Origin of the sequence: Enterovibrio norvegicus, assembly GCF_002876705.1 — a bacterium.
In the GTDB taxonomy this organism is placed as follows: Bacteria; Pseudomonadota; Gammaproteobacteria; order Enterobacterales; family Vibrionaceae; genus Enterovibrio; species Enterovibrio norvegicus_B.
This window is the reverse complement of sequence record NZ_MDAG01000029.1, coordinates 1-48,203: the sequence shown is the minus strand read 5'-3', so window position 1 is coordinate 48,203 and position 48,203 is coordinate 1. Positions and strand designations below refer to the sequence as shown.

At 46.6% G+C, this 48,203-nt stretch carries 42 protein-coding genes, 1 tRNA gene and 2 pseudogenes; 24 read left to right on the top strand and 21 right to left on the bottom strand.

The annotated features are described in order from the left end of the window. Window positions 1-2,400, top strand: a pseudogene (locus BCT27_RS25675) (hypothetical protein); the annotation flags it as partial. A 146-nt stretch (window positions 2,401-2,546) separates the two neighbouring features. Here the strand turns inward: BCT27_RS25675 and BCT27_RS15925 are convergent. After that, window positions 2,547-3,221 (bottom strand): glutathione S-transferase, encoded by a 675-nt coding sequence (locus BCT27_RS15925; protein WP_102396218.1) that lies wholly within the window; start codon window positions 3,219-3,221, stop codon window positions 2,547-2,549. A gap of 184 nt (window positions 3,222-3,405) precedes the next feature. Between BCT27_RS15925 and BCT27_RS15920 the strand changes: the two genes are divergently transcribed. Continuing rightward, window positions 3,406-5,658, top strand: a complete 2,253-nt coding sequence (locus tag BCT27_RS15920; protein ID WP_102396217.1) for a peptidase U32 family protein — start codon at window positions 3,406-3,408, stop codon at window positions 5,656-5,658. Window positions 5,659-5,805: 147 nt separating this feature from the next. Here the strand turns inward: BCT27_RS15920 and BCT27_RS15915 are convergent, their stop codons facing one another. The 4 genes from BCT27_RS15915 to BCT27_RS15900 all read right to left on the bottom strand — a co-directional run bounded on the left by BCT27_RS15915 (window position 5,806) and on the right by BCT27_RS15900 (window position 9,226). Continuing rightward, window positions 5,806-6,582: a siderophore-interacting protein gene (locus BCT27_RS15915; RefSeq protein WP_102396216.1), complete on the bottom strand. Its 777-nt coding sequence runs from the start codon at window positions 6,580-6,582 to the stop codon at window positions 5,806-5,808. A 187-nt stretch (window positions 6,583-6,769) separates the two neighbouring features. After that, window positions 6,770-7,075: a hypothetical protein gene (locus BCT27_RS15910; protein WP_102396215.1), complete on the bottom strand. Its 306-nt coding sequence runs from the start codon at window positions 7,073-7,075 to the stop codon at window positions 6,770-6,772. A 257-nt stretch (window positions 7,076-7,332) separates the two neighbouring features. Beyond that, window positions 7,333-8,466 carry a Gfo/Idh/MocA family protein gene (locus BCT27_RS15905; protein ID WP_102316837.1) on the bottom strand — a complete coding sequence of 378 codons (1,134 nt, stop codon included), beginning with the start codon at window positions 8,464-8,466 and terminating at the stop codon, window positions 7,333-7,335. Between the two features lie 52 nt (window positions 8,467-8,518). Continuing rightward, a complete protein-coding gene (locus BCT27_RS15900) occupies window positions 8,519-9,226 on the bottom strand; it encodes a GntR family transcriptional regulator (RefSeq protein ID WP_102316838.1) in 708 nt (235 codons plus the stop codon). 259 nt (window positions 9,227-9,485) lie between these two features. On the opposite strand from BCT27_RS15900, the gene BCT27_RS15895 reads away from it, so the two are divergent. The 6 genes from BCT27_RS15895 to BCT27_RS15870 all read left to right on the top strand — a co-directional run bounded on the left by BCT27_RS15895 (window position 9,486) and on the right by BCT27_RS15870 (window position 15,147). Next, on the top strand, window positions 9,486-10,643 hold the full coding sequence (locus BCT27_RS15895) for an LLM class flavin-dependent oxidoreductase (protein WP_102316839.1): 1,158 nt from the start codon (window positions 9,486-9,488) through the stop codon (window positions 10,641-10,643). Next, the gene (locus BCT27_RS15890) at window positions 10,643-11,545 is read left to right on the top strand and encodes an aldo/keto reductase (RefSeq protein ID WP_102396214.1); all 903 of its coding nucleotides are present in this window, start codon (window positions 10,643-10,645) and stop codon (window positions 11,543-11,545) included. The genes BCT27_RS15895 and BCT27_RS15890 overlap by 1 nt, the downstream gene beginning before the upstream one ends. Beyond that, window positions 11,542-12,018: a flavin reductase family protein gene (locus BCT27_RS15885; protein WP_102396213.1), complete on the top strand. Its 477-nt coding sequence runs from the start codon at window positions 11,542-11,544 to the stop codon at window positions 12,016-12,018. The genes BCT27_RS15890 and BCT27_RS15885 overlap by 4 nt, the downstream gene beginning before the upstream one ends. After that, entirely contained in the window at window positions 12,018-12,593 is a 576-nt protein-coding gene (locus BCT27_RS15880; RefSeq protein WP_102396212.1) for a TRAP transporter small permease, read from the top strand. The genes BCT27_RS15885 and BCT27_RS15880 overlap by 1 nt, the downstream gene beginning before the upstream one ends. A 91-nt stretch (window positions 12,594-12,684) precedes the next feature. Continuing rightward, window positions 12,685-13,971, top strand: coding sequence for a TRAP transporter large permease (locus tag BCT27_RS15875; protein WP_017009973.1), 1,287 nt, complete (start codon window positions 12,685-12,687; stop codon window positions 13,969-13,971). 87 nt (window positions 13,972-14,058) lie between these two features. Continuing rightward, a complete protein-coding gene (locus tag BCT27_RS15870; protein ID WP_102396211.1) occupies window positions 14,059-15,147 on the top strand; it encodes a TRAP transporter substrate-binding protein in 1,089 nt (362 codons plus the stop codon). Between the two features lie 67 nt (window positions 15,148-15,214). Here the strand turns inward: BCT27_RS15870 and BCT27_RS15865 are convergent, their stop codons facing one another. Beyond that, complete coding sequence (locus tag BCT27_RS15865; protein ID WP_102396210.1) at window positions 15,215-15,889, bottom strand: ArsR/SmtB family transcription factor; 675 nt, start codon at window positions 15,887-15,889, stop codon at window positions 15,215-15,217. Between the two features lie 150 nt (window positions 15,890-16,039). Here BCT27_RS15865 and BCT27_RS15860 point away from each other — a divergent pair, with 150 nt between their 5' ends. Genes BCT27_RS15860 through BCT27_RS15850 form a run of 3 tightly spaced genes read left to right on the top strand, consistent with a single transcriptional unit; the run spans window position 16,040 to window position 16,999 of the window. Beyond that, window positions 16,040-16,378, top strand: coding sequence for an NIPSNAP family protein (locus BCT27_RS15860; RefSeq protein WP_102396209.1), 339 nt, complete (start codon window positions 16,040-16,042; stop codon window positions 16,376-16,378). Next, window positions 16,375-16,707 carry an antibiotic biosynthesis monooxygenase family protein gene (locus BCT27_RS15855; RefSeq protein WP_102316844.1) on the top strand — a complete coding sequence of 111 codons (333 nt, stop codon included), beginning with the start codon at window positions 16,375-16,377 and terminating at the stop codon, window positions 16,705-16,707. The genes BCT27_RS15860 and BCT27_RS15855 overlap by 4 nt, the downstream gene beginning before the upstream one ends. A gap of 1 nt (window position 16,708) precedes the next feature. Next, window positions 16,709-16,999: a YciI family protein gene (locus BCT27_RS15850; RefSeq protein WP_102396208.1), complete on the top strand. Its 291-nt coding sequence runs from the start codon at window positions 16,709-16,711 to the stop codon at window positions 16,997-16,999. 111 nt (window positions 17,000-17,110) lie between these two features. On the opposite strand, the gene katG is transcribed toward BCT27_RS15850, so the two are convergent. Then, the gene (katG, locus tag BCT27_RS15845) at window positions 17,111-19,324 is read right to left on the bottom strand and encodes a catalase/peroxidase HPI (RefSeq protein WP_102396207.1); all 2,214 of its coding nucleotides are present in this window, start codon (window positions 19,322-19,324) and stop codon (window positions 17,111-17,113) included. 774 nt (window positions 19,325-20,098) lie between these two features. On the opposite strand from katG, the gene BCT27_RS15840 reads away from it, so the two are divergent. The 5 genes and pseudogenes from BCT27_RS15840 to BCT27_RS15820 all read left to right on the top strand — a co-directional run bounded on the left by BCT27_RS15840 (window position 20,099) and on the right by BCT27_RS15820 (window position 22,416). Then, complete coding sequence (locus BCT27_RS15840) at window positions 20,099-20,521, top strand: VOC family protein (RefSeq protein ID WP_102316847.1); 423 nt, start codon at window positions 20,099-20,101, stop codon at window positions 20,519-20,521. Between the two features lie 9 nt (window positions 20,522-20,530). After that, window positions 20,531-20,653 (top strand): annotated as a pseudogene (locus BCT27_RS26020) (VOC family protein); the annotation flags it as partial. A 41-nt stretch (window positions 20,654-20,694) separates the two neighbouring features. Then, on the top strand, window positions 20,695-21,249 hold the full coding sequence (locus tag BCT27_RS15830) for a GNAT family N-acetyltransferase (RefSeq protein ID WP_102396206.1): 555 nt from the start codon (window positions 20,695-20,697) through the stop codon (window positions 21,247-21,249). Window positions 21,250-21,290: 41 nt separating this feature from the next. Beyond that, window positions 21,291-21,908: a LysE family translocator gene (locus BCT27_RS15825; protein WP_102396205.1), complete on the top strand. Its 618-nt coding sequence runs from the start codon at window positions 21,291-21,293 to the stop codon at window positions 21,906-21,908. A gap of 49 nt (window positions 21,909-21,957) precedes the next feature. Beyond that, on the top strand, window positions 21,958-22,416 hold the full coding sequence (locus BCT27_RS15820) for an Mpo1 family 2-hydroxy fatty acid dioxygenase (RefSeq protein WP_102396204.1): 459 nt from the start codon (window positions 21,958-21,960) through the stop codon (window positions 22,414-22,416). A gap of 471 nt (window positions 22,417-22,887) precedes the next feature. Here BCT27_RS15820 and BCT27_RS15815 read toward each other — a convergent pair whose 3' ends face one another. Continuing rightward, window positions 22,888-23,877: a GlxA family transcriptional regulator gene (locus BCT27_RS15815; protein ID WP_198597576.1), complete on the bottom strand. Its 990-nt coding sequence runs from the start codon at window positions 23,875-23,877 to the stop codon at window positions 22,888-22,890. 525 nt (window positions 23,878-24,402) lie between these two features. On the opposite strand from BCT27_RS15815, the gene ygiD reads away from it, so the two are divergent. Further along, complete coding sequence (ygiD, locus tag BCT27_RS15810) at window positions 24,403-25,203, top strand: 4,5-DOPA-extradiol-dioxygenase (protein ID WP_102396203.1); 801 nt, start codon at window positions 24,403-24,405, stop codon at window positions 25,201-25,203. 118 nt (window positions 25,204-25,321) lie between these two features. Here ygiD and BCT27_RS15805 read toward each other — a convergent pair whose 3' ends face one another. Further along, window positions 25,322-27,139, bottom strand: a complete 1,818-nt coding sequence (locus BCT27_RS15805; protein ID WP_198597577.1) for a PhoX family protein — start codon at window positions 27,137-27,139, stop codon at window positions 25,322-25,324. 456 nt (window positions 27,140-27,595) lie between these two features. On the opposite strand from BCT27_RS15805, the gene BCT27_RS15800 reads away from it, so the two are divergent. Further along, window positions 27,596-27,946, top strand: a complete 351-nt coding sequence (locus BCT27_RS15800) for a c-type cytochrome (RefSeq protein WP_102396201.1) — start codon at window positions 27,596-27,598, stop codon at window positions 27,944-27,946. Between the two features lie 66 nt (window positions 27,947-28,012). Beyond that, entirely contained in the window at window positions 28,013-28,465 is a 453-nt protein-coding gene (locus BCT27_RS15795; RefSeq protein WP_102316854.1) for a YaiI/YqxD family protein, read from the top strand. Window positions 28,466-28,531: 66 nt separating this feature from the next. Here BCT27_RS15795 and BCT27_RS15790 read toward each other — a convergent pair whose 3' ends face one another. From BCT27_RS15790 to BCT27_RS15775, 4 genes are all read right to left on the bottom strand, one after another. Beyond that, window positions 28,532-30,244, bottom strand: coding sequence for a YncE family protein (locus BCT27_RS15790; RefSeq protein ID WP_102396200.1), 1,713 nt, complete (start codon window positions 30,242-30,244; stop codon window positions 28,532-28,534). A gap of 711 nt (window positions 30,245-30,955) precedes the next feature. Next, window positions 30,956-32,635 (bottom strand): NHL repeat-containing protein, encoded by a 1,680-nt coding sequence (locus BCT27_RS15785; RefSeq protein ID WP_102396199.1) that lies wholly within the window; start codon window positions 32,633-32,635, stop codon window positions 30,956-30,958. A 424-nt stretch (window positions 32,636-33,059) separates the two neighbouring features. Next, the gene (locus tag BCT27_RS15780; protein ID WP_102396198.1) at window positions 33,060-33,914 is read right to left on the bottom strand and encodes a lipase family protein; all 855 of its coding nucleotides are present in this window, start codon (window positions 33,912-33,914) and stop codon (window positions 33,060-33,062) included. Window positions 33,915-34,079: 165 nt separating this feature from the next. Next, complete coding sequence (locus tag BCT27_RS15775) at window positions 34,080-34,583, bottom strand: hypothetical protein (RefSeq protein ID WP_017007979.1); 504 nt, start codon at window positions 34,581-34,583, stop codon at window positions 34,080-34,082. Window positions 34,584-34,938: 355 nt separating this feature from the next. On the opposite strand from BCT27_RS15775, the gene BCT27_RS15765 reads away from it, so the two are divergent. Then, window positions 34,939-36,246, top strand: a complete 1,308-nt coding sequence (locus tag BCT27_RS15765) for a glycoside hydrolase family 18 protein (RefSeq protein WP_102390872.1) — start codon at window positions 34,939-34,941, stop codon at window positions 36,244-36,246. A gap of 156 nt (window positions 36,247-36,402) precedes the next feature. Here BCT27_RS15765 and BCT27_RS15760 read toward each other — a convergent pair whose 3' ends face one another. From BCT27_RS15760 to BCT27_RS25880, 8 genes are all read right to left on the bottom strand, one after another. Continuing rightward, window positions 36,403-37,320 carry a substrate-binding periplasmic protein gene (locus tag BCT27_RS15760; RefSeq protein WP_241908584.1) on the bottom strand — a complete coding sequence of 306 codons (918 nt, stop codon included), beginning with the start codon at window positions 37,318-37,320 and terminating at the stop codon, window positions 36,403-36,405. A gap of 240 nt (window positions 37,321-37,560) precedes the next feature. Further along, window positions 37,561-38,715 (bottom strand): PQQ-dependent sugar dehydrogenase, encoded by a 1,155-nt coding sequence (locus BCT27_RS15755; RefSeq protein ID WP_102396196.1) that lies wholly within the window; start codon window positions 38,713-38,715, stop codon window positions 37,561-37,563. Window positions 38,716-38,946: 231 nt separating this feature from the next. Further along, window positions 38,947-40,956 carry a GGDEF domain-containing protein gene (locus BCT27_RS15750; RefSeq protein WP_102316861.1) on the bottom strand — a complete coding sequence of 670 codons (2,010 nt, stop codon included), beginning with the start codon at window positions 40,954-40,956 and terminating at the stop codon, window positions 38,947-38,949. A 263-nt stretch (window positions 40,957-41,219) separates the two neighbouring features. Continuing rightward, a complete protein-coding gene (locus BCT27_RS15745; protein ID WP_017007985.1) occupies window positions 41,220-41,456 on the bottom strand; it encodes an HP1242/YdcH family protein in 237 nt (78 codons plus the stop codon). Window positions 41,457-41,825: 369 nt separating this feature from the next. Then, entirely contained in the window at window positions 41,826-42,098 is a 273-nt protein-coding gene (locus BCT27_RS15740; RefSeq protein WP_017007987.1) for a DUF2960 family protein, read from the bottom strand. 131 nt (window positions 42,099-42,229) lie between these two features. Beyond that, window positions 42,230-44,155, bottom strand: a complete 1,926-nt coding sequence (locus BCT27_RS15735; RefSeq protein WP_102396195.1) for a metallophosphoesterase family protein — start codon at window positions 44,153-44,155, stop codon at window positions 42,230-42,232. Between the two features lie 125 nt (window positions 44,156-44,280). After that, complete coding sequence (locus tag BCT27_RS15730; RefSeq protein ID WP_102396194.1) at window positions 44,281-44,889, bottom strand: SEL1-like repeat protein; 609 nt, start codon at window positions 44,887-44,889, stop codon at window positions 44,281-44,283. Between the two features lie 175 nt (window positions 44,890-45,064). Then, a complete protein-coding gene (locus tag BCT27_RS25880) occupies window positions 45,065-45,724 on the bottom strand; it encodes a hypothetical protein (protein WP_241908583.1) in 660 nt (219 codons plus the stop codon). 292 nt (window positions 45,725-46,016) lie between these two features. On the opposite strand from BCT27_RS25880, the gene BCT27_RS15720 reads away from it, so the two are divergent. From BCT27_RS15720 to BCT27_RS15705, 4 genes are all read left to right on the top strand, one after another. Then, window positions 46,017-46,991 carry a Gfo/Idh/MocA family protein gene (locus BCT27_RS15720; protein WP_102396192.1) on the top strand — a complete coding sequence of 325 codons (975 nt, stop codon included), beginning with the start codon at window positions 46,017-46,019 and terminating at the stop codon, window positions 46,989-46,991. 177 nt (window positions 46,992-47,168) lie between these two features. Next, window positions 47,169-47,244 (top strand) — tRNA-Asn (locus BCT27_RS15715). A 213-nt stretch (window positions 47,245-47,457) separates the two neighbouring features. Then, window positions 47,458-47,790, top strand: a complete 333-nt coding sequence (locus tag BCT27_RS15710) for a hypothetical protein (RefSeq protein WP_102396191.1) — start codon at window positions 47,458-47,460, stop codon at window positions 47,788-47,790. Window positions 47,791-47,818: 28 nt separating this feature from the next. Next, the coding region (locus BCT27_RS15705) for a ZrgA family zinc uptake protein (protein WP_133153379.1) at window positions 47,819-48,203 on the top strand (385 nt) is incomplete at its 3' end.

The window sequence follows — 48,203 nt, the reverse complement described above, 5'->3', positions numbered from 1 at the left end:
GACGGCGGCACCGATGGTGGCAATGGCGGTGTGACTATCACAGCGAGCGATATTATCGACTTCGAAGCCAACACAGTAACGTGGGAAGTGTTCGAAAATGATGACAACCCAGCAGTTGAGCTTGTTGCTAACCCAGATACCTCTGGTGCAAATGTCTCCGCGACTGCAGCCAAGCTAATTGCACGTGAAAATGGCCAACCATGGGCAGGTGCAATCACTCGTGACGTAGAACCATTTACCCTTGATGCGACCAACAGCGTTGTTCGTGTGATGGTGTATAAAGACAAAATCAGCACAGTACGTTTCAAACTGGAAACGGCAAGTGGTTATGCGCAAGAATTACTTGCGGACAACACGGTTGTTAACCAATGGGAAGAACTAACGTTTGACTTCTCTTCTGTCGCTGACCTGTATGACGGTCCTGTAACAGGCGTAGTTGTGTTCCCTGATTTTGTTGATGCGGATACTACGCGTGATGCAGATGCGGTCATGTACTTCGACAACATCACATTCAATGCAGCCGACACTGACGGCGGCACCGATGGTGGTACTGACGGCGGCACCGATGGTGGCACCGATGGTGGCACCGATGGTGGCACTGACGGCGGCACCGATGGCGGCTCAACTGGAAATGTTGTTTCTGTGTTCAGTGATGACTTTACTGATATCGCAGTGAACGAGTGGGGCCCTAACTGGGGAGATTCTTCTGCTCGAATCATCGATGGCACGCTGAATGGCAGCGCAGCTAAAGTGATTACGCTTGGCGCTGGTCAAACATTCGCCGGTATTGATTTCTCATCAGCAGCATTTGACGCTACGAGTCTTACTACTTTCCATATGCAGTACAAAGTAGATCCTTTGTTGGCTGGGCAAGTGGTTAACATTAAGTTGTCAAATCATGCTGGCGGCGCTGGCGAAACCGGTGCTATTCAATACACCAGCGTACCTTCAAGTGAAGATGTCGTTACGCTAGCGATTCCGTTTGCAGAATTTACAGACGCAAGTGGCAGTGGTGATTTATCACGAAATGCTATCGCACAAATCGTCATTTCTGCGGCAAGAGCGGATGGCAGTGCGCCAGTAGATATCTATCTCGATAATATCTATTTCAGTGATGGCAGCACCGGTGGTGGTGCTGACGGAGGCACCGATGGTGGTACTGACGGCGGCACCGATGGTGGTACTGACGGCGGCACCGATGGTGGAACTGACGGCGGCACCGATGGTGGAACTGACGGCGGCACCGATGGTGGAACTGACGGCGGAACCGATGGTGGTACTGACGGCGGCACCGATGGTGGCACTGACGGCGGCACAGACGGTGGCACTGACGGCGGCACGACTGACAACACGCCAATCGTTATCTTTAACGATGCGGCTAACCCGCAGTGGGTAGCATGGGATTGTTGTGGTGGAACGACGCCACCTGTTACGACGGATAGTGATGCGACTTACGGCGCTGTGACCTTCTTTGAGGTGGTTAATGCGACAGTGAACGGCTTTAGTTCTCGTGAAGGTGTTGCTACGGATCCTCAGCCAATCGATGTGAATGCATGGATGGTAGAAGGTGTCATCTCATTTGATATCAAGCTACTTGCTGCAGGTGAAACACCTGCTGATGTTTGGAACTTCAAAGTAGAGTCAAATGGTGGTAGTGAAGCTGTGGAGCTGCGTTTAGACACTGTTCCAGAGTTGAACGTATGGAAGAACTACACGTTCAACCTGAGCGACCTGTCGAACAACGGCCTAGACCTCACTGCAATTGACCTGATTATGGTGTTCCCAGCTTGGGATACAGGAATCGGTTCTGAGTACGTGATAGACAATGTTGTCATCTCTCCGACTGCTAATGATGGCGGCACTGACGGTGGCACCGATGGTGGTACTGATGGCGGCACTGACACAACAGGTGACGTTGTTTCCATCTTCAGTGATGACTACACCGATATCACTGTAAATGAGTGGGGCCCTAACTGGGGTGACTCTTCAGCACGTATCACTGATGGCGATCTTAACGGTAGTCCAGCTAAAGTGATTAATGTTGAAGCAGGTCAAGTGTTTGCCGGCATTGATTTCTCTTCGGCAGCATTTGATGCATCTAGCTTCACGACATTCAACATGCAATACAAAGTCGATCCTTTGTTAGCAGGTCAGGTGATTAACATTAAGTTGTCTAACCATGCTGGAGGCTCTGGTGAGACTGGTGCGATTCAATACACCAGTGTTCCTTCAAGTACTGATGTAGTGACATTGAGTGTTTCGCTAGATGAGTTTACCGATGCGAGTGGCAGCGGTGATTTATCAAGAGATGCGATTGCACAAATTGTTATCACTGCTTCAAGAGCTGATAGCAATGAGTCTGTCGATGTTTATTTAGACAACATTTATTTCAGTAAATGATAAGGCGATTAAGTAACTGTTGAGTACGTTAATCAATAGTTCTTCAACTTAAAATATAAAAGGCCAAGTATTGTTACTTGGCCTTTTTGTTTTTCATGTGTGTGAGTTTTGGGTGCGAAAAAGATCGTATTAAAAGATGTCTCTCTTTAACAATACTTCCCGTCAGCAAGATTAAACCCAAATAACACTCCCTCTTCACCTTCTTTCCATTTCGGATGGCTCACCATCGCTTTAGAAAATAGCGGGTCATTGTAATGATTAATCAGCCATGCGCGTAAATGGGGAAGCGGCGATTGGGCGTACCATTTTTTATCGACGCGAGAGAATTGGCGGATAAAAGGAAGAATGGCGAAATCCACCAAACTTGGCGTGTCGCCCATGATATATGCGTGTTGGGTAAGCCTATTTTCAATGTTTCCTAACCATTCGCAACATCGATCACGCCATTCGATTGCATTGTCATCGTGGTAGCGGGAAGCAGCGCGGTATTTTTGCAAAGCATGGACAAAATCGGAATCGCTGCGTTGTATTAAGCGCAACATGAGGGGCAGTTGTTGGTCATCTTGGGAATAGAGGAGGTTACTAGGATCAGATAAAGATAACGCCCATACCATCACATCAATGCTTTCTTCTTTCACTGTGCCGTCTTGGCACTGTAAAACCGGAACCGTGCCTTTTGGTGAAATAGACAGCATCTCTTGCGGTTTATTGTTCATGTCGATATCACGGAGCTCTACCACTTGACGAGCGTGGAGTATTCCGAGACGGGCTCGCATAGCATAGGGGCATTGTCGCAATGAGTAAAGGATCGGCGCTGTCATCGGCTAAGTACCTAAAAAACGTTGGCTTGTTTGACATCTTATCGGATAGAAGGAGGGGATTCACGAAGATTTCTATCATGATCTAGGTCAAGAAAAGCGTCCGTGTGTGGCAATGAAAGCGTGAGGCGAGTAGAATACTCCCTCAAAAATTACCACATAAAATACCGAAGCGAGCAATCTCACAATGAGTAGAAAACTTGAATTATTGGCACCAGGCGGTGATGTCGAAGCGATCAAAGCGGCCATCGTTGCAGGGGCAAATGCCGTTTATTGTGGCTTAGATATATTCAATGCCCGTAACCGTGCATCCAATCTTTCATTTGATGAGTTAAATGGCGTATTGCGATTAGCTCATGAATACGGTTGTGAAGTATTTCTAACGCTAAATGTGGTTATTTTAGAGCGTGAGATAAAGTCACTAGTTAAATTATTAAATCAATTAGTCAATACAACGATCGATGGCATTATTGTACAAGACCTTGGTGTGTTTAATCTGATCAAAAAACACTTTCCAACGTTAGATGTTCACGCTTCAACTCAGTTAACCACACACAACGAAGGCCAATTAAAATTCTTGAGTAAAGTCGGCGCTTCTCGCGTTAACTTATCTCGTGAATTGAACATTGATGAAATAAAGGAAATGACGGCCGTTGCGCATGAACACGACATGCTCACGGAAGTGTTTGTTCATGGTTCTTTATGTATTGCGTTTTCTGGTCAATGTTATTCTAGCTCTGTTAGCGTCGGTAACTCAGGCAACCGTGGGCGTTGTAGCCAAGCGTGTCGTGATGAATACGAAGTGACAAACGTTGGCACAAAATACCCGCTCAACTTGAAAGACAATTCAGCCTATTTTGATCTTCCTGAATTGGTTGAGGCGAAAGTCGACTCACTGAAAATTGAAGGTCGTATTAAAGGTGCGCACTACGTTTACACCGTTGTTGAGAACTGGCGTAAGAACATCAACAAATTTGTAGAAACGGGCGAATTGTATGAAGACGACTCGAATCTACACAAAGTGTTCAACCGTGGGCTTACGAACAAGTTTCTGAAAGGCAACTTAACCAGAGACATGTTTATCGATAACCCTCGTGATAACAGCGTGAATTATGCCGTTGAAAAAAATAACGCGATTGATGTTGTGCAGATTCAAGATGTTAGAAAAGACCTTTATAACGACAAAAACGCAATTGGCGCGACGCTTGAAGACAAAGTGAAGGGCTTAGACATTGATAAAATTGCGATTACCATTGCGTTCAAAGCAACAGCAGGTGAACCACTTACTGTGGTTGTGATACCAAGCAAAGATGTTCAAGACGCATTTGAAGCGACATCCACTTCGCTGCTCCGCGAAGTGAGCGAAAAGGCAATCACATCTGCGGAATTAGAGAAACGCTTTAAAGGCGTGATCAATTCGAATTACGAACTGCTTGGATATGATTTCTCAGATCTTGATGAAAATCTCTCGGTTCCATTAAGAGAAGTCACTGAACTGAAAGATCGTGTCGCATTCTTGTTGAATGGCTCTAAAGAGGTCATTAAACACGTTGATGTACCCGCTTTGCCGCAGCAAGCGAAAGTGGCTGAAAAGCCAACGCTTTCGATGCTGATTGCGGATGTGGCAGATTTGAATGTGTGTGATGTGACAGACGCAGATATTTACTTCAAGTTGCCTGAAAGCTTTAAAAAGCGTGACCGTAAATACATCAATATTTTCCTAGAAAACCCACGCCTGATTCCATGGTTCCCTGCGGTACTGATTGGCAAAGACTATGACGAAGCAGTCAAAGTACTAGAAGAAGTGAAGCCTGCGCGAATTGTCACGAACAATACAGGTATTGCTTACAAAGCGTATGAGATGGGAATTGAGTGGGTTGCGGGTCCATTCCTAAACACCACAAACTCACATGCTCTTGTTACGATGAAAGAATCGCTAAATTGCGCGGGTGCCTTCATCTCTAATGAAATCAATAGAATGCAAATTAAGGATATTCGTCGTCCTGAAAACTTCAAACTGGCTTACAGCATTTATCACCCGATTTTGATGATGACGAGCCGTCAGTGCTTCTTCCAGCAGACGGTAGGTTGCAACAAGCCAGCCATTGAAGCGGGTTGTATGCTGCGATGTGAAAAAGCGACCACCATAACGAATGTAAAGGGCGTTTCATTCGCAGTGGACAAGCAAAAAGGCGGTTACCCAAGCATTTATAACCACGAGCAATTCTTGAACATGGATATCGTGACCGATTTGTCGCACCTGTTTGATGAGTTCTTTATTGATTTAACCAACATTGGCGGCGGCTCTAAAGAGAAGGCTGACAAAGTAGAGTTGGTTAAGCATTTTGAGAAACTGATTAATGGTGATATCACGGTACGAGAAGAGCTATTTACAATGGTTCCCATCAACACCAATGATCAGTACCAGCAAGGCCTATAGAGCCTACGGCTACTAGGTTCTAGCGTGAGAAACAGAAAACCGCGATCATGATTCGCGGTTTTTTTATATGATAAAGGACTCGTCTCGAGTCCTCTATCAACTGTCTTTCTGTTTTTTCGTCATAATCACACAAGGATTACATCGTGATCACGCTACGCCTTCCGCATCTTTTTGCTTGATCACTTTATGGCCTTCTTCGGTGACACCGTTTTTCCAATAACTGCTGATGTAGATGTTATCTCGGTCGACGTCTTTTTCATTGCGGAAGTATTGGCGAAGCTCGCGCATGGTGTCGAATTCGCTCGCACTCCAGACGAATACGTCGCCGTCTAGCCATGCTTTTTGCTTCGCTCGAACAGCAAGAGATTCACTTTCGCCAGCTACTACCCAATCAAATTTGATGCCCTCAGGTGAATCAATCGCTTGGATGTCTTCTTGAGACAGCACTTCAACGACTGCGTAGCCGGTAGCATTACTCGGCAGTGTTTTGAGTTTTGCTGACAGGGCTGGCAGAGACGTCATGTCGGCGACCATGAAGAACCAATCGGCTTCTGCATTGATGTTCTGTATTGTGCCGGGGCCAGCGATGTTAATGGTGTCGCCCGGCTTTGCGTTTAGTGCCCAACGCGCCGCATGGCCACAACCGCAATCATCGACTTCGTGACGTACAAAATCGACAGTCATTGTTTGGGTCATGAAGTCGAGCGTTCGAATAGTATAGGTACGCATGACAGGGCGTTCACCGTCGGCAAGGTTGCTTAAATCCGCGCTGCCTTCTTTTGTGAACAGCAATTTGATGTAGCCGCCTTCACAATCAGCAGGAAAGCGTGCCAATCCCTCACCATGGAGCTCAATGCGTTGCATGTTAGGCGTGATTTGTGTGCTGGATTGAACAACAAGCGATGTAGGGCTAGGTTTCTTCATTCATTGTCTCTTTGTTTTTATGCGTGTTTATTGTCATTACCTGCTCACAATATCGTCAAACTATGCACTCTGTCAATGATAATAGTTATCATTTGCATGAGTTTACAATTGAAATCCAAACGTGCTAAAACAAAAAAGCCCCTAGCTAGTAGTAGGGGCTTAATATATTAACTGCTAATGAATCTCATTATCTCTCGCGTGTAATGAAGCGCTTTACGTTTTGGCTATTACCTTCATCATCGGTAACGGTAAACTCAACATATTGTGAGCGCTGTGATACCAAGTTATAAAACGTTGAACCTTCGTCATTTGTTACCGCTGAGAATTTATTGGTTGTTACCGATGCGCCTTCAACCGGCATACCATCTCGAAAAACTTTTACGGTAGCAGCACCGTTGTTAACAAACACTGAGATGTCTAGGTTGTGGCTAGGCATCGCAGTTGCTGTCATTGAAGCAAGGATAAGGCTTAGAGCTGTTAAAGTCGTTTTCATGATCGTATCTCCTACATGGGTGATAGTTGTTTTGTTATTGGATGTAGTAACGATAGGTCAGGTATGAACAGAAAAAAACAGGGTAATTTTGTGGATCTTGTTCAAATATATTGTGCAAGAAAATGAAAATACTTCGGTCAGACTTACTCTATGCGGATAGCTTTCACATTTTTCAATTCTTGCTATCGATGACGCTGAACGGTTGGCGTGGGTGACTGTTTCAGCAACTGCCAAAGTCTGAGAGATCTAGTTCAAGGCTACACCTCAAACCCTAATCCACCTTGGGTAATATTGATCACCTTGTGTCGCTTGATGGCTTCTTGTGCAGCAAGACCTAGGACGACTGCTTTTAGACCGTCTTCCAACGTTACTTCCACAGATTGCTCACCTAAGATGGCGCGCTGAAACTTCTGATGTTGATAGAAGGTTGAACCGTTGTGGTCACCTGCTTCTAGCAATTCTGGATCGACAGGCACATCCATCTGTTTTGGACCTTTCGGATTGCGAGGGCTAGAGATGACTTTTGAAACAGGGGCTTCTCCAAGCGTTTCCGTGGGCCAAAAACGACCAGGGCCAGGGACGAAGCATTCAATTTTTCCCGCATCCCCAACGGCACAAATTTCTTCTTGGTAGCGTGAACCTTCTGCAAACATGCAAAGCTCCAAACTGGCGCGCGTACCGTTACCAAACTCTACGGTGACGAAGGCATTGTCGAGAATGTCAGGGGTTTGCCCATCGTACTGTTCGTCACGGTGGTTCACGGCCTGGCTGCCAGAGCCGAATACGCGAACCGGATTGGCTTGGGTTAGTAAACGCATGAGATCGAAAAAGTGACAGCATTTCTCAACCAGGGTGCCGCCTGTTTTGTGGTTGAAGCGGTTCCAGTCATCGACCTTCTCCAAGAAAGGAAAACGGTGTTCGCGTATAGAAAACAGATGACGCTGACCGACTTCGTCGCTATCGAGCAATGAGAGTAACTTGGTGATAGGCGGCATATAACGGTATTCCATCGCTACCCAAATAGGCGAGGGGTGGCTGGCAGCGGCGTCGAGCAGCAGGTTTACGTCTTCAATGCGCGTGCAGACGGGCTTTTCAATCAAGATGGGCAAAGGACATTGTTTCAACATCTCCACCAGTTGCTCTGCATGTTGGTAGTTGGGGGTTGCCACCACGATGGCGTCCACATTGTCTGTGGCTAACAAGGCTTCTAAATCATTCACGCAGGTTGCGTTAGGCACGAGGGCATGAGCAAGCTCGCGCATTTCTGCATTTGGTTCGGCCAACACAGTGATTTCAACATTGTCTAACAGTTGAATGTTGCGAATGTGCTCGCGTCCCATCATGCCGCACCCGAGAATACCGTAGCGAAGAGGCGTTCCTTGTTGTGTCATTACATTGTCCTTATGAAAAATTGGGAAAAGTGTCGTTAAGAACGACTGTCTTTTAAGACCATCGCGCGGCGTATCGGACGGTATGGGGATCAAACCAAGTGAATGAAACTTCTTCTATGCGGTCTCGGTTAGACCAACTCATTCGTTCGATATAGCCGCAGGGTGAGCCTTCAGCTAACTCAAATTCTGTCGGCTTCCAATCTGGCACGTTACTGACAGTGATGCTGTCTTGAACGCGGGAGATCCAAAAACCTAATTTCTCGCGGTAATACACGTAAAGTGATTCCACTAATTCCTGCGGATCGATGGCAGTACGGTGTCGCCCATCGATCCAAATCTCTTCCACTGCTGCGGGTTTCTGATCAAGACGACGTAAGCGACGAAATCGCCACAATGGCGCATTCGAAGGCAGGCTGAGTAAAGAGGCCACATAGGTGTTCTGCATTTTTTCTACGCTAAGAAAGTCAGCATTCGGCAACCCGCCGCCGCTTTCCAGTTCTAACCGAAAAAAGTGGTAAATGGCATTGTCACTCAATGTTTCTTTTACATAGGTACCAGAGCCTTGTTTTCGCTCTAAAAGCCCTTTGTTTTCTAATTCGGCGAGTGCTTTGCGGAGTGTTCCTGTCGCAACCCCCAGTTTCTTTGACAATTCTGCTTCAGTAGGCAAACGCTCACCAGGGAGCCAATAGCCAGCAGTGATTTCTCTGTGCAACAGCTCGCTAATTTGAATGAACAGGGGTAATCGGGTTGATTCACTCATTTCCAAAAATTCTCGAAATTAATAAATGCTTTTAATTTAATGAGTTACCGCTCAATAGCGATACCTTCGCGCTGATTCAATATCAAATTCATTCAGCATTGATTTACTTTTCATATTTATCTTATAGCATTATTTAACAAATCATTCACTATTCATTTACCTTGTGGGTATTTTCGCATGGAGCGTTAGGTGCTGATTGTTAAGCACTTTCGGTGTGCGTGAATTGAGTTTAAAAAGAAAAAGAGCGGGAGATTGGACAATGAGTGTAGTGCCCATCACAAGTGCAGGATTAGATGCCTCGGAGGTGTCTTGGTTTGCACCTATTTGCAGTGATGACTATCGCTATCTAGGTGTGCCAGATGGCAATTTGAGAAGTAATTGGGAAAACACGCGAGACATCGTACTCACCGCTGAAAAGCAGGGTTTTCGTAATATTTTATGTCCTTCGTCTTACCAAGTCGGGCAAGACACCATGACCTTCGCGTCGGCGATGGGTCCACTGACTGAGCGCATTAACCTGTTGGCTGCGATTCGTTGTGGTGAAGTGCACCCAGCGATGTTGGCACGCTCGGTAGCGACACTCGATCACATCATGAAAGGGCGACTTACCCTGAATGTGATTTCTTCTGATTTCCCTGGGCAAAAAGAAGACAGTGCGCTTCGCTATCGCCGTTCGAAAGAAGTGGTTGAGATCCTGCGCCAAGCATGGACGCAAGATGAAATCCGCTACCAAGGCGAGATTTATAACTTGAGCGATTTGTCGACAGATCCGGTGCGCCCGTATCAACAAAATGGCGGCCCGTTACTGTATTTCGGCGGTTACTCGCCAGATGCGTTAGAGCTGTGCGGGTCCGAGTGTGATGTCTACCTGATGTGGCCGGAAACCCAAGACATGTTAGCGAATCGCATGCGTGCTGTTAACGAAGTGGCGCAGCGCCATAACCGTACTTTGGACTACGGGTTGCGTGTTCACATGGTGGTGCGTGATACCGAAGCAGAAGCCAAAGAGTATGCAGAATCATTGGTTTCGAAGCTTGACGATGAATTTGGTCGCTCGATCAAAGAGCGTGCGTTAGACGCAACCAGCCTTGGCGTGGCGCTTCAATCGAAGCAGCGTGAAGACGCAGACAAGTTTGGTTATACCGAATCGAACCTTTGGACGGGCGTAGGTCGTGCGCGCTCTGGGTGCGGTGCGGCCTTGGTAGGCAGTGTTGACCAAGTGCTGACCAAAATTGAGGAATACCAAAAAATGGGGATTCGCGCGTTTATCTTCTCGGGGTACCCGCACAAAGACGAATGTGAAATTGTGGGCCAGAAAATTCTGCCACACCTGAAAACCTGTTCAATGCCAGAAGAATATGGCCGTGTGCCGGCAACAACACCAGCAACACCTTTGGGTGTGGGAGAAAGAAAGTAATGAAGTACACCCAACTGAACGACGCTTTACCTGCTTTTAGTCGCATTGTTTATGGCGCTTGGCGTCTAGCCGACGATGTTGATACTTCAGAAGCGAATGTCCGCGCGAAAGTGGATGCGTGTTTAGAGCAAGGCATCACCACGTTTGATCATGCGGATATTTACGGCGATTACGAATGTGAGGCGGTGTTTGGTCAAGTGTTGGCGAAAACGCCGTCACTGCGTGATCAAATCCAGCTCGTGAGCAAATGCGACATCATGTTGCTGTCCGACAAATACGCCGATCGTCGCGTGAAGTACTACGACACCTCGCCAGAACACATCCGCACGTCAGTACATAACTCGTTAAAACACCTGAATACCGACCACCTTGATTTACTGCTGATTCACCGTCCGGATCCTTTCATGGATCACCATGCCACCGGTCAAGCACTGGATGCGTTGATTGATGAAGGCTTGGTGAAAGGCGTTGGTGTATCGAACTTCCAACGCTGGGATTGGGATTTACTCCAATCAGGCATGAAAAACCCATTGGTGACCAATCAAGTCGAAATGAGCTTGCTTGCGCGTGACAGCTTTACCGATGGCACCTTGGCGTTTATGCAGCAACACGGCATCAAGCCGATGGCATGGTCACCGCTTGCGGGTGGTGAGTTGTTTGGTAATGGCGACGCAGCGCAGCGCGTGAAACCCTTGCTACAACGTGAGGCAGAGCGTTTCGGCGTGGGCATTGACGCAGTTGCGGTTGCTTGGTTGTTGGCGCACCCTGCGGGCATTTTACCTGTGGTTGGCACCAACAATCTCGCCCGTATTCGTACCGCAAGTGATGCACTGAAGGTGAACATTGACCGAGAAACATGGTTTGAACTCTTAACGGCAGCCGCCGGGGAGGAAGTGGCATGAGTAAGGAACTGCGCAACGCATTAGGACGCTTTGCAACGGGCGTGACGGTCATCACCGCGCGCCATAAAGGCGAAGATTACGGGCTGACCTGTTCATCGTTCAATTCTGTCTCGCTTGAGCCTGCCATTGTGCTGTGGAGCTTAAACAGTGGATCGTCGTCAAAAGCGCCGATCCTTGAGTCGGGCGGTTACACGGTAAGTGTGCTTGCCGTGGAACACTCTGAACTCGCGATGAAGTTTTGCCGCGGAAGCCACGAAGAACGTTTCAGCGATGTCGACATTGAGCGCGCACCCAGTGGTCGCGCCATCATTTCTGGCGCTGTGGCGTGGTTTGACTGTGATATGCATGGCGTGGTGGCTGCAGGCGATCACGACATCATGTTGGGCAAAGTGACGGACTTTAGCTCTGGCCGTGAAGGTTCGGGGTTGGTGTTTGAGCAAAGCCGATTTGGTCGTGTAGGAGAAGTGGCTTAATGGCATTTATGACGACGAGTTTAACCGCAATTTCCGCGATCAACGATCGCATTGGGAAGATTGGCTCATCGATCGCGTGGGTGCTGGTGGCATTAATGGTCGGCAGCATTTTGCTACAAGTGGTGTGTCGCTACGTGTTCAATTCCGCTTTACCTTGGCCGGAAGAAGTCGCGCGCGCATTGATGATTTGGATGATGGCATTGGTTGCTGGTGAAGCGTATCGAAAAGGCATGTTTGTCTCGATCGATATGATTCACAACTACTTACCTGCCAGCGTTAGCCGATTCATCAAAATCTTTCTGCTTGCGCTGGCGTTTGCCGTGTTGGTTCAACTGTTCGTCGTCGCCCTTGAGTTTTTTGACCGCGGATTTCGTACCCGCGCTGCGTCGTTTCCTTTGAAACGTGCATGGATTTACCTCGCGATGCCTGTGTGCTTCGGCACCATGTTATTGGCGAATGTTGAATTGTTCCTTCGCGCTTTGGTGCCAGACAGTGCGTCGTCTGATGATGATGCGCCTGAAGACAAATGCGGTGATGAGGTAGCATCCATCAACGCGAATACGGAAAAAGGATAGCGGCGATAGCCATATTTATTGGCACGTCGATGGGTAACGTGAGGCATGAAGTATGCCCAAACCCGCGCTCAACATAGGGAAGTGGTTGTAAATGTTAATCCTGTTTTTACCTCTGTTCTTACTGATCCTCATGCTTGGCATGCCGGTGTTTTTTGCCCTGCTGACTGCACCGGGCTTAATGCTGTATGCAGAAGGCATGGATCGCGACATTCCTTTGCTGTTTCGCAACATCTACAACGGCATTGATTCATTCCCACTGATGGCCATTCCTTTCTTTATGTTGGCTGGAGAGGTCATGAACCGAAGCGGCATCACGTTGAGCTTGGTGAGCTTTTCCCAGTCTTTGATTGGGCATGTGCGTGGCGGTTTGGCGCATGTGAATGTTATGTCGAGCATGTTGTTTGCGGGGCTATCAGGCTCTGCGGTGGCTGATACCTCTGCGATCGGCTCCATGATGATCCCTGCCATGGAAAAGAACGGTTACTCACGAAAATTTGCGGCGGCCATTACCGCGGCTTCGTCCGTGATTGGCCCGATCATTCCGCCTTCAGGCATCATGATCATTTATGCCTACACCATGGAAATATCTGTCGCAGCATTGTTTGCGGCGGGTGTGGTGCCAGGGTTGTTGATTGGTGGTGGGTTAATGGCGCTGATTGCCTTGATGGCGAAGAGCCAAAATTTGCCCATTGCCAGTGAAAAAGCGACGTGGCGAGAGCGTGGTGTGGCGACGAAAAATGCCTTCTGGCCGTTGCTCACGCCTGTGATCATTTTGGGCGGTATCTTAGGCGGTATTTTTACCCCGACAGAAGCATCGGCAATTGCCGTTGTGTATACCCTTGTTGTGGGAATGTTTGTTCTTAAAACCGTCAAATTGAAAGATATCCCAGACATCTTTACCAGCAGTGCAAAATCGTCAGCGGTTATCTTGTTATTGGTGGGTTCCGCGCTGGCCTTTAAAACCGTGGTGTCGCTTTCTCATGCAGCAGAAGCCATGGCGGAGTTCACGCTGGGCATCAGTGACAACCCGCTGATCTTACTCTTCTTGATCAACATTTTACTCTTTGTGATTGGTATGTTCCTCGATGCTGGTCCTGCCATCATTATTCTTGGCCCAATCTTGGCGCCAGTCTTTATCAGCCTGGGTATCGACCCAGTGCATTTCGCCATCATCATGAGCGTCAATTTAACGGTTGGCCTTGCGACGCCGCCGATGGGCCTAGTGCTCTTTGTCGCCTCCAGTGTGTCTGGTGAAAAAGTGGAAACCATCTCCCGTGCCATATTGCCGTTCTTGGCAGTCGAAGTATTGGTGATATTCCTGATTACGTTTTTCCCGGCTCTGTCTATGACTATCCCGCAGTGGTTAGGCTTGGCGTGAGTGGGTTTGTAAGCAACGGAGAACTGACGTTCTCGCCTTAACAAGGTCAGTGTTCGACTGGCTATCCACGGATGTGAAAGGTGAAGTATGAAAACAACAGTAAAAACAATGCATAAAGCATTGAAAGGAAGTGCTCTCGGACTGGCTGCTGTCATGTCGACAATGGCAATGACTGCGCCAACAATGGCCGCCGATTTTAACCTTCGTGCCGTCGCGAATTCGAACGAAAACGATGAAGATTATGATGGTCTTGTTGTCTTTAAGGATTTCGTTGAATCACACTCAAACGGCAAGATTAAAGTCGATCTTTTCATTGGTACCCAACTTTGCGGCAACGGCACCGAGTGTATCCAAGCAGTAGAAGATGGCTCTGTTGATGTTTATATTTCAACCTCTGGTGGCGCGGCGAACATGTTCCCGTATATCCAAGTGTTGGATCTGCCGTATGTATTGCCTGATGATCGAACCGCTGAAGCCGTGCTTCAAGGTGATTTTGTGCGTGAACTGCGTAAAGAAATCCTCGCTGACACAGACAACAAATTGCGTTTGATGGCGATTGGTAACACGGGTGGTTGGCGTAATTTTGCTAACACCAAACGCACGGTAAAACAGCCAAGTGACATGGAAGGGTTGAAAATCCGTACTGTGGTGGCTGATCTGCCTCAGGAGCTAGTGAAAGCATTGGGTGCGAGCCCTACGCCAATCCCATGGCCTGAGCTTTACACCTCATTCCAAACGGGCGTGGTTGAAGGCTCGAAAAACGGCATCACTGACATCATGGGCATGAAATTTCCAGAAGCGGGCCTGAAGTATGTCACGCTTGATGGTCACGCATACATGTCAGCACTGTGGTACATGAATAATGAAGTGTTCATGGACATGCCTGTTGAGCAGCGCAAAGTGATCGTTGATGGTTTCCGTGCACTGCAGCAAGCGACGTTTGCGTCTCCGAAGCGTAAATCAATCGCAGCGTATGATGCCTTCAAAAAATCAGGCGGTAAGCTTTATGTGCCATCGCCAGCAGACAAAGCCAAGTTCCAAGCAGCGGCTGCACCTGTGTACACCTGGTTCCAAGAGAACGTAGATGATGGCAAGAAGTGGTTTGATCTTCTGCAAGCTGAAGCTGATAAAGCCAAAGCCAAAATCGCGGCGGATGATAAAGCGGATTTGATGTAACCGTCTAAGCGCTGTTGCGTTATCTGCATAAAACCAGCCGAGAGGCTGGTTTTTTCGTATGTGTGCGTTACTTGAGGGTGTAACGAGAAAGAAATGCAGCCAAACCGGTATCAGAGAATTGAATGATCCGCGTCCCCGGTGATTGGTACGCCCATTGTTTCTGCAAGGCATGGGAGAGGATATATTGCCCTAGGCTCCCCGCAAGGTGATTTTGGCGTTCGCTCCAATCTAAGCAAGATTTGCATACAGGCCGACGTTGCTTCTTCATGCCCTCAATATCGATACCTAGATCTGAAAAGAAGCGTTCGCCTTTTGGCGTTAACGCAGTATGTGAAGCCTGATCCATGATGACTTCTTGCTCTGCCAAGATGCGATAAAGCGAGACGCCTATTTCTCCCGCTAAGTGGTCATAGCAAATGCGAGCGTATTTGAGGTGAGGGTCGCTAGGGCCTGTTTGGGTTGTTGATGCGTGAGAGGCGCTCAATGTCAAAATCTGTTCAAGCAAATCTGCAACGTGTCGGTTCGCCAATTGAAAGTATTTATGGCGACCTTGTTTTCTGACAATGAGTAATTCACCGTCGACCAATTTGTTTAAATGGCTGCTGGCCGTTTGCGCGGTAATGTCTGCTTCTATGGCAAGCTCCGTCGCAGTAAGTGCTTTGCCGCTCATTAGCGCCATTAGCATCGCAGCTCTGGTTTCCTCCCCAATAAGTCCCGCTATCGTTGCAATGTTTGGTTCCAATACGCCTTCCTTTTTTGCCCGCGCTATCTCAGCCGTTATTTCATCATAGTCGCATCACCTTCACTTCGACCGCCATCGAAGCATGAATAATTTGTCGCTTTACACTGCGTTAAACATCCAAAAACCACAGCAACATGGAGTCGCGGCAAGATGAAGATAACTTGTTTTATTGAATACCAAATCGATCCTTTTAAAACGGCACAATTTGAAGAATATGCTGAAGCGTGGGGCAAGATCATTCCCGCGTGTGGCGGGGAGTTGTTGGGCTATTTTCTTCCTCATGAAGGCACAAATAATAGGGCATTTGGGTTAATCAGTTTCCCTGATCTCGCCGCGTATGAGGCTTACAGGACGCGACTAAAGCATGACAGAGAAGGAGAGAAGAACTTTGCGTTTGCCCAAAAAGAAAAATTTATCGTATCTGAAAAACGCACCTTCCTTCGTGCCGTTGATGCGGCTTATCTTCAACTTGCAGGGGAAGGCTCATGATTGCGGTTATTTTTGAAGTCACTATCAAGCAAGGAGGCCGTGCCACCTACTTTCATATCGCACAAAAACTGAAAGCATCGCTGGTGGATATTGATGGTTTCCTGTCTGTTGAGCGGTATCAGAGCTTGGCCGATGAAAACACATTCTTATCGTTGTCTTTCTGGCGAGATGAAGAAGCCATAAAAGTATGGCGGCAACAGGTCGAACATCAATTGGCGCAGAAAAAAGGCCGATCTTTGCTGTTTGATGATTACCGATTGCGTGTGGCTGCCGTCTTGCGAGACTACGGCATGGAAGACAGAGAGCAAGCACCAACACAGGAAACGTGAGATGAGAATAGTCGCGATTTTTACCGATAAAGAGGGCATGAAAGCGCACCGTGCTCAATATCTCCAAGACCACCTTGGTTTTTTGAAAATCCACGGTGATGAAATTTTGATTGGTGGCAGTTTGAGAGACGAACACAGTGGTGAGCAAACGGGCGGGATGTGGGTCATGGAAGTAGACAGCTATGATCGTGCACACGCGCTTATCGCGTTAGATCCTTACTACGCACCAGCGCGAAGGGGCTATGTTCTCAACGCGTGGGGAAAAGCGTTTGATGAACCCGTGGTGTTGTAAAAGGCCTACGAATATAAACCATAAAAAAAAGAGCTCGACCAACCTTGGTTCGAGCTCTTTGGACAGGAAGCGACATTGGGATGAGATCGCTACGTCTTAAAGGGATATTCCTTAGTTTTTCAGGTCAAAACGATCGTTGTTCATGACTTTTGTCCATGCCGCGACAAAATCATCGACAAACTTCTGCTCAGAACCGTTTGATGCATACACTTCCGAGATTGAGCGAAGCTCTGCATTTGAACCAAAAATCAAATCAACGGGCGTTGCCGTCCATTTCTTATCACCAGAAGCACGGTCTGTACCGACATAGATGCCTTCCATGTCTGCTGATTTTGACCACTTGGTGGACATATCAAGCAGGTTTAGGAAGTAATCGTTGCTTAGGGTGCCCGGTTTGTCCGTAAACACACCGTTGGAAGAGCCATCGCTGTTCGCGTTCATGGCACGCATACCGCCCACGAGTACTGTCATTTCTGGCACGGTGAGGGTAAGCAGGTCAGCGCGTTCAACCAATGCTTCGGCCGGTGAACGGTAGTTTTTCGATGCATCAAAGTAGTTTCTGAAACCATCTGCCGTTGGCTCAAGCACAGCGAAGGAAGCGACGTCCGTCATTGCTTGCGTGGCGTCAGTACGGCCTGGGTTAAACGGAACATCCGCTTTCAGCCCTGCGTCTTTGGCGGCTTTCTCAACGCCTGCTGCGCCTGCCAACACAATCACATCGGCTAGAGACACTTGTGTGTCGCCCGCTTGTTGGTTGAAGTCTTTTTGAATCTTAGTGAGTGCTTTCAGTACTTTTTGCGTCTCTTTCGGATTGTTTACCACCCAATCTTTTTGAGGCTCAAGCTGCAAACGCGCGCCGTTTGCACCGCCACGCATGTCAGTGCCACGGTAGCTGGCTGCTGATGCCCATGCTGTTTTAACCAGCTCAGGCACGTTCAAACCCGATGCCAGAATGTCGGCTTTGATCTCGCCAGCTTGCTTGTCCGTGATGAGCGGGTGATCAACCGCAGGCACCGGGTCTTGCCATACCAGAATTTCTTCTGGGATTTCAGCGCCGATGTAACGTGCACGTGGACCGAGATCGCGGTGATTGAGTTTGAACCACGCTTTGGCAAACGCGAGCTCAAAGTTTGCAGGGTCCTCGCGGAAGCTTTCCGCTATTGCACGGAATTGCGGATCTTCTTTGATTGCAATGTCTGTGGTGAACATGATGGGTGCATGGCGCTTGGTAGGATCGTGCGCGTCAGGAACAAGCTGCGCTGCTGCTTTTGAATCTGGGATCCATTGCTTCGCGCCAGCAGGGCTTTCTGTTAGCACCCAGTTGAAGCCGAACAGGTTATCGAGGTAGTTTGTCGTCCATTGCGTTGGTGTGACTGTCCATGCGCCTTCTAGACCACTGGTAATGGCATCAGCACCTTTGCCCGTGCCACATTTGTTTTTCCAGCCGAAACCCTGTTCTTCAACAGGTGCACCCGCCGGCGCTTCACCTAAACATTCTTCTGGCTTGTGCGCACCGTGGGCCTTACCAAAGGTGTGTCCGCCCGCGATCAGCGCGACAATTTCTTCGTCGTTCATTGCCATGCGGCCAAATGAATGACGAATGTCTTTTGCTGCTAGAAGCGGATCAGGCACACCGCCTGGGCCTTCTGGGTTGACGTAGATCAGACCCATTTGAACTGCCGCAAGGCCTTCTTTCAATTTGCCGTTTTCATCGCGACGCTCATCGGCGAGCATTTCTTCTTCTGGGCCCCAGTAAACAAAGTCGGGTTCCCAATCATCTTCACGACCACCGGCAAATCCGAAGGTTTTAAAGCCCATTGATTCAAGGGCAACATTACCCGTCAGTGCCATCAAGTCAGCCCAAGAAAGGCTTTCACCGTATTTTTGCTTCACAGGCCACAGCAGGCGGCGCGCTTTATCAAGGTTGGCGTTATCAGGCCAGCTATTGAGCGGGTCAAAACGTTGTTGACCACCGCCAGCACCACCACGACCATCAGACACGCGATACGTCCCTGCTGCGTGCCATGCCATGCGGATGAAGAATGGGCCGTAATGGCCATAGTCCGCAGGCCACCAAGGTTGGGATTCGGTAAGCACAACGGAGATGTCTTTTTTAACGGCGTTGAGGTCCAAGGTTTCGAATGCGGCAGCGTAGTCAAAGCTTTCGCCGAGCGGGTTTGATTCTTGGCCATGATCACGAAGGGGAGCAAGATTGAGTTGGTCAGGCCACCAGAATTGGTTTGATTTTGGTTCGCCTTGCGCGAATGTTGGAGATGAAACCAATAGACCAGACAAGACGACCGAAATAAGGGTCTTTTTAAACATGTTACTTTCCTCTTCCATGTATACGTGCACACAGGTGTAATTACCCGCGCGTTATTTAAAATATAAACACGTCTATAATTTAATTTAAGGAGTAAACGTTTTAGTACTTTGTGTTCCAGTGCAAATGACAAAACGCTGACACATTGAATGTGACTTTTTAATTCTTTCTGGATTTTCCAGGGGTAAGAATAATAATTCCTATGCCGAAATGTCATTTGATACTGGTTTAATTCGACCTGTCCCTTTTTTTATGCAAAGAAAGGGCTTCGCTAATCAAGTGAAATGACGACGATAAAAATATTGTAAAATAATTCACTATTTAGTGGGGTATTGGCTTTGTCTGTAAAAAGCACCTCCCATTAGTGTTGTCTAGAATGTTTGTCAGTACGGTGAGTATAGATAGCAATGACACAATTTATGAAAGGGATTATTTCGATGGCGATAATAGAAAAAAACAATGAAAGATTTTTTATCTTTTGTGTTGATTAAGTAAGTGGTTAAAAACAAGTGTTATTTTAAACTGTCATTTTGGGATTGTTTGGACTTTTCGTTGCTAAAATTCATGCAATAAAATTGATTTGGCTCAATTATTACCCCTAAATGCAATTTGTTTTATATTCTTACTTATAAGATGATTTATCATAATTAAATCGTGAAATTGACGTATTTTAATTTAATTCCAAAAAACGTGAAAATGCAGGGTTTAGTGAGTTTTACTGACGTTAGTTTTCTGGTTGTTTGGGTGTTGGCAAATATGATGAAGAGAGAAATAGCATGAATCAAGCGCTGATACATGTCGCGATCGTAGTTCGAGACTACGACGAGGCACTTGAGTTTTACGTCAATAAATTGAAGTTTGACGTGGTGGAAGATACTTATCAACCTGAGCAGGACAAACGGTGGGTGGTGATATCTCCACCGGGCTCGAAGGGCATGACACTGTTGCTTGCAAGGGCTTCCAATGATGAGCAAAGCTCCTTCATTGGCAATCAAGCGGGTGGTCGTGTGTTCCTTTTCCTCTCCACAGATGATTTCTGGCGGGATTACAACCGAATGCGAGAAGAGGGCGTGCATTTTGTGCGAGAGCCAATGGAGGCAGACTACGGAACTGTGGCTGTGTTTGAAGATCTCTACGGTAACCGCTGGGATCTTCTTGAGTTGACCCCTGAACACCCTATGGCTTCTCGACGCGTTTAAGACTGCGAGGAGATCGCCATTGAAGAAGGGCCAGTGCTGCGCACAAGGGCGCAAGGCGCGATTGAATCATTGTACTTTCGCGACCTTGATGGCAATTTGATAGAGATATCAAATTATGTTCATCCGGTTTGAGTGTGATGGATACAACGTTATGGGGTTAAAGGATTAACGTTATGTTTGCAACCATTGTAGATAACGACATTTCATTGGCACTTGTTCAGCCTTCCTTCGCCCATGACTATTTCGACATTGTCAGTCGCGACAGGGACTATTTAGCGCAATGGCTAGCTTGGCCTGCGCATGCAGATGGCATTGCATTTTTCGAAGGCTTTATTCGTCATTCACTGCATGACTACGCCGACGGAAAGTCGTTAACGTGCGCGATACTCTATCAAGGCGCCGTGGTAGGGAACATCAGTTTCAATACGATTTCTCATGACCTAAAGAAAGTGCAAATTGGCTATTGGGTTTGTCAAAACCAACAGGGCAAAGGCATTGTTTCGCGCTGTGTGAAGGCGCTTGTCCACATTGCCTTTGAAAAACTGGGTATGGAAAAAGTGGAAATATCCGCGGCGACAGAAAATGCAGCAAGCCGTGCAGTATGTGAAAGATTGGGCTTCACATTGGAAGGCGTGATTCGACAGGCAGAAAAGCTGGATGATCGCATTGTCGATCATGCAGTTTATGGCCTTTATCGCTCTGAAAATATTCCATCTGTATCTCAATAGCTGCTGCGTAGACCGCGCTGGCTGACATAGGAGCTTTCATTATGGAGTATCTGATAGCGGTTACGCTTTTTGCCATTTCCGCTTCCGCCACCCCGGGGCCGAATAACCTTTTATTGATGTCTTCGGGCGTTAATTTTGGTGTGCGTAAGAGTGTCCCTTTGCTTTTGGGGATTTGCGTTGGCTTTGCCATCATGCTCTTGCTGGTGGGGCTGGGGTTCGGGCAGCTTTTTCAGCGCTTTCCTGAACTTCATTTGATCATCAAATGCATAGGTACAGCGTACCTTCTGTATTTGGCCTTCTTGATTGCACGCTCTGGTGAGATGTCAGGGGTAACCGACGAGCAAGCTAAACCACTCACTTTTCTGAAAGGGGCGCTGTTTCAGTGGGTGAATGCGAAAGCGTGGGTTGTTGCTACGGGGGCGATTGCGGCTTTTACCTCTGTTGGAGACGGCTTCTACACGCAAAACATGATCATTGCCGCAACCTTCTTTTTTGTCTCCTTTCCTAGTGTGGGCGTATGGCTGTTGTTTGGTTCAATGTTAAAGAAAGTGCTCACATCATCAACACGAAGGAAAGTGTTTAACTACAGCATGTCGTTGTTGTTGGTATTGTCTGTTCTGCCGGTTGTTAGAGATATTGTATTTCAAATCATGGCCTGAGTTGGTCAGTATGAAGAAATAGCGATAACAAGAACAAGGAGTGTTACGAATGAAATCGTTGGAACAATGGTTTGAAGAGTATGGCGAGAGCCACCAAAACCTCACTAACCAGAAAATTCATAAGGTTGCCGTTCCTGGGATTTTCTTTTCCGTGGCGGGCTTTTTATGGCTCGTTCCGTCGCTGTCTGTTGTGGGTGTGAGCATTGCGCCGTATTTCATCGTGCTGGCATTTGTGCTGGGTTTCTACGCCATGATGTCACTCAAAGCATTCATCGTGATGACGGCTTTCTCCATGTTTTGTACTCTGACCTTAGTCCAGCTTCAGCATGCCCAAGTGAGCGTGCTTGTATTGTCATCAGTGCTGTTTGTTCTGCTATGGATACTGCAATTCGTTGGCCATCATATCGAGGGTAAAAAACCGTCTTTCTTTAAAGATATTCAGTTCTTACTCATTGGGCCGGCGTGGGTTTTTCATTTCTTCTTCCCTCTTACGAAACACGACAGTTAGTTTTTAATCCCTCAAAAAAGGCAAAAAAAACCCAACCACCGATGATTGTGAGTTGGGCTGCTATCTTAGCTAAAAGAGAATGTTTACAGGTGTTTATCCAAATAACCTGACGTTCACTGTTTTTTCATCGTCAGAATATCCAGAGAGTTAATCAGTACATTCACGAGACTGTTTTCTGTTAATGCGGAATGGTTAATGCAATCAGCGCCGATGTACGGGAGGATTGGTACTGATTTGTTAACATCTTGGTTACATAAAGTTTGGCTAAACGTGAAAGCGCTTTCAATGAAAAGATGATATTTGAACAAATTGCATGAATTAGAATGAATGAAGAATGAGTTTCACGAGGGTTTTGTTTGAAAATTTTACATTTAAAAGGATGAGTTTGTAACGAGGGCAATAAAAGTCCCTCGTCTAATACATTGAATATTTTAGATTTTGTTAATTTAGATAAAGGTGAAGTGGTTTGTTTTACCCTTGTTTTTGTCTTAGTTCGTTGTTTGAAAGTGGGGTTTCAAATAACTTTCTCCATGCCGACGGTGAGATACCAAATGACTTTTTAAAGTGATGTCGTAAGGTGACAGCATTATTGAACCCGCAAGCGTCTGCGATTTGCTCTACCGATAAGGTTGAAGATTCGAGCAACTGCTGACAGTGTGACAATCTCGCAGCCAGTAACCACTTTCCAAATGACTTACCTGTCACCGCCTGAAACCTGCGTGTAAAAGTGCGTCGACTCATCATGTTTTTTTCTGCCAATTCGTCAATCGTATGAGGGAGGTTCAAGGTGACAAGAACATCATCAAGCAATTGCGATAGGCGAAGATCGGTCCCGCGCTCAGGCATGGGAACAGAAACATATTGCGATTGCCCACCCTGTCGTTGAGGAGGAACAACGAGAAGACGAGCCAGATGATTGGCTTCTGTACTCCCCAGTATTCTGCGAACAATCTGCAGGCAACAATCCATACCAGCCGCTGTTCCTGCGCTCGTGATCACGTTGTCACATTCAACATAGAGCATGTCAGTTTCGAGCTGAATATCGGGGAACAGCGACGAAAAATCGTCAAAAAAAGCCCAATGCGTCGTTGCTTGCTTTTGGTTTAACAACCCTGCCGCGGCAAGCACGTAGCTCCCCAAACAAAGACCCACCACCAAAGCACCACGCTTTTCCGCATGTTGAAGTGCGGCAATGAGCGCTTGTGACGGCGGTTGATAGGACATATGCCAACTGGGAATAATGATGATGTCGGCGCTATCAAACGCATCGAGGCCGTGACTGGCTGCGAGTTGGAACCCAGCCGTTGTAGACAGCAAATCCTGAGATTCGGCGCACACCTTCAGTGTGAAGTGTGAGGACAAATCGCCAAACACAATACAAGGAACCGTGAGGTGAAAAGGGCTCATTCCTTCGAAGGCTAATACCGCCACGTTGAGAGGCGTTTTATGACTGTTTGGCAATACCAACGTCCTGTTCTCTATTGTGTAGTGTGATCAGTATGGCCCAATATTATCGAATTTGATGTGCTGGGTCGCTGTTGGTGAAATTTTAGTCCCTGCATACTAGGCCTCGTCAACATGGTGGGTTTGTGAGTTGGGCTGCAAAAGCGGGTGTTCAATTTATCCTTGTTCAACATATTGCAACGCCGCACGGGGCTATCTCTCCTTGTTAATTCAGGTGTAGATGGTGCCGACTATCGGGTCGATATTGTTGAGGTGACGCCAAGTGAAATTTGTTATCTGCTTAGGATTGGTATCCTTTAACTGATTGAATTTTGGCGAATGAATGGAGATTGTTCAGTTTTGATGAAAGGTCAATTCTGCTTATGTCTGTTTTTCATATTGAAGGGTGTCTGTATCTTCTTTACTGGGATTTTGTGTCCTAAATGTCTTATTCATGATGCACCAAATGGAGGCAATGAATAGTGCTGCAAAATACAAAAAATGCAGCCAATGGATATCTGATAAAAAGGAGGGAGAAATTAAATGTCACTACCTACGCAGGCGAACATGGGCCAGAGAATGCCTGCGCTGTTTATCGGGCACGGGACGCCGATTTATACGTTATCTGAAAACCGATACACAAATGCTTGGAAAGCGATCGCAACAAACATGATTGTTCCCAAGGCAATCTTATGCATTTCAGCACATTGGATGACACGCGGCACACGCATTACAACTGCCGAGTATCCAAAAACAATCCATGACTTTGGACCTATCGATCCTCAGCTTAATGTCATTGAATACAAAGCCCATGGGGCACCTGCATTGGCAAGGGATATTGCAGGTCGTGTACCTTTCGACATTGAATTAGATGAAAGTTGGGGATTTGATCACGGCGCGTGGACTGTACTTCGTCATATGTTTCCCGATGCAAACATTCCTGTGATCCAAATGAGCTTGGACATGAACTTGTCAGCGCGAGAGCATTTTGAACGTGGTAAAGCACTCGATTTTCTACGTGATGAGAATATCCTTATTCTTGCGAGCGGTAACATTGTTCATAACCTCACACTCATCGATCCTCGCGAAGATCACGCATATCCATGGGCGCTGCATACGGACGCAAAAATGGCGCACCATATGGTGCAAAACGACATCGAGCCTCTGATCGATTACAGTTCATTAGGGGAAGACATCGAACTCGCGATTCCTACCCCCGAGCATTACTGGCCGTTGTTGTATGCGCTTGGCGCGAAGAATGATGACGATATATTGAGTTTTCCTGTGATGGGGATTTCTCATGGCAGCAACAGCATGCGCTCGGTGCTGATCAGCCCTCAATAGTATCGCCTTCATCTTGATGAATACTTTCGCGTGAAAACGAAAAGCCCCATTATTGCTAATGGGGCTTTTTTGTAGACTTATGTTTATCTCACACTATCTTACGAGAAACATGGGCGGATTATGCGCCAATCACGCCGCCATCTTTACGCGTAATACGCATGACAGTCGAACGTGGGATTGCATCACCACCTTCTGGGAAATGGGAAGGCGCGAGACCTTCACCTGGGTGTTGAATACCGACAAACATGGTTTTGTAATCGGGTGAGAATGTCAGCCCCGTGACTTCACATGCGATAGGACCTGTTAAGAAACGACGAATTTCCCCCGTTTTCGGATCCGCACACAGCATTTGATTGTTACCCATGCCTGCGAAGTTGTCTTTGTTCGAATATTTGCCGTCCGTCATGATCCACATGCGCCCAGCCGCATCAAACCCTAAGCCATCAGGGCTGTTGAACATGTTGTCCTTGTTGACGTTATCCGTTCCGGCCATCAAGCCTTCATGTACTTCCGGGTTACCTGCCATCACGAACAGATCCCAATCGAAGTCTGTCGCCGTGTGGTCGCCACCTTTTGGTTCCCATCGAATGATGTGCCCATAAGGGTTTTCAACGCGTGGATTGGCAACATTAACCGGTTGTGTGTCTTTCACACCACGGTATTTGTTGTTCGTTAGCGTACAGAAAACGTGTTTGTTATCTGGGTGAACAGCAACCCATTCAGGGCGATCCATGGTGGTTGCGCCAACATGTGTTGCAGCTTTACGCGCAAAGATCATCACTTCGGCTTGGCTGTTGAAGCCGTTTTCGGGCGTGAGGCCATTTTTGCCGAAGGTCAGCTCTAGCCATTGGCCGTTGCCTTTAAGTTCGCCTTCTTTTCCGTCCAGTTTTGCAACGTAAAGCGTGCCTTCTTCCAAAAGGTCTAGGTTGGAACTGTGGGTACCTGGCTTATATTTGTTTTTAGAAACAAATTTGTACAGATGCTCACCACGTTCATCATCACCCAGATACACAACAACGTGGCCGTCATTGTTGATCGCCATCGCGGCGTTTTCATGCTTAAAACGGCCCAGTGCGGAGCGTTTCTTCGGTGTTGAATTCGGGTTCATTGGGTCGATTTCGACAACCCAACCAAAACGGTTTGGCTCGTTGGGTGTTTTCGCGATGTCGAAACGATCGTCGTGTTTCCACCAGTCATAGCCCCAGTCTTTCTCTTTTACACCGTAACGTTTGTATTCGTCCGTTAACTCAACCTCTTTAGACGCAGCAAAGTAACCATTGAAGTTTTCTTCACAGGCGAGATAGGTTCCCCACGGGGTTTGACCGTTTGCACAGTTGTTGTATGTCCCTAGTATTTTCGTTCCTGTCGGGTCATCTTTGGTTTTCAACAAATCATGGCCCGCCGCCGGACCTGTCATTTCCATGGGCGTGTAGGCGGTGAGTTTGCGATTTAGCCGACCTTCAGTATTCACTTGCCACTGACCGTCCTTTCTGACCAATTCAACGATAGAGACTGCATGCGCAGCCTGAGATTTACGCACATCATCAGCAGAAATGTTTTTACCTTGATGTGCATAGAGATATTCGTTGTTGGTGTACTCGTTATTCGCCACCAAGACAGCACGCGTGTCTGAGATTGGGAATAAGGTCATGCCGTCAGTATTATCACCGTACTGCATTTCCTGAGCCTTAGAGTCATTGCCCTGGCTGAACTTAGGAGAGTCAGTAAACAACGCATCCCCCCAAGAAATCAGGGGTTCAGCCACATAACCGTCTGGAACGATCACTGTGTCGGCGGTTGATATTGGGATTGCATCAAAGCCGATGAGTTCGCTTTTCTTCATTGTCCCCGCCACTGCTTGTGCAACTGGGGTAGCAGCAAAGAAAGCTACCGTTCCAGTCGCACCCGCAGCGCGAAGGAAATTACGGCGATTCATTGCAGCATCAATGAAACGATTAAATGCGGGTTCGCTGTCTAGCAGACGTTGGTCGTCATGTTGATTATATTCGCTCACGTTGTCTTCCTTTACTTTCTGTATTTAACAGGGAGTTTCTTATCGTTATGGCTGCGGATTTTGGTTCTTAATTGTGAAGTATTGGTGACAAGCCGATGAAGAAAACATGTCATCTATCGCCTTTGTCGCCTAGCCGTATGGAAACGGACTATTTGTATGTGCACCAAAATGCGCAAAGAGATAAAAGCTTTAACATTGGAAGGATTAAGCGATACCTATTCCAATATCGAGCTGAGTATAGGATGTCGAGAACCGCGAAAGTGTATCGAAAGTTGTAGAGTAAGTGATGGTTTTTCATACATCTGTTTGAACGCGTTCACTGATTGCGTGCATTTTTGATGCGTACCGCTATGATGCCGTCACAAAAGGAGAACTCGTATGCTACTGCGCTATTCTATTGCTTTATCGTTGTTTTTTACGTCATTACCGCCATTACCGCTATTGGCAGCCATGCCTGTTGGAAACTCAGACTTGGGGCAGAACAAAGCGTATTCCTGCCAATTTTGTCATGGTGTTTCGGGTTACAGTGAGCGAGATGATTATCCGCACTTGAACGGCCAAAATGCGCAATATCTGTATAACGCCATGCTGAGCTATCAACACGGAGAGCGCGGCGGGGTCATGGGTAAAATGATGCAGCAACAGCTCTCCGCTTTAAACGAGCAAGATTTAGCGGATATCGCGGCATTTTATGCGGTTCAAAAGGCAGGCAAACCCAATGCTGAGTGAGAGGCATTGCTTCACCAGATTTAGGCTGTTAATGTTCGCTGCAATTGACGTTTGAGGAAAATATACATGGCAACAATTTGGGTCGATGCTGATGCATGTCCAGCAGTCATTAAAGAAGTACTTTTTAGAGCCGCAGACAGAACCCAAACGCCTGTGGTGCTTGTTGCAAACCAAGGGCTAAGAACGCCTCCTTCGCGTTATATTTCTAGTCTTCAAGTTGAAAAAGGGTTTGATGTCGCGGATGACGAAATCGTCAAGCGTGTTGAAGTGGGGGATTTAGTGATCACGGCTGATATTCCTTTGGCTGCTGAAGTGATTGAGAAAAAAGCCCTTGCGCTAAATCCACGTGGTGAACTTTATACGCTTGAGAACATTCGTCAGCGTCTTAACATGCGTGATTTCATGGATACCATGCGTTCGAGTGGTGTACAGATGGGGGGGCCTGCGGCACTCAATCAGCAAGATCGCCAGAAGTTTGCCAATGAACTGGATAAATTTTTGCAGCGTGCTAAGCGTTGATATCAATGCGCCAAACAAAAAAAGGGAGCCAATTGGCTCCCTTTTTTATCGAGATTGAGCAATCCGTTAGTCGTTGTCTGTAATGTTCAGTTGAACAGACTGTAAGTCACTTTTGTCTGATTTCGTCCACGCTTCTAGGATAACGAACTCTGTACTTTCTTTGACACTGTCATTGATGGAGTTAAAGAACACGATGAACTGATCGGCATTGTTTGCGATAGTTACAGCGGTTCCCGATGCCGAAAGTGTTGCTGTTGTTTGGCCACCTGTTGCGCCTTGTTGATAAGCAATACGAACGGAGTTCGTGTAGTCACTGCCCAATATGGCAGTCCCATTTTTCAACGCAAAGAACATGGTTTGAGTGGATGTTGTCGTTTGTGCAAAATCAACCAGTGCGACGAGAGAGTGTCCACCTTCAAGACGACCGTCATCACCTGGGGGTAAGCTTTCAGAAAGCGCAAAGCTGCCGGTGGCTGAATCATTGTCATCTTTGATGACGAACTCTCCAGTTTGCAGATCACTTTTGTCTGCGTTTACCCATGCTTCGATGGTGACCGTTTCATCACTTTCCGCAAAATTATCATCCGTTGAATCTACGGTTACCACAATACCGGTTGCGCCAGCAGGAATTGTGAGGGTAGCTGACCCATCGTTGGCGACTGTTGTGGTTGGATCTCCAGTAGTGCCTGTTTCGTAGTGAAGTCGAATTGAAGCTTTGTAGTCACTGATCACTTCTGCTGAACCGCCAAAAGAGAGGTTAACCTTTGTATCTTCGGTGGCTTCTTCAGTGAGACCAAGGTGGAACGACTTCGCGTGGCCTTCCAAGATAGGGTCGTCATTGATACCCAAAGTTGTTAATCCTGTCACTTCTTGGCTTGGGAAGATGGTTGGCTCGTAACAAGTATGTTCCTCTGATGTCACTGTCGCCATTGCACTAATACGAGTAGGGAACAAACCTACCTGTACCTTCTCACCCGTTGAAGGGTTAAGACGCCACAGACGGTTGTTGTTCACGTTGCCAGACACGTTCTGATTCTTCGCGGCCATAATGAGCTGACCGTTCTGATCTGTGGTGACAGAAGAAACGAAATTAACAAAGTGGAACGCTTTCAATGTTAAGTCAGCGGTTGATAAATCGACCGAGTAAGAACGTCCGTTGGTGACGAACAATAACTCGCCTTTATAAAACTCAAAATCACCCCAGTTGGTAAAGCCGCCTTGACGCGGGCCAGAAGGGAACAGCGCGATCTGAGTTGTTTCCCCAGACGTTGGATTAACCGTGAATAGGCGGCTAGCGTCTGACGCGTAAAGTTCACCCGTTTCTGGTGAGAACGCCATACGCATAATTTGGTATTTGGTATTGGCGACTTCTACATGTTCACCCGTTGCGACGTCATAGTATGCCAATGTAAAGCGCGTTGAAGATTTAGCGTGGAAATCTAAAGCGTTCAGTTCTTCATCACTGAAAAACGTGTCAGCGTCATTGATGTGGTACGCCCTAGGGCTTGGCACGTTTGAATAGTAGATGCGGTTGGTGTTTTCATCATACGCCATCGCAGAAGAGCTGAAGAGGGCTTTTGAGTTGATGACTGCACGCTCAGAAGCGTTTTGAAAGTAGTTGCTATCTAAAGAAGCGCTTTCTTTTAGATCAATAAGCGCACCCACATGGCCGCGTCCAGCGTTCATGCTGTAAACGTTACCATAACAAGCCGCAAAAACATTGGTAGAGACCATAATGCTAGATGCCAGCATAAGTTGAGCAATTCTATTTTTTTTCATTGCGATACTATTCCTATCTAATTTGAAGTTCCATCTACATTCGCCGGTTGGTTGTGTATCTCTATTTTGGCGACAGCTCTCTGCTGGAAATAGAGTTTGTCACATCTAGCCTAACTGACATTGCGGCGACTTTATTTACATCTTCCTGTTCAATGTTGAAACAAACTCTAGCAGCCGCACATTTGGTTCGTCACGGTGAAATGAGCAGTTACATATGAATCCCATCACTTAGTATTAAACCTGGTCTGTAAGTCGATTATAAAAGCGTGAGATAGCATTCTATTTGAGTCATATTTTGTTTTAAAAGTCCTCTCAAATTTCTCTCAATATAAGATGATTATTATTAAATTGGTCATGAGACTTGATTAACTCGTTAATATATTAGGTATAAATTAATTAGCATTGGCTGGTTATGTTTTCTCTCATTTCGGGGGGATGTGAGAAAAAATGCATCACTCTGTTTTAAATATGGCTTATCTATTGAGTGGTAATTATGGTTTTCTGATTTCATTTGACGTCATGGATTATGGCATTTCTTACCTGTGATGGACGAATGTCGTAAGAGCTTAAGATTAAGATTTTTTAGTTATATTATAATTTAGTGTGGGTCGTGTGCTGGGTTGCCGAGTTGCTGCTGAGGGGGGATATACTGATGCGAGAGGATAAAAAAGGAGTGCTTCCGCACTCCTTTTAGCCTAACTGACGTTGTTTTTAATTATGGATTTGCGACCAACACCCGTTCGAACAGTTTACGTTCTTATTGTGGTGCAACTGAGCTCTGTGGCCCGTTTTAACGTTGTAGTATTTGCCGTTTGGTCCTTTCAAACGTGCCCATGCGATATCACCACCTTTGTAGTAACGTTCATGGTTTGAGTGTTGCTCGTAATATTTCCCGCCGCTGCTGATTGAAATGCTGCGAAGGAATCCGCCCGTTTGATAAAACTCCAGTGTTGTTCCCGCAGGAATTGTTCCGTTTATGTTTGCATGAACACCACGGATGTATTGGTCTTTGGTTAACCAAGCACCGCCTCGGCTACCATGCCATGCAACACCACTGTTGTTGGCGGCATTTTGAAGTAAGGTATCGATGTCAGGGTCATTATCAACGATGGTGACGTTAGCAGTGCCAAGATCACTCTTATCGTCATTGATCCACGCCTGCATGGTGAAGTATTCGTTGTTCTCGTGCGTTGAATCATTCACGGTTGGCACACCAATACGCACAGAGGTAATTCCTTGCGGTAGGGTGATTGCCGTGAGGGTTGACGAGATGGTTGCGGATCCTGTGGTGCCGTCTGAATAACGCAATTGAACTGTATTGCGGTAATCGCTGTTCAAACGCGCACTACCATCTTTAATTGCTAATCGAATCTGTGTGGTTGCGTTCGCCGTTTCTTTGTCAAATGACGCAGTGAAGTAAGCTGTGGAGCCTTCACTCACTGAACCTGCATTGGCAGTAAAGCCAGACACCTCTGGTTTTGAATCGCTAGGGAATACAGTTTTCTCGTAACAAGTATGGTCTTCAGACGTCACGGTTGCCATGGCACTGATACGGCTTGGGAAGAGACCAACACGCTTTTTCTCACCGGTAGATGGTTTAATGCGGTAAAGAATGTTGCTGTTTACGTTGCCGGAAACATTCTGGTTTTTTGCCGCGATAAGCATCTGACCATTTTGATCCAACGTAGCCGATGTCACGAAACTAATGAAATGGAAACCTTTCATTGTCTGAGCACCGGTTGTTGTATTAATGCTGAATGTTCTACCATTGGTAACAAACAGTAGTTCTCCGTCTTGAAAAACAAAGTCGCCCCAATTGGTAAAGCCGCCAATTCTTAGATTCCTATCGAACTCACCAATGTTAGTGATATCTCCTGTAATAGGATCAACTTTGAAGATTGTTTTCGCATCTGATGCAAAAAGATCCCCCGAATCAGGGTCAAAAGCCATTCGTAAGATTTGCTTCTTGATGGTTGGTCCATCATGGTGGGTATCAGTGGCTGGATCAAAGTATGCTAATTGATATGCTTCAAGCGTTTTGGCTTGAAGATCGAGATTTTTAAATTCGTCAGCACTTACGTCATTTTCTACATCTGTAACATGATATGACGCTGGCTCAGGGGCATTGGCGTAGTATAAACGATCTGAAACCCGATCATATGACATGGAAGTCGCACTAAAGTTAGCTCGTGAACTGTAAAGCGTTCTCGTCGCCGCATCAGTATATACGCTGCCCATTACCTCAGCTTCTTGTACATCTAACAGCAATCCAACGTGGCCACGACCGGCGTTCATTGAGTAAACATTACCTGCACAATTTGCTGCTGCTTGGGCAGAAACGAGGGTGCTTGTCAGTATGGCTGTCGAGATCAACGTCTTCTTTATGTTCATATGAAATCCCTTTACCCAATAAATTACCCTTTTACATGCAGTGCGTTGTTAACCACGTCGGTATGTTTAGTGACGGGTGGTACGGCTTGCATTTAAAAGGTTTTCGATGCTCAGGCAAAACATTGCCCTGCGGATGACGAGAGACTATGTAACTCATTGAACAATTTCTATCTCATAAATGAGACTGTTTGGTTTTTGATATTATTTGACGAGATCTTTATAAGAAGATTTTGATAGAAGGATGAAAAAAGACTGGCGTGGTATTTGCGATTGTCTGTTCTAATGTACCAATATTCGATGGTTAAAGTATGAATGGTGAAATTTTTTTCTCACTTTTCCTTTCGCCAAATATTTGCAATCAATCATTAAGGTTTTGCTAATATGCTGATAATGAAAGGGAATGACTTTTGTTTCAAACGCAGTATTAATGTTTGTCGAAGTAGTTTTTCCTTCGGATATATTTGTCCATAAAATGATACGAAATCGGACGTAATAGCCAACTAACTAGTACTCGAATAATACGAATTAAAGACGGCATGTTGCGATAGATTTTATCATTATGTAGCCAAAGCAACTCACCAACGTGCCAAAACAGAAGGGGAATACCAGGGAGGAATGTCACCATGTCAACGTCGCAACAAATACGATAGGTTTTCGCGTTTAAACAGTAGCGCTTTTTGAAATTCCAATAGCCTGTCGCGGGTTGTCCAAACGTGACGATACGTTTAATGCAATTGGGATAGGTTTGCTCCAAAATTTCGCCCGCGATGATTGCCATGCTCCCGCCTGAAGAGTGCCCGGTAAAAGACAGACGCTTACCCTCTTTTATCAAGGGGGTCAGGCAATGCTCTAGCTTTTCCATCACCGAATGCCCGTCTAACGCTGAGCGCTCTCTTGAATGAAGAAGGTCGGCTTGCAACCCTATAGGTAGGTTTGCGATATCACGATGGTGATAAGCGCTTCGCGGTATGCTGGGCTGGCGAAGCAAGTAGTGAAATCCCCAATGCACATACCCTGCATTTTTAGGTGCATCAACACGGGTGGGCACGAAGACCAAGTTCAGTAGCCAATCCCATACGCTTTGCGACCCCTTAAACACCACCACGGCATCTCCATCTTCTCGCCACAACACGCGAACAATGGTTTTTCCCCATCGATTATGGATATCAATGCGGCCCTGCGGAGAAAACCCATAGTGCTCATGATCGAAGACGTTAGGATAAGCATCTCGACACAATATGGCATAGCGCTCGTATTGGTAGCGTTTGAGTCTTTTCACCTGAACCTAAGTAAGCGAGAACATAGCGTTTAGTGTAATAGAGAAAAATGACGAAATAGAGACAGTGAGAAACGTGAAGATGAAGAGGGTGAGTGTGCGTGAAAAGCGAAAAAGACTGCAAGGTCGCAGTCTTTTTGCGTGGGGGCTGATTACGCGCCTAGGCTGCTAATCGTAGTGCTGCAAGAATGGAGCGCTATGGCTACTGTAAGTCAGTGCTTTGATCGCGCCGTGGTTTCGGATTAACCATTCTGCTTTTGTACAGTTACCAATGCCTATGATGGCTTGCACGAGTAGCTTAAAATCTCTTAACCAACGGTCTTTCTGATCTTCACTCCAATCATCTCGATACACTTCTAAATAGTGCTCAACCCACCAATACGAACCACGAATGAAACCCGCAACGATTTGGGTCGCAGGTTGAATTTGGTCATCATTGCCATCAATGGCGTAGTCATCCGCCAGTGGTTTGCCTTGTGAAAACGCGGCGTAGTTAATGCAGTACTTGAATAACGCCAACTGAAGAGAGGACGCGGAATCGTAGTGGGTTAATGGCAAGGTCGTCACAGGGAGGTGTTTATTGTTGCTGCGGAAAAGCTCTACCGTGCGTTTACCGGGTAGCAGCCTTTCAATGACGAAAAACAAATCGATACTGATCAGTTTGTTGCTCAACGTAAAATCCTTGATTGATGCTTTGCAATGGCGAATCTAAAGGCAGGCCGAAAAAAATTGAGCAAAGACATGATTTTTAACACGATAAGTGAAGCATACTCTCTCGCTTCAAAAAACGGAATGTCTTTGCTGTGCCACAGCGTTAGCCCGTGACCCAAGCATCAAGATAACTGTGCGTTGCTAAACAAATAAATGCACATTCGCTCCTCTTTCCTGCACTAAAAAAACGTCACACTCGCAAACTTTGTAATGGAACTGTTAAGAACGTTTCCTTCGGAACACGGGCGACATTAACAAGCGCGCATATTGTTTAATAATTAGTCGCTTAGCAATGAACCTCATGGAAGGAGATGACATGAAAACTATCCTCGCAGGCGCGGTATTGAGCGCGTGTATAGCAACGCCAACTTTCGCCGAAAACAACATAGTGGGTGGGTATTTCGCAGATTGGCAATATGCCAACCCTGACAATCCGTATACCGTTGCCGATATTCCCGCGGATAAGATGACGCATGTTATCTACGCATTTTTAAGTATGTGTGGGCCTCACAATAGTGCGTCAGAGTTGGTTCAAAAACAGGTAGAAGCTGCGTGCGAGGGGAAAGCACCATTCTCTGCTGTGGTTGTCGATCAAGAAGCCGCGTTGGACATCGATTTTGGTTCGGTGTCGGTGGACGTTCCGTTTAAAGGCCACTTTGCACAGTTAGCGCAGCTTAAAAAAGACAACCCAGACATCACAATTTTACCGTCCTTCGGCGGGTGGACCATGTCTGAACCTTTCCATGCAATGGCCAAAGATGATGATGCCATTAAGCACTTCGCAAAATCTGCGGTGGCACTCATTGCCGAGTATGACTTCTTCGGCGGTATTGATCTTGACTGGGAGTACCCGGGTGGTGGTGGCTTAACAACGTCTCCTTGGAACCCTGAAACCAAGCTAACAGATGAACAAAAAGCCTCTGAGCGTGAAGCATTCACCACGTTAATCACTGCACTGCGCTCGGAGTTAGATGCATTGAAAGCAGAAACCGGCCAAGACTATGAATTGTCTTCTGCTGTTGGTGTTGGGCCAAAAGCGGCACAAATCGATTGGCCGTCTGTTGCTCCTATGATGGATAACATGTTTGCCATGACCTATGACTTCTTGGGAGGATGGGGAACCCAAACTGGCCATTTGACGAACCTCCACGCAACCGAGCGAAGCTGGTGGGGAATGGGGGCGGATGTGTTTGTTAATCAGATGATTGAAAACGGCATTCCAAAAGAAAAATTGGTATTGGGCGCGGCGTTTTACGGCCGTGGCTGGGAAGGCTCTCAATTTGATGGCAGCTTGCCTACGAGCGACTTAGCATCGGAAAAGGGGGCGAGCTTTGGAACGGGTGAGCCGGGTTACTTCATGTATTGGGATTTGAAAACCAATTATACCGCTGATCAAGGCTATCAGTATGGCTACGATGAAGAATCGCAAGCCCCTTATTTATGGAACTCTGATACGAAAGTGTTTATCTCATTTGAAGATGTGCGTTCTGTGAAAGCCAAAGCGGAATGGGCGAAGCAGCAGGGGTTAGCGGGTGTCTTTACGTGGGAGTTGTCAGGCGACCCGACTGATGAACTCACAGACGCTATGTATCAAGTGTTGCACAGTAAAACCGCCAAGAAATAAACCCAAGCTACCGGGGGGCATTCACCCCAGTAGGTTGAGATTACCAAGTATGTTGATATTACTTAGTAACAATAACGCCGACGAATACGTCGGCTTTATTTTGCCTCTCTGAAACAGGGGTAAATATTTTCTCAATTCTCAATTCTCACTTCTCGCTTAAAGCAATCCGTGTTTTTGCTTTATCTCGTTTACCCGTTTCCTATTTTGTTTAAGAAATTGATTAAACTCCACAATCATACCGGGGTAAAGCTTGGTGGATAGGTGACGTGTGCCAGTGACGTGAGGCAATGTTTGACTCATCGACATGGGCGTCTGGTTGTCTTGATGACTCACTTGATTTCTCATCACCGCCAGGTTGGTATAGATACCATCAATACGCCCTGTTGCAAGCATCTTTAAGAGTGGCTCTAGGCTTCGTGTTTCAAATACTTCAATGTGTTTTTCTTCTATGTCTTTGAGATAGGGCGATGGCGTAAAGCCAGCGATCATCCCGAGTTTGCTTAACGCATTGCGTTGAATTGGCTTGTTCTTGTTTAACACGATGACGCCATCAACAAAGGAGACGACCGGGTCGCTGTACAGAATATTGTGACCTTCTTTTTGCGTCGCACTCCATTTGGCATTGTCGGGGTATTTAAAATCTACCGTACCATCGAGAAAGTGGCGGTATAGGCGCTTAATTGGAAGCGCCATGTATACAAATTCATAGCCATAATCTTGTGCGAAAGCATCCAATAACTCTCTATTAAAGCCAGAATAGGTGTTGTCGACGAAGGATGAGTAGGGGGAGTAATCATGAAAATTCTGGACACCGACGACAAACCGTTTGGCATCTTGATCTTTAGCGTTGGCCAATGAGCTTGCAAAAATAAGTGAATAGCATGCCAATGCATATAGAAAAGTCTTTAGTTTCATGCGCTTTAAGAAAAGTAAGGCCATGAACTTAGTATAGACAACATCAACGATTCGTTTAATGAAATGCGTATTTTCATTACAGAGGTAGGAAGAAAAGTGTGGAGCACAAAAAAAACAAAACCCCCGCGACGGCGGGGGGTTGTCTATTTTAGCAAGCAAAGGTGACTTCGTTTTTTCTTTTATGGACTGACTATAATGCTGAGTTCTAAGGCTGTCCAATACTCTTGGCAATGAGTTTAAATCATGGGCAGGTGGTCACTTTTTTTATGCAATGCATTTTGTTGCATAATTAATTTGTCGCTGTGAATCGAAAATGTTCACGTTTTCTGGGCAAAATTAGTATTCTATGCTTGTTAGGATAACTTTACACTTTGTCTCTATGGCAGCGAAATCGAAACATTATTGTGTTGGATGCAGTCGCAATATTTGGCCGTTGGATGCGTCCGTTAGAAGGTAGATTTTCCCTCCAGGCCCTTCAACCACATCACGAATTCGACCGTATTTGCCATCCAACATGCGTTCTTCATTCACAATGACGCCATTTTCGATATCAAGTCTGACTAAGAGGCCAAACCTCAACGAGCCCAGCAGTAAATCTCCTTGCCATTCTGGGAAAGTGTCGCCTTGCACGATTGTTAAGCCGGATGGCGCAATCGAAGGCACCCAGAAATGAAGAGGTTGTTCCATGCCTTCAGCGTGCGTACCCTTACCGATCTTTGAGCCAGTGCCGTAATTCACGCCATACGTGATGGTCGGCCAGCCGTAATTTGCACCCGCTTCAATGGTATTTACTTCATCGCCACCTTGGGGACCATGCTCGTGTGTCCAAAGCGTGTTTGTTTTGGGATCTAACGTCATACCTTGAATGTTTCGGTGCCCGTAACTGAATATCTCTGGCTTTATGCCATCGCTGGTGGCGGAGCTTTGAGCGTAAAACGGGTTATCAATCGGTGTGCTGCCATCTAAATTTAAACGAATGACGCTGCCGATATGGGAATCAAGGTGCTGGGCTTTATCTCGATTTCCACGATCACCGAGCGCGATATAAAGATGCTTGTCGGTGGTCAGTAGGCGGCCACCGAAATGGCGCCCTCCGGCAAAGCGAGGGGCAGTTTGGAAGATCGTAGTGATATCGGAGAGAGCGTTTCCTTGGAGCTTGGCGCGGATAACGCTCGTGCCTGCTTTGCTGAATTGTCCTTCCTCGGAAAAGGCGAGATAAACAATCTTGTTTGTGCTGAAATCCGGCGAGAGGGCGAGCCCCAGTAAGCCGCCTTGCCCTTTATAAACCAAGCCTTCTGGTAATCCCGATACATGGGAAACATCGCCTTTATCAGATACGCGCTTTAATGCGCCGTTTCGCTCGGAAACCAAGATATCGCCTTCTGGCAGAAACACCATCGACCACGGGTGGTTAAGCCCTGTGGCGAAGACATCAATGTTCAACGTATGTTTTTGCGTGTTTACTGTATCGGCGTTTGTCGGTGCTGTGAGAAGCCATAGGGATAAGAAAGAAAAATAATGCGCGTGTGAGAGAAGGCGGGATAGGCAAGCCATGTGTTTTCACCTCTTAACGTAGACAAGGGCTGAATGTGCACTCCGAAAATGGCAGTGCTGTGGATTTCTCAGCATTGGAGAATCTACATGTTGGGCATGCCATCAACGCATTCGTTCAATGTGCATGCCCTTAATGATGGCTGGCTCAATGATAGATTTTTTGAGCCAATTTATTTTAATTCGAACCAATTTGTTTTTTCGAACCAATATATTGTGGCGCTAACGTCAGCGTTAGCTGAAATGTTGCGCGAATCGGAACTTCAAGCGACGAAGCTGGCGAGCGAAGCGTTCGGAGCGCTGCATCATCGATAACGCCTCTTCTGGTGCCTCCGTCGTTGTGTCGCCATCAATTTGACCTTCTGGCAATTCAACACGGTTTCGTCCGTGTTGTTTTGCACGGTAAAGCAGTTTGTCGACGTCACTGTAGAGTTCAGACAGAGATTGTTTCGCGCTGACTGGATGCACGCCGAAACTCGCTGTCACGCCAAATTGGTCCCCTTGCTCGCTATGGAAAGAAAGCTCGCTTATACGAAGCCTTAAATCTTCCGCAATGACAGCCGCTTGTTCGAGTTGGCTGTTTGGCAACAGCAACATAAACTCTTCACCGCCGACTCTGGCGCAAATATCGTCGCGCCGTAAATTATTGCGGAACATCTCAGCCACTCCGATCAGGACTTTGTCCCCAACAGGGTGGCCATATGTGTCGTTGACGCGTTTAAAGAAATCCACGTCAAGCAGCAAGCAACTGACATCGGCGTTGCTGGACACCATGTCTTTTTGCATGGTCTCTAGCTGGGAATTGAAATACCGACGATTGAACAGCCCTGTGAGGCTATCAGTGTTGGCAATCTCACCCCAGCGAATGCGGCGGCGGTTAATACCAAAGGCAACCAAACTCGCCAATATGGTGGCGCTGATACCCGCAATCACAAGAACATTTAAGTACTCAACTTGTTGTTCATTGGTCTTAATTTCAAGGGTGTGGAGCACGTTGTTCCAACTTAAATTTTGGTTCTCTGCTTTCAACTTTTCTAAGTTAAACAGCATTTGTTGGCGTTCAAGGTTATCTACCTGCTCGTCTGAGCTGAACGTGGAGAATCGGTCTTGGTAGCCGAGTAAGGTCTGGTATGCGTTTTTGTAGTCCTCTAGTCCAAAGTAGGCTTTGGATGCAACGAGGTATAACGCAAGTTCTGTGCGATAGAGGCGGCTGAGTGTCTCTTGATCTTTAATCAAAGGCGTCACTTGATCGATGGCCGCTTGGAAGTTGTTATTGAGTAATTGCTCGTTCGCTTTGAGGTGATTGTATTTGCTGATGTAGTAGCGAATGGTTTCACGGTCTCGTAAGTTATCTGTCGCACGCAGATAGCGAATCATGTTCTTGGTGTCACCCGCTTGTAGCAAGAGGTCGGCAATTTGGAGGTTAATTCGAAAGCGGTGAGAACCGTCTCCTAGTACTTGGGCGATTTGCAGCGCCTGTTTGTACTCGATCAGTGCTTTTTTATTGTCGCCTTGTTTTCTGGCAAGCTCTGCCATGTCGAGTTTGACCAGGAGTTGGTTAAACGACATCTTTCTTGAGCGGAAGAATTGATACGACTGGTCGAGTAGCACAGAGGCTTTATCAAACCCATTAAGTTGCACAAGAACGCTGCCTAAGTTTGACGCAATGCGCTCTATCAACATGTCATTGTCTGTTTCTTTGGCGGCATCTAATGAGCTCATTAGCGCGGCCATCGAAATGTCGTACTCGTTTTGTGCTTTATATGCCTGACCTTTTACCAAGAGTATTTCTGCTGTTACCGCTGGATCGCTCAAGGTTTCAGATTCAGCGAGCAGGGCATCTAGTTGTTGCAAGGCGGAGGTTTCGTCTCCTTGCATGATAAAGGCTTGGCTCAATCGCAATTCAAGGCGATAAAGTTCCGCTTTAAGTAAGGGGTCAGTTTTCGCGAGTTCAATCCCCCTGTTAGCAGCAATGACAGCTTGTTCTGGTGAATTGAGAAGAATATCAACCGTGGCTTTCTGCAGATAATAACGAACGAGCAAAGGGAGTGGCTGGTTCTCATTCAGCTCCACTTTTTCTAGGTCGGATAACAGAGCGTGTGCCTTTATTGGCACCGAGTAAAGAATCGATTGAACGCCATTCAGCGTTTTTTCAAATGAACGTGTTTTTTCAATGGCAGCACTAGAAAAACTGATAAAAATCAGTACGGCAAGAGTAACCGGACGGAAAAAAAGTTTAGACATTGGTAGAACTTCCTTGCGCATAAACGGTGGAATTGACTTGTTTTTTTTATGGTTATGTAGCGTACCCAACTCATTGCACAAACTTTGTATCATTGTTGAGTCTAATGTATAGAAAATCGAAATGTCGCCCGTTAAGCGTAGATAGAGATACTGTGTTTTTCATGGGGCTAGGTGCAGAAATCGCAAGGAGCAGAGAGTGAACAAGATAATTGGAGGAATGACTTGCACCATTTATCAGGAAATGGTGCAAGGATAAACACCAATTATTGAGTAAGTTGCGAGTAAATCTCGTCTTTCAGTTGAGCACGGCGCATTTTTAAACTGCGAAACGTGGCGTCGTCAGTTGGCACGTTGCCAGATTCAAGGCCTCGGATTTTGTGGTCAAGATCGTGGTATTCATCGACTTTGGCACCGAAGACTTCATCTGCCATTTTCAGTTCGTGGATTTTGTCTTTGTATTCAGGGAACTCAAACATCAATGCGTGGTTTTCGCCTAACATAACATCTCCTTTAACCGATCCAGCCAATGCCCGTTGGGCTAGGCGATATTTCTTTGGTGTGTTCTTTCCAGTTTCGATCAACATCGAATTTGGTGAACAGCCTCTCTTCTTAAGCTTCAGCGCGTAAACGCCACAAGCAAAAAATCGGGTTGTAGAAATCACTTCACTGATTTGAGAATAGGGACAAAATGAGAAGGATTCTAGTATTCGGCAAAAGGGATGAAGCGGTTTTCTTGAAAGTGAAACGCGATAAGCGCAAACAACATCAAGATGCGAGATTCAACGAGATATCAGTAGGTTCGATTCTTGTTGAGGCTGCACCTTGAGGTTGCGAAGGAATCGCGTTATTTCAGTAAGGAATGTCGATATTTATTCAGGTTGGCGTTTGTCTTTGATGGACTCAGCTTCTTTTTTCAGAAGAAGAATACGTCCAAAACCTAGCTTGTTGAAATAGCTGTCACGGTGGTTTCGAACTGCTTTTGTATCCGCCACCATTTCAAGCTGAAGCTCCATTTTCAGGAAATTAGTCAAATCAATCCCTTCAGCTTCAGCCGCGGCTTCGTGCGCAGAGCGGTGCTGTTGATAAGAAAACGTAATGACTTTGGTTTCGCCTTTATAAGTGTATTGCAGTTGGCGTGACATATCGGCACCTGTAGCGTGTAGCAAAAATTAAGGTTGCGGAGTATTTCGCAGCCTTGTCATCAAGTCAATCCTGCCTCGCCGATTCGCGGCGAATTTATACCCTCCCGACTGGGCTGAGCGTACGAATCAGACTAAGGGTATTGACGATCCGATTTTGCGGATAAGGCTTCTTGTTCGTCTTCTGTGGGTAGAAAGGCGATTTCTTCCCCTCTGCCAGTGAGCAACCCAATGCGTGATGGAGAACCATCAGCATGCAGGTGAACTTCGCCGATGGCACTTCGGTTTAGCAAAAATTGATTGCTGCCATTGTCTGGGCATCGGCGTTCTATACGCATGCGCTTGCGGCGTGTAAACACATTTAGCGGCGATTCAGGCCAGAACAATTTGCGATCAAACCATTCGAAAAGCGACAAGTAAGGTTCGGGGAATTGGTTTCTAAACCCGCTGCAGGTAATTTGCCAAATTCTCGGGCTGCCTTTACGAAAACGCAGGCGAATGTCATACGCGAACGAGTAATGCACATCCCCTGACAGAATAACGAAGTTTTTCGGTGTTTTAGGGTGTTTGAATATGTTCAAAAGGGCATTGGCTGAACCTGGGTGGGCCATCCAGTTTTCAGAATCTGTCGCAAGCGGTTGCCCGCAAAATGTCACGATGCGTTGCATGGTTTCAATGAACTTCACACCAAACATCGGCGCGGGAGACACAACGACAACGGCATCATTGTTAAAGACGTCTTGTTGGAAATCCATCAAAGATTCCCAATCCATCAAACCTGACGGTTTGTTATTGCTGGATTCTGAGCGCCAACGTCTCGTACGTGTGTCAATCACCACCACCTTAGGTGATGTTGGAATGGTGTATTGCCACTGCTCAAAATGTTGAAACAAGGCAATGACCTCGTTCAAGTGCGCGCTGTTTGGCGTTGCAGTAAACCTAGTGACGGTTTGCCAGAAAGACGATGAAAATGCGGCGGGGTTGTTCCCCCAGCCCTGACAGAAGAAATACCCCAGCATGCCATTGTTGATGATGGCATGCGCAAAGGGAGATTCGTAAATCGCGCGTTCCCAACCCACCGTAAGGTTGAAGTCGTCCGTTATGTCATGATCGTCAAAAATCATGTAAGTCGGAATATGCGCCATCAGACGCCGAACCTGTGTCAGTCCTGCACAGAAGGCCTTGAGTTCGGATTTTTGATCGTCCCAGCGTTTGCGTTCCTCGGTCGTCAACGACGGAAATTCATCGTTTTCTGCCAAGGTAATGGATGCCCACAGAGAAGGCGACCACACCAGCATGTACATCGCGATGAATTCGTTGAAGCTGATGAGATGATTTTCTGTGGTCCCTGAACTGAAAACAGGCTCAGGTTCCGCCTTAAATAGCCGTTTGAACAACCCATGATTGATGGTTGAGCGAGGCAGCAACGCATCGCGTTGATAAAGCATCGTGGTTTCGGCTAAATCACTGCACGCCGATATTGGCGCGTCTTCAAATGTTTGGTCTCGCATTCCGAGTAAGGTGATGGTCTGTCGAATAGCGGACATTAAGGGGCCGCACACATCATCGGCGTAAATTTGATCACCCCCCATGATGAGTAGGTCGGCGCGCGCATTCGCATCAAGCCCATTGTTTTTCTTGTCCAATGCAACGAGGGCATCTTCACAGGGGTGATGAGGGTGACGGCAAGAACCATGCGCGATGTAATTCGCTTGGGTTGAAATCACAAAGGTAGGACGATCTTCGTTGTCGTAGAGCAACCCTTTGATGTCATGAAGCAAAGAGGCTGCGCTCTCGATGATGTCGTATTCGAGAGGAACGTTAGTCGGAAAGGTGTGCGTATCTGTGAAGGCCGCCATGATGACATGGCAATGATCCCCAAGCTCGACCCTCGGTTGTTCAGCGAATGGCGAGACATAAATAGGGGCATTATCTGAAGGTGCGTAAAGCTGAAAGGTGGCATCTAAAGGACGTGATGTGATCGCCCACAGGCAAATTTCATTGGCAGTGGTTCTTCTAAGAATGGGGCCTGCTAAAAATAGGGGAAGATCGTTTTGCATCAATCACTCTGTTTCATTCCATCAATAAAGTAACTTTACGTGTGATGAGTGCAAATGAGTAGCACACAAAGTGTAAATTCTTGCAAATTCCCATCTCAAATCGCGTATAGATGTGAGATAGCCTTTTACTTCGCTGCGAAGACATGCGCCCCGTTTTCTTTGGCTTTCTCCAGCCAAAGAGCAGCGACATCTGCTTCTCCTTCAACCACCAATGCCTGTGCCAATGAGACTTGCGCGTGGACATACTCTTGGTGTGCAGAGAGGCTAAGGAAATAGATGCCTTTTTGTATGTCCTTGTCGGTGATGAACCCTTTAACCAGCATGTTGCCCAATGCATATTGTTCTATTGGACTGTCACAAAGCGCGAGATCAAGTACCCATTTGAATTCATCGTAATCAATGCCGTTTTCTTGTTTTTCACCGGTGTAAATACTGCTATTCGCGAGCGGTAAAATGTGGCTGCCATCATCGCAATAGTCGAGATAAAGTGCCGAGAGTTCAAACACCGATCCTTGGCTTACACCACGGGAAAAATAGCGCATCGCAGCTTTACAGTTAGCTTGCCGAGACCCATTGCCGTGTAACTGTTTCCAGCCAGAATAGAAATCGCTTTTCAGAAAAGCTTGAGAATAGTTGGTTTCAGATGGGCAAGCGCCAGATGAAAAAGCGGTAGGTTCATCTGAGCAGGCGGTTAGGCTGATGAACATGAAAGGAAGTATCGACATTTTACTCATACTTCACTCCCTGAATTCAATGTGCGGTAATCGAGTATAAAAATCAGACTCAGACGCTGAGCGTTCTATAAATGGGACTTGGGCGCATTTGATTCGCGCTGAATGCTTGGAAAGCTTCTGCCAAATGCAAGAAAGCCACCCAATAGGATGGCTTTTATTCTCTTATTTTTTGTCATCATTGTTCACAGGGCCTGGCACCTTGCGGCAGTTCGCGTTGAGCGCGACGTATGGAGAAGGCGTAACGTGCTGAAGAGTAGAGAATGATGAAATATGCCATCAACTCCGTGCCTTCTTCCACCATGTTCTTTACTACTCGAACATAACCGTCACCCAGAGCGTCCTGCCAGAGCGAGCCCATACCAAAAAGGCGAGAGAACACTAAGAGCAAGACCAGCCCAAAACTGAGTAATGGGAACTCTCTGTTAGAGACAAATGCGTTGAAACCTTTCATGGTTGCTTCGCGGTTGCTCAATGCATAAATTAACGCAGAGGCTGCAACGAACGTGGCTGGGTAAACCCAAAAGCCATGAGCGACTGCTTCATCGAAGAACAAATCGAGTTCACGTATTAACAGTACGGAAAAAAAGCCAGACACTAAGGCTAGAAATCTTCTGCATGCAGGCTGACCATAAGCGACAAATAAATAGCAACAGACTGTCGCTGCAAGCAGAATCTGCTCGCTATATTCTGTAAGTGAACGCTCGGATAAGCCATTTTTTAGAATAAGGACATCGGTACGAACAATTAAAATAGGTAGCGATACGAGTACCGCAAGAACAAAAAATTGTACTATCGATTGCAGGATGACCTTATTGCGGTTGGGTGAGTACGACATCAACAACCTCGATAAACGAATATTTGGATTAAAAGTTCACTTTCCAACAATCCTTGTTTATCGCTTCCGCTTTAACGGACGTGCAATTCCTTTGCACAGCGCTGACTGTTTGTCAGTCGAAAATGAAATCACGACCTAACGAGTATAAGGATTCACTTAAATAATTACTTTCTCACTATGGAGACAATGACGTCATAATTTTATGCACCACTCTGCGAGATCACGCTATCAAGGCTAAAAAGACGAACATAGGATCATTAGTGAGAAATATTGCAACACTGGAGGGGAAGAAATGGAACGCAAACACATTCGTTGGGGCATGATTGGCTGCGGCAGTGTCACTGAGCGCAAGAGCGGCCCTGCATTTTGGCAGGTAGAGAGTTCATCGCTAGAGTGCGTCATGGGCCGTCGCGAAGAGAAGGTAAAGGACTATGCTGCGCGGCATGGTATTGGCTGCTATACCACTGATGCAAAGGCGATGATCAATGACCCGAACATTGACGCGATATACGTAGCGACACCGCCAGATAGCCATTTGGAATACGCCTTAATGGTGGCCAGCGCGGGAAAACCCTGTGTGGTGGAAAAACCGATGGCGGTTAGCGTTGAAGAATGTGATGCGATGATTGCTGCCTTTGAATCTGCGAAGCAGCCTTTATTTGTGGCGTATTATCGTCGATCTTTACCGCGATTTGAGGTGGTGAAAGGTTGGATTGATCAAGGCATGATTGGCACCGTGCGCCATATTCATTGGACGTATCACCGTCCACCAAATCCTGATGATGTGGCTGGAAAGGAAAACTGGCGTGTGAATCCAGCACAAGCCGGCGGAGGCTATTTTGTTGACCTCGCTAGCCATGGTTTGAATCTGTTCCAGCAGTGGTTTGGAGATATTCGTCAGGCGAAGGGCATCTGCAGTAACCAACAGGGTTTCTATGACGCGGAAGATGCCGTATCTGGTTGTTTCTTGTTTGATGGCGGTGTTATGGGCTCTGGCTATTGGAATTTTGGTGCGGCATCGCGTGAAGACAACGTTGAAATTGTAGGCAGTGAAGGGCGGATCGTTTGTTCAGTATTTGGTGACACGCCTTTCGTGCTAGAAGGTAAAGAGAGCCATATGTCTGTGGTTGATAATCCTGACCCGATTCACTACTTTCATGTCGAAAATATGGTTAAGCACCTGAATGATGAGAAAATGCACCCAAGCCTTGGTCAAAGCGCGAGAAACACAACGTGGGCAATGGCACAAATTTTGTCAGAGCAGTAAGTTTTAGTGAGTGAAATGCATGCTAATCGCGTGAAATAGCTCATCAATTCACCACTTGATATGATTTTTGGGTCGGAATGCAAATTAGTGCTTGCATGCATTCGGCCCTTTGCCTAATATCGACCTCGTTCTCACGAGAAAGCAATCTTTCAAAAAGTTAGCTCCTGAGTCAACAATTCCCCCTTAGTTCAGTTGGTAGAACGGCGGACTGTTAATCCGTATGTCGCAAGTTCAAGTCTTGCAGGGGGAGCCAAATTTAGAAGCCTCGTCGAATGACGGGGCTTTTTTCGTTTTGGGACACATCGCGCTGTGATGTTGTCGCAATGTCGAATGCTATAAGCCTCATCGAATGATGGGGCTTTTTTGCGTTTTAGGGCGATATTGTTTTTGCGTCGAAAAATGGCGTTTTATTTGCCTAGACAAGGCATTGGCAAACAAAATCGCGCATAGGCAAGAAGGATATGGAGTGTTATATTATAACATTACATACCGATACACCTGTGATGTCATGCTGCTTTTGTTTCGTAAAGGATTACCACTGATTCTTGTTGTCCTACTAGGATGGCAAGGTTTGTTGGTTGCTGAACATAAAGGGTCGCATCATCATGAGTTAAAAACGGACGCGCATTGCACCATCTGCGTGTTAGGTTCTCCGGCGGTACTTGGTCATGATTTACCCATGCCTGTCACTTGGCTCGTCGAATCAGGTGAAAGCACGTCTCTGGTTTCTTTACCGCTAATTGTTTCCATCACCGCAAAAGCACGATCACCACCGCGCAATCTCCTCAATGTTATCTAGAGTTATATCGATTTATTTTGGAGAAATTATGCGTACTACCCCTTTATTTACCCTTAGCGCCCTGGCTCTGAGCCTATCCTCAACTGCTTTTGCTGAATCAGCAGAGTTCCGCCAGCATAGCGCCCATCAACATGGTTTGGTTGAATGGGTTATCGCTCAAGATGGTAATGATCTGCTTGTCGAAATCGCCGCACCTGGCAGCGACGTTGTGGGTTTTGAACATGCCCCAAAAAATGACGAACAAACAACGGCCCTAAATTCGGCGCTGATCGCCTTAGCAGATGCCAATGCATTGTTTGCTGTAAACAGTGGCGCAAATTGCTCGCTAGAAGAGAAAGACATTAATCACACCTTGGCGGCATCCAAGGGCGATGACCATGAAGATCACGTGGACCATGACGACCACGGTCACG

Excerpts from the sequence above, each read along its gene's own strand:
- BCT27_RS15925 (WP_102396218.1), bottom strand. The coding sequence starts at position 3,221 with ATGACAGCGCCGATCCTTTACTCATTGCGACAATGCCCCTATGCTATG.
- BCT27_RS15920 (WP_102396217.1), top strand. The coding sequence starts at position 3,406 with ATGAGTAGAAAACTTGAATTATTGGCACCAGGCGGTGATGTCGAAGCG.
- BCT27_RS15915 (WP_102396216.1), bottom strand. The coding sequence starts at position 6,582 with ATGAAGAAACCTAGCCCTACATCGCTTGTTGTTCAATCCAGCACACAA.
- BCT27_RS15910 (WP_102396215.1), bottom strand. The coding sequence starts at position 7,075 with ATGAAAACGACTTTAACAGCTCTAAGCCTTATCCTTGCTTCAATGACA.
- BCT27_RS15905 (WP_102316837.1), bottom strand. The coding sequence starts at position 8,466 with ATGACACAACAAGGAACGCCTCTTCGCTACGGTATTCTCGGGTGCGGC.
- BCT27_RS15900 (WP_102316838.1), bottom strand. The coding sequence starts at position 9,226 with ATGAGTGAATCAACCCGATTACCCCTGTTCATTCAAATTAGCGAGCTG.
- BCT27_RS15895 (WP_102316839.1), top strand. The coding sequence starts at position 9,486 with ATGAGTGTAGTGCCCATCACAAGTGCAGGATTAGATGCCTCGGAGGTG.
- BCT27_RS15890 (WP_102396214.1), top strand. The coding sequence starts at position 10,643 with ATGAAGTACACCCAACTGAACGACGCTTTACCTGCTTTTAGTCGCATT.
- BCT27_RS15885 (WP_102396213.1), top strand. The coding sequence starts at position 11,542 with ATGAGTAAGGAACTGCGCAACGCATTAGGACGCTTTGCAACGGGCGTG.
- BCT27_RS15880 (WP_102396212.1), top strand. The coding sequence starts at position 12,018 with ATGGCATTTATGACGACGAGTTTAACCGCAATTTCCGCGATCAACGAT.
- BCT27_RS15875 (WP_017009973.1), top strand. The coding sequence starts at position 12,685 with ATGTTAATCCTGTTTTTACCTCTGTTCTTACTGATCCTCATGCTTGGC.
- BCT27_RS15870 (WP_102396211.1), top strand. The coding sequence starts at position 14,059 with ATGAAAACAACAGTAAAAACAATGCATAAAGCATTGAAAGGAAGTGCT.
- BCT27_RS15860 (WP_102396209.1), top strand. The coding sequence starts at position 16,040 with ATGAAGATAACTTGTTTTATTGAATACCAAATCGATCCTTTTAAAACG.
- BCT27_RS15855 (WP_102316844.1), top strand. The coding sequence starts at position 16,375 with ATGATTGCGGTTATTTTTGAAGTCACTATCAAGCAAGGAGGCCGTGCC.
- BCT27_RS15850 (WP_102396208.1), top strand. The coding sequence starts at position 16,709 with ATGAGAATAGTCGCGATTTTTACCGATAAAGAGGGCATGAAAGCGCAC.
- katG (WP_102396207.1), bottom strand. The coding sequence starts at position 19,324 with ATGTTTAAAAAGACCCTTATTTCGGTCGTCTTGTCTGGTCTATTGGTT.
- BCT27_RS15840 (WP_102316847.1), top strand. The coding sequence starts at position 20,099 with ATGAATCAAGCGCTGATACATGTCGCGATCGTAGTTCGAGACTACGAC.
- BCT27_RS15830 (WP_102396206.1), top strand. The coding sequence starts at position 20,695 with ATGTTTGCAACCATTGTAGATAACGACATTTCATTGGCACTTGTTCAG.
- BCT27_RS15825 (WP_102396205.1), top strand. The coding sequence starts at position 21,291 with ATGGAGTATCTGATAGCGGTTACGCTTTTTGCCATTTCCGCTTCCGCC.
- BCT27_RS15820 (WP_102396204.1), top strand. The coding sequence starts at position 21,958 with ATGAAATCGTTGGAACAATGGTTTGAAGAGTATGGCGAGAGCCACCAA.
- ygiD (WP_102396203.1), top strand. The coding sequence starts at position 24,403 with ATGTCACTACCTACGCAGGCGAACATGGGCCAGAGAATGCCTGCGCTG.
- BCT27_RS15805 (WP_198597577.1), bottom strand. The coding sequence starts at position 27,139 with ATGAATCGCCGTAATTTCCTTCGCGCTGCGGGTGCGACTGGAACGGTA.
- BCT27_RS15800 (WP_102396201.1), top strand. The coding sequence starts at position 27,596 with ATGCTACTGCGCTATTCTATTGCTTTATCGTTGTTTTTTACGTCATTA.
- BCT27_RS15795 (WP_102316854.1), top strand. The coding sequence starts at position 28,013 with ATGGCAACAATTTGGGTCGATGCTGATGCATGTCCAGCAGTCATTAAA.
- BCT27_RS15790 (WP_102396200.1), bottom strand. The coding sequence starts at position 30,244 with ATGAAAAAAAATAGAATTGCTCAACTTATGCTGGCATCTAGCATTATG.
- BCT27_RS15785 (WP_102396199.1), bottom strand. The coding sequence starts at position 32,635 with ATGAACATAAAGAAGACGTTGATCTCGACAGCCATACTGACAAGCACC.
- BCT27_RS15765 (WP_102390872.1), top strand. The coding sequence starts at position 34,939 with ATGAAAACTATCCTCGCAGGCGCGGTATTGAGCGCGTGTATAGCAACG.
- BCT27_RS15755 (WP_102396196.1), bottom strand. The coding sequence starts at position 38,715 with ATGGCTTGCCTATCCCGCCTTCTCTCACACGCGCATTATTTTTCTTTC.
- BCT27_RS15750 (WP_102316861.1), bottom strand. The coding sequence starts at position 40,956 with ATGTCTAAACTTTTTTTCCGTCCGGTTACTCTTGCCGTACTGATTTTT.
- BCT27_RS15745 (WP_017007985.1), bottom strand. The coding sequence starts at position 41,456 with ATGTTAGGCGAAAACCACGCATTGATGTTTGAGTTCCCTGAATACAAA.
- BCT27_RS15740 (WP_017007987.1), bottom strand. The coding sequence starts at position 42,098 with ATGTCACGCCAACTGCAATACACTTATAAAGGCGAAACCAAAGTCATT.
- BCT27_RS15735 (WP_102396195.1), bottom strand. The coding sequence starts at position 44,155 with ATGCAAAACGATCTTCCCCTATTTTTAGCAGGCCCCATTCTTAGAAGA.
- BCT27_RS15730 (WP_102396194.1), bottom strand. The coding sequence starts at position 44,889 with ATGAGTAAAATGTCGATACTTCCTTTCATGTTCATCAGCCTAACCGCC.
- BCT27_RS25880 (WP_241908583.1), bottom strand. The coding sequence starts at position 45,724 with ATGTCGTACTCACCCAACCGCAATAAGGTCATCCTGCAATCGATAGTA.
- BCT27_RS15720 (WP_102396192.1), top strand. The coding sequence starts at position 46,017 with ATGGAACGCAAACACATTCGTTGGGGCATGATTGGCTGCGGCAGTGTC.